Source organism: Vibrio sp. 10N.222.49.A3 (assembly GCF_041475145.1).
Lineage (GTDB): Bacteria > Pseudomonadota > Gammaproteobacteria > Enterobacterales > Vibrionaceae > Vibrio > Vibrio tasmaniensis_A.
Window position 1 is genome coordinate 1 of sequence record NZ_JBFRVM010000015.1, and the last position, 57,671, is coordinate 57,671.

The following is a 57,671-nucleotide window of genomic DNA, read 5'->3' on the forward strand; positions in this document are numbered from 1 at the left end:
TTAATCCTTATTAGTTATAAGGTTTGTTCACTTGAATACATTTCTGCCCACAACGTTTTTACCGTTAACAAAGTTCCAACTGCATTAAATAGTTGTAAAGCTTCAAGCTTATTAGAGCTTATACGCCCACGACCATGCATAACCCAATGTCGGTTTAAGTCATTAGGAACGTCACCCGAAAATGCTGAAGGTTTAAACAGATTTCTGACATATTCTTTGATAGAAAGCATCTTAAGGGTATCTATTCCTGCATAGTGATTACTTTCAATGCCGTTCTTAATTGGATCTTGATAACGGGTTTTATTAACATCGAAATTATATATTTTAATAGACAATAAACCTTCAAATATTACTAAAAGTGCAGGAATACAAATCACATATTTCCCTGCAAGGTAACAGCTGATGCATTCATGCAGTAGGTCTTTCCATTGCTCAGGGCAATCATCAAGTATGTCCTCAAGGAGACTTTCGGCATTTTGGTTATAGCTATTTTCCCAAGACTCTATTAGTAGGTTTTGATCGCTTTTCAATGGTTCATAGCTAGTAATACCCAACCAATTTATAAATGCAGGAATCGTCCAACCTTGTCTTGCCAATTCAGCAACAGGCTCGCTCAACTCTGAGATAAGCCAATCATTGTATTTTTCAGAGAAATCGACAATATCAATATTCTTTAGGAACTCTATGACAGTTTTCGACATAATCTAGAACCTTATAACAGTTCTTAGACAGAAAAATTCTGCATTTAAATATAGAATTATTCTATCTAGTTTCTTATGCCATCAATTGTACTAAATTTAGTTCATCCATAACAGTGACTTATGATGTTCGCATTGAAATTCAACAAGCAAATATAGAAACTTTCTATCTAGTATGATTCACATTAAAATCATCAGGTTATGTACATAGAAACAGTATCTAACACCATGCAAATCTGGCGTTCTTCCAGAGCAAATTAGCCCCTGTAAATCCAATGCTTGACCCTATACGGTAAGGTGTTTATATTGTCGCCCGCCCAACGGGGCACATCCTAAAATGCACACCGGCCATCCTGTCATCATTCGTGTATTTATATTGGTGTTGTGAACTTCCATGCTAACGAAACTTCGTCCTTTTACTCGTGAATCGGGTGCGCTTATGCATCTTTCGGTTCCTATCATTTTGACTCAAATAGCGACCCAAGCGATGGGATTTGTCGATACGACAATGGCTGGCCAAGTAAGCCCTGCCGATCTCGCCGCTATTGCACTCGGTACCAGCCTTTGGATTCCTGTGTTGCTGCTACTTCGTGGCGTGATTATGGCGTTAACGCCTGTTGTCGCTTACCACCGCGGCGCACGTGACTTTCAAAGTATCTCTGTTGAGTTCTTCCAAATGGTTTGGTTGGCATTAATTGCTAGCGTATTACTCATCGCTTACTTAGTGAGTGCGAAACCGATCTTAGAGTGGATTGGGGTTGCCGCTGAGATCATTCCAATTGGTAGCGACTATGCGTTTGCCCTAGCCTTCGGTGTGCCGGGTATTGCCCTGTTTTACACCTTGAATGGCTTTTGTGAGGGTATGAACAACACGAAAGTACCGATGATCATTTCGGTGGTTGGTTTGTTGGTGAATATTCCGGTCAACTACGTGCTTATCTACGGCAAGTTTGGCTTCCCTGAAATGGGGGCTGTGGGCTGTGGGCTGTGGCTGGGCGACTAGCTTAGTGTATTGGCTAATGTCGGGAATGCTGTATTCCTACATTAAAGGTCATCACCACTACAAGACCATCATCAGCTTTACAGACGCTAAGCCAAAAGCAAAAGAGATGCTTCACCTTCTAAGATTAGGTTTACCTATCGGCATGAACATCGCGGTGTGCGGCAGTATCTTTGCGGTTATCGCGTTGATGATTGGGCGTATTGGTGCTGAGAACGTGGCAGCCGCGCAAATTGCACTTAACATCTCGAGCCTAACTTACGTGATTCCGATGAGTATTTCGTTTGGGATTACGATTCGTGTTGGTCACGCTTTGGGTGAGAAAGACGAACTAGGTGCAATTGAACGCAGTAAAGTCGGTATCTTAGTTGCAGCGTTAATTTCATTGCTTTCAGTTGCGATGTTCCTTTTGTTCCCTGAGTGGATCATCAGGCTTTACACTACCGATCCTGCGATAAGCGCAACGGCAGCGGTATTGTTGACCTTTACTGCTATGTATCAATTCAGTGATGCTCTGCAAACCTCTGCTAACGGCGCATTACGTGGCTATAAAGATACTCAGATCCCGATAATGTTAGCCATCGCTTCATACTGGGGCTTAGCATTACCACTGGGCATGGTGCTCGGGCTAACAGACCACATTGTTCCAGCAATGGGTGAAGAAGGCTTTTGTATTGGTATTCTAACGGGCTTGAGCGTTTCAGCGACGCTGATGTTAATTCGCTTACGATACGTGATTAAGAAGCGCGATTTACTGCCTTCAATTAACGCAGTAATTCGATAATACTGCACTTGTAAGCCAATACCACACCGGAAAGTAAATACAAAAAAGCGCGTTACTGCCACTAGGCAATAACGCGCTTTTTCTTTTTAAATTGGACTGTATTTATCTGTTTATCGCCAAATATGAACCAGCCGCAATCATTATTCCACCAGCACTTTGATTTAGTCGTTTATGTGCGCGTGGCGTTTTAAGTAAACTCGCCATTCTGCCAGCCCCCATCGCAATCAGCATTAAACCGGACATCAGAGCAACCGCCGCTAAAACAGAAACCAAGACGATATCTTGTGAACGTAAAACCGTCAGGTCAATGAACGTCGGCAAGAATGAAATATAGAACAGAATCACTTTCGGGTTTGAGGCTGAAATCAAAAAGCCTTGCGCGAAACTAGCGAGTTCTGATTTCTGACTTTGTTTGGCAGCGAGCTCCGCTGAACCTTGCACTTCAGGTAGGCTCTTAAACATCTTGTAGCCCAAGTAAATCAGATAAGCAGCACCAAGGTAACGAATCACCTCAAAAGCAAACGACCAGTTCTCAGCAATCGTCGCTAGGCCAAAACAGGCAAGCGCAAGATAAATAAGGTCACTGCAAATCATACCTAACGATAGCGTGATGCACTTTCGCCAACCATTAACCATGCCTCGAGCTAAAATGGCAAATACGCCAGGCCCCGGAGTAATACCAAATATAAACATGGCAATAAAGAATGTAATCGCACCTTCTAGTGACATTAGACTGTCCTTATCTATAACCGAACATAATTGATCATGAACGTATCATGGAGTTTCGATTCGGGTAAAGAACATTTTTGACTAAGCGCGTTTAACACAACTCATGTTTTGAATAAGTGTGACACGTAATTTCCCCACCAGCCCCACCAGCCCCACCAGCCCCAAACATAAACTTAAACTTGAACTTGAACCAGTCACCAAAGTGTTTTTCGTTAAGACACAAAAAAGGCGAACCTAGAGGCTCGCCTTCGAAAACAATGATAGAAAATCAACGTGACAAGATTAGTTAGCGATTGGAGACAGTAACTCTGGGTTTACGACTATATTTCTTACACCGTGGGCGTGGTCTTCGTTAAAGTCATTACCTTCACACCAGCTACCCACTGTCGCGATATTTACTTTCGCGACTTGTGGTCTAACGCTCCATGTTACTTGGAAAGGTGAACCTTTCTCATTGTAACCAGGACCCGTTGTAGAACCTGCATATTGAATCGCTGAACCCGTATTTTGTGGAATGTTGGTTGCTTGGTGCAAACCATCCACTTTAGAGTGCTTAGCCAATGCTTCGAAATCGAGTGCTTTGTCATCATTTACTAATACATAAACTTGGGTTTCTACACGCAGTTGCGGGTTGGTAATTGCATCGTTAAAACAAGCGCCCAGTGTTTCACCCGGTTCAACTTGCGCCGTTGAATAAACATAGTGAACTTCAATGGTGTCGCCGGAATGCAAAGAGCCATGATCGCTCGGACAAACCTTGCCCTCAAATGGTTTCAGCTCAGCTGAACTCAACTTACCAGTGTACTTAAAGCCACTTTGGAAGCCCTTTCCATCACCATTACCAGCGTATTGGGTAAACTCACCACCTTTGTGCTCAGCGTTTTTATGGAAGTGAATATTACATAAATTCATGGCTGTTGAATCTGGTGCATCCGAAAACAGTCTGGTATTTGTTCCTTTCAATGAACCCAAATCTCGTGGGGCTTGCGGGCCAAAACCTTGCCCTTGGGTATTTTCAGAAAGCTTCGCTCTTTGTTTTGCGATAACACCATCTGAGACAGCTTCATGGATTACGTCAGATGCATTTGCTTGAGCAGATAACATCACCATCGCGACGCTTAAAAACACACTCTTGTTGTTCATATTTCTTCCCTAGAATATTGATAATAAAACCTAAACACCGGATGTAGCGGCAAATATATTACTATGCTCACAAGTGAGTATAAGAGTTGTCTTTGTAAGATTAGATTTCATTGCTTACTTTGGGATGAGTATTAGAACCCTCGATGTATAGAACAAGTCAAACACAGTAAATACGGCTACTCCCTTCCAGAACGAGTAATTTCCTACTTTGTTAACTGTCCCCTGACTCAGCGGCTTGATAAGCGATCAATGCATATAAAATGCAACAACGACAAGGTTTGTAAGATCAAAAAGGCGAACCACTTGGCTCGCCTTCACGTCTCATTCTATCTATTAGATTGGTGTTCTTGGTTAACGGTTTAACCATTACCGGTGGCAAATATCCCAAACGTCATGACGTTTAATGCATCTGTCACGCCCTCTAGTGATTTAATCACGGTCTTAGTCGGTTGGTTATGACGAATAAAATAGCTTCCGATGCCTTTTTCACCGCTACTGTTAGCATCGCTTTCAGTTGTTTCCGTCGCTGCTATTTGAGAGGGTTCCACAGATTCTGGCTCTGCATTGGCGCGAGTTATCGTGTCTTTATTTGAATCAAGGTTTGAGTTTGATTCATGATCAGTTATTGGTTGATGATTAACGAACGATTCATGGGAAGATTCAACGTTGGTCTCAGCACTTGTATCAATTGCGACATCGATATTACTCTCTTCTTCCAAGCTTTTCGACATTGCGTCTTCGTTGCTCAATGTATTGTCGTCTAGCTGATTATTACTCGTTGAAGAGCAAGCGGTTAAAAAAAACAGGCTAACGATGAATGTGAGTAAGTGTCTCACCATAATGATAAATATGACTTCAATAAAACATTGTTCGATTGTAGTTTATTTGAATTCCCATATCCAGTGCCAGAGATTAAGGATTAAGGATTAAGGATTAAGGCGATCGTAAGCGGAAGCAATTTAAGACTCAAATCTAGTAATTTGAAATCTCAATCAAGTTACCGTCAGGGTCTCGAATATAAATAGATTGAATCTTTCCCATCGCACCTGTTCTAGCTATTGGGCCTTCCTCTATTACAACGCCTTGGCTCTCAACGAGCTCAATAACTTCAACGAGAGGCGTGTTAGATATAAAACATAGATCCGCACCGCCGACTTGCACACATCTAGCCTTTGGTTCGAACTCATTACCGAATTGGTGAAGGTTTATCTTTTGATTGCCGAACGACAACGCCAAGCGGCCTTCACCGAATTGGATGGGTTTCATGCCTAACACGCGCTGATAAAAATCCACCGTCACGGTTAAGTCTTTAACGGTTAACACCAAGTGATCTAAATGACTGATTTCCAATTTAATCATCCTTGTTTCGTCGTTACTGAATATTGCATACTAAGTGCTAATTAACGCTAAGCCACATACTCTAATGTTGGACGTGCCAACACAAGATAAGCAAGCAGCCCTACTTCTCACTTTAGTGATTAAAGAGAGCACCGATTGCGCTCCCTTTTTAGATTAATCAGAAGGCTTACAAGATGTTCAGACCAAATAGCTCTTTAACATCAAACAATACGGTCTCTGTTCTTTCTCTCGATACCTGAGTTCCTTTGCGCAAAATATCAATGAGCTGTGCTTTATCATCTAACAATTCAGCTCTGCGCGATCTAATCGGTCGGATCATCTCTTGTAAGCACTCTTCCAACACTTTCTTAGTCTGCCCGTCCCCTAACCCGCCTCTGCGGTAGTGATCTTTTAGTTCATTGACGTAGTGAGCGTCAGTGTGGAATGCATCGAGATAGGTGAAAACGATGTTCCCTTCTACTTTGCCAGGATCTTCAATTCTTAGATGGTTTGGGTCGGTATACATAGATTTGACTGCGGCTCTGATCTCTTTCTCTGTCGCACCTAAATTAATCGCATTTCCCATCGACTTTGACATTTTGTTTTTGCCATCCGTGCTTGGGAGACGAGAGGCATTGCTAAGCAGTGGTTTGCACTCATTCAGAATTGATTTGCCAGCTAGAGAGTTTATTTTTCTCACTATCTCATTGGTTTGTTCTAACATCGGCAGTTGGTCGTCACCGACAGGAATCAACGTTGCGTTGAAAGCGGTGATATCAGCCGCTTGTGAGATTGGATAAGTGAGAAAGCCTGCTGGAATTGAACGGCCAAACTCTTTGTTCTGAATCTCACTTTTAACGGTTGGGTTACGTTCCAAACGAGCGATAGACACAAGGTTGCTATAGAACATGGTGAGCTCAGCCAACACAGGTAACTGTGATTGTAGGCAAATCGTGGTCTTGGTCGGGTCAATACCCACCGCAAGATAATCAGCGACCACATTAAGAATGTTGGAAGAAACCTTCGAAGGATTATGGGCGTTGTCGGTAAGCCCTTGCATGTCAGCGACCAATATCGTTTGGTCGTGAATATGCTGCAAAGAGACTCTTTGTTTAAGTGAACCGACGTAATGACCCAAATGCAAAGGCCCAGTAGCTCTATCGCCAGTCAGAATGATTTCAGGCTTGTTGGTATTGTTCTTACTGCCAATATTATTGTTGTCGGTATGGCTGTTTGAGTTGGTATTCATGGTGTATCTCCAAGTTAAAAAGGCTACTGGAGATAAAAAGAGGCGACATTTTTGATGACATTCTTAGCTACCGTCCAGCAGCTAAAGAATGTAAGTATTCCGTGCTGCTCTATTGAGAGCACCACCAAAAGAAAATTGAAGTTGAAGCAGAATTAAATTTCATGGTTAAAACCTATCAACAATACAGACGAGCGACAACTGTTATTTACGCGCACCAAGAAAATAGGTCTTAAGATTAACAGGTTATAGGCTTAATCTTTACTGGAACACAGTTCAGTGATTCGGTCACACATGGCTTGGTTAACTGTGAAGTGGGTGTTGAGGAACGCTAGTTGGGCAAGTGCCGATTCAGCCGTGCGCTCGTAACCTTGGGTAAAGGTTGGTAGCAATTGAGCAAACTTAGGAAAGCGTGCTTCTAGCCTTCTATCCGACATAAATTCATCAACGAATTCAGGCTCAGAATGCTCAGTTTGATCCACAAGATCGATCAAACGATCAAGTGCGTAAGATTGAACGAACCGACTGCCCGACAGCTTTTCGCCTCGATTATAACGAGACATGCCGACATAAAGATTGGTTAGAGCCTCACCAATGATCCACTCTTCGGAGTTAGTATCTGCCTCCCCTTTTACTGGTGGGATACAGCACTGAGTATCAAATTCAGGTTGCTGCCAAACAATGCGCCCTTCAGCAAATGGAATATGCGCTAACTCGTGGGATTCAAACACCGCAAATTCGCAAAAGATTCCGTCAGCGTACAGGACTTTATAGCCATCGACGGTATTTCTCACCGCGTAGTCGATTGGGTGAATGTCTGAGAGCCAATGCAAGCTGTCTAAGAAATACTGCTTATGCCCCGTTTGTACTATCGCGAAAAAATCGACATCTGAATACTGATCAAGTCGTTCTGTTTCAATACCTACCGAGCCCAATCCCAGTAAAGCATGAGCCTTACCCGATGCTTCCAAAGACTCCCCAATCGCATCTAAACGCTGTAGTAATTTTTCTGGTGTGTTTATATGTCTTGTCTGTATCACTTTGTCCGTCTGCATTGCTCAATCCCTATCAAGTTGAATGCCACTCAACCTAACTGATAGTTAGAACATCTAAGAAGCTTAATTTATAAAATGTGTGTTTTGGATAACGATCTGCGCAAATTATTGTTTGAATTACGGTGGGATTTAGAGGTGAGAAAGAGTGTGTTCAAGCTATAAACAACACTCTTCTATCATGACTTATCTTTTTAGCAGCTTATATTTGCAACAACTGATATTTACAAACAATTAAACGATAAAAGATTCAGGGTTAAGCCGATGACTTCGCTAAGTAGGCTGCCATTTCTTGTGGTGGCACCATGCCTCCGCCTGTCGCCCACACAAGGTGTGTTGCATTCGCTAGCGTCGACTCATCAATTTCTAGACGAGTAAGGTATTCACTATTTTGTTCAACATGAATCGCACCCGGCATACCTGCTAGTGCAGAAGGCTCAAGTTGAATGCTCTCTGCTTGGTTCAGTTCGCCTAACAATTGGTACATGCGTTCATCGGTTAATGTGTAATAACCATCAAGTAAACGCTCCATCGCGCGCCCCACAAAACCTGAAGCCCGACCCACCGCCAAGCCGTCTGCTGCGGTTAGATTATCAATACCGAGATCTTGGACTGCGATTTCGTCATGCAAGCCGGTATGGACACCCAACAACATACAAGGCGAATGGGTCGGCTCAGCAAAAATACAGTGTACATGGTCACCAAAAGCCATCTTCAAGCCAAATGCCACACCACCGGGGCCGCCACCGACTCCACATGGCAAGTAAACGAACAGTGGGTGTTCTTTGTCGACGACAATCTGTTGCTGATCAAATTGCTGTTTGAGCCTTTGTCCTGCCACCGAGTAACCAAGAAATAGAGTTTGAGAGTTTTCATCATCAATGAAAAAGCATCGTGAATCTTGTTCTGCTTCTTTGCGCCCTTGCTCTACCGCAACACCATAATCTTGTTCATACTCAACGACGTTGACACCATGCTCACGCAGTTTGTTTTTCTTCCACGCTCTCGCATCAGCAGACATGTGAACCGACACTGTAAAGCCTAACTTGGCACTCATGATGCCAATCGACATGCCTAAGTTACCCGTAGATCCTACCGCAATGCTGTATTGTTGGAAGAAGTTACGAAATTCAGGTTCGAGCAACTTACTGTAGTCATCGCTCTCACACAGTAACCCAGCTTTAATGGAAAGCTTCTCGGCATGCGTTAGTACTTCATAAATGCCACCACGGGCTTTGATTGAACCTGAAATCGGCAAGTGACTGTCTTTTTTCATCATCAAACGCCCTTTGATAGGCTGCTGATAATGCGCTTGCAATACTGATTTCATAGATGGAATGTCAACAAGCTCAGACTCGATGATGCCATTGGTCGCTTGTGTTTCAGGGAATGCCTTCGCCAGATAAGGGGCAAACCTTTGTAATCGGACGCTTGCATCTTGAATGTCCTCTTCACTTAATCCCACATAGGGCAAACCTTGCTCTAACGTCGTGATGTTTGGGTTAAACCAACTCACTTCTTCTAGCGCTATAAGTTGTCTTAACAACGGGAAATCGTTGGTGATCTTCTCTATATTTAATTCACTTTTTGGGTTCAAATCAGTCATGGGTGACCTTCTCTGGTATAGCGCCATCATCTCTGGTACTCAGCAATCTGCGCTCGTACAAACATTTGGTTTTGAACCTATTAAAACGGTATTTATACCATTATTCAATGACCTGTAATTAACTAGGCTTGCTTTGCTCGATACGCCTTGCGACTTAATTGCTCACCACTGTCTTGATGTATTCACTAGGCGATAAACCAAATTTTCCTTTAAAGCGCTGACTAAAACGTCCTTCCGATTGGTAACCGCAAGACTGAGCCAACATCGCCACATTCTGCTGTCCGTTTTGCATCAGATAAAGTGCGTGACTCAACCGAACTTCAGCCAACACCTCACGATATTGCATACCTTCCAGTTTGAGCTTTCGGATAAGCGTGGCGCGACTCATCGCAAAGCGCTCTGCTACCGACTCTAACGGATGTTTCTCGTCCGGTGAATGCGAAAGGTAGTGGCTAAGTTTCTGGCTAAACGAAACGTTTGAGCTAATAAACAATCGATGCAACACGCCCTTCTCGGCTAATTGCTGATACAAACCCTGCAACCAAAATTGTTGGGTTTGTTCACTCATGCTCTGACGATCAAACGAAAACAACGCATTGAGAGAATCTTGCAAACCTCGCTCTGCTTCCACGGTGGGTAAATCCAGTTCATTTGCTCGATCCTCACTGAGATCGAGCATTGCTTGCGTCGGTTGGAAATGAAAACTGAATACACGCGAAAGGAAACGTCCTTTGTGGGGCATGTTCTCAAAACTCAATGACGCTGATGCCTCACACAACAGCAGCTCAGAATGTGAGAGTTCTGCCGCTGAGTCTTTCCAAAACAGGCGCTTACTGCCTGTAATGATCTGAATAATACTAGGGGATAGTATCCTCACATTACGCAGTTTTTGTAACTGCTCTGCACGAAAGATCGTCACTTGATATTGATGATTCATCTCATCCCCTTATTTGCTTATTTGCTTATTTGCTTATTTGCTTATTATGTAGGTGTATAAGCTTTTAACGTACATAAGCTATTAGCGTGTATAAGTTGCCGTCAGTTTCGCTTTGTCTAAAGCCATGCTGTTCAACGTGAATCCAACCACAGCCGATGGCGTGTTTTCGTCTAGGTTGAGCTTATCCGTTGGCAATGCCCAAACCGTGAATTGATAACGGTGCATACCATCTTTTTCTGGAGGACAAGCGCCACCGAAACCTACCGTTCCATAATCGATGCGGCCTTCTTTGCCACCCACTTTAGAGATATCGACACCGCGAGGTAGCTCGCTCACTGTTGCTGGAATATCAAACGCCACCCAGTGCCAGAAACCACTTTCAGTTGGTGCATCTGGATCATAAGCCGTGATTGCAAAGCTTTTGGTTCCTGCTGGAGCATCTTTCCACATCAACTGCGGTGACAAGTTCTCGCCATCACAGCCCCAACTTGAATATTCAAACGTCTTCGCCATTGGGTGACCTTCTTGAATATCATTACTCGTTAGTTCGAATGCCTGAGCCGAGCCAGCTGTTAAGATACTAAGTGCCAATACTGATTTAATGAGTGTTTTCATGGTGGTTCCTCTGATTAGGTATGAGCCCAGTATAGTCCCCTCCATCCGCCCAAAAATGACAATAAGTACACAATTATCTAGTTTAATCCATTCAAATGATACTTACTGTATTTTTAATTTATTATTTTAAAACATGACCCACTCGACAATTTGTTGTTAAAGGAACACTTGTTGACATTCAGGTTACAAATCACGTCCAAAACTCTTTAGACTCGCCCCACGACTTTTAACGAGAATGATTGGATGCGCAGGTTTACCTTAGCCCTTGGCTTGATCTTTTGGCTCCCAACTCTAGCCAATGCCCAAAGTTTGCAAGATAAGTGGCAAACCCTGTATCAACTGAGCTGGCAATCATCCCCAATCCTAGTATCTCAACAAGAGTTGGCTCAGTATCCGAAAGTTCTGCTTCATGAACGTAGCCGCTATCCTGATTTCAACCAATTCAGTTGGGACGACATCGCAGCGTTAGCGTCAATACAAGATCACTGCCGAGCGATTGAAAGCAATAACCCTTCATTAGATGACGCCATCGAGTTTGAGCTCGCTTTGTGTCAGCAACAAGCATTGGATTCCATTTGGTTTGCAGCACACTCCAAACGACACCCTGCAGGTGGCAGTTTTGCTGATCGTTATTTAGCCGCTTACCCAGATGTGACCGAGCAGATACGCCCATTTTTGAGTCTTACCAACCCTCAGCATCCTTTATATAGCAAGCTAGAAAACCTAAGTGCACAAGGCAGAGAAGCACTGCTCAGTGGATACCGAGCTTGGCAACAGGACGATGTGCTTTGGTTAAGTGGCGAGCAAGGCTGGAAAGCCATTCCCTTAGATGTTTGGCAACCTATTGCAGAGCGGCAAGAGGTATCTTTGACGGGTGAAACCTGTACTTTTCGTTACAGCAACGTGTGCTTAAGCGAGCCTAGCAATGACAATCTGATCATGAAAACCTTGATCTTTACATTGCTGTTAACGTTGCTTTCCGGACTCGGTAGAGTCTTATACCTAAGAACAAAACAACGAAAAGAGAGGCAGTTCGTTTTACAGCTTCTTACTCATGAACTGCGCACGCCCATTACTAGCCTAGGTCTAACCGTCGAAATGTTTAGAAATCGCTACGATGAGTTTTCTGATGAAACTCAAAGTGCGGTTTGGCGTTTAATCTCTGACTATCAAAGGCTCTCTCAACTCACCGAAAACAGCAAAGTGTATCTAAGTTCGGATCAGTCAGAGCCTTTGTTGAAGCAAAATGCATCATTAGAAGAGTGGCTCGATCATGTATGTGAAAAGCACAATATCGAGTATCAATGTGATTCAAGTGATGCTGAACTTAACCTACCGTATTACTGGCTAACCATCTGCTTAGATAACTTGATTAAGAACGCTAAACAGCACGGTATAGGTGAGGTTTTGGTCAAGGTAGAACTCGCTGATAAGCTCAGGATTGAGGTGCAAGACGAAGGTCACTTCCCTTCTTTTCTGCAACGGTTTGTATCTCGAGCAACACCGAATATCAATCACAGACAAGACAACATGGGCATTGGCCTGACTATTGTCGAACACTTGATGAAACAAGCGAATGGCCGTCTCATTATTCTTCGTAACCCAACCCGATGTATTCTGGAAATTGCTTATGAACACCCTACTGCTGATTGAAGACGACCAACTGCTTGGACAAGGCCTCGTCAGCTTCTTTGAATCCAATGGTTACCAATGCCTTTGGGAGAAGGATTCAGAGAGTGCCAGTCAGCAATGGTTCCGCGCCGATCTAGTGATACTGGATCGACAACTCGAAGACGGTGACAGCTTGCGACACCTGCCGAACTGGCTACTCCTCAAAGCGCTTCCTGTGATTGTGTTAACCGCTAAAGTGGAAGTCCAGCAACGCGTAGAAGGCTTAATGGCGGGTGCGAAAGATTACGTGACTAAGCCATTTTCGAACGACGAATTGCTCGCTCGAGTCATTACCCAGCTTCGTCCGCTAGGTGTGAGCCTCTTAAATTACGCAAATATCCAGATCAACTTGTCGGAACGGATCGCTTATCTGGATGAAAGCCCAATCACGTTGAAACCTAAGGAGTTTCAGCTATTGGTACTGTTTGTTCAGAACCAAAGTCGTGTGTTTCACCGAGATGAATTACTCAATAAAATTTGGGGGTATCAGGCCTTTCCTAGTACCCGAACTATTGATAATCACATACTGCGCTTACGCCAGAAGCTGCCAACATTGAATATCGAAACACATCGCGGCGTTGGTTACCGCTTGGCCGGGGAATCATAATGAAAGTTACTTCGTTAGCCGCACTGATCTGCACATTGCCGCTCGCAAGTCATGCGGCTTGGTTTACTGACACGCTATTGCAGCACACCTATCAATCGTTGCTTGATGGTCAACCTCAAGTTGCGTGGCAAGAGCTACAAATCGCACTCGATCAACAAACACTCGATAGTGAGCTTTGGTTGCCAGTTAAACAAGAGATACTGAGCCAAACTCAATGCGGAACTTCACTAAGACAAGACACTGAGACGAAACATCACATTCAAGTTAGCTTCATTCGACGCTACGGCCTTTCATCGCAAGGTTATCAAATCAAAGTCGCTGCAGAACAACTCAGTGAAGACATGAAAACCCAAACACAACCTATCTCTCTGGTCTCCCCTAAAGGTAAAGTCCTTCTCGATGGACAACTCGCTTCTAACAATGAGTATCAAGAGATTGAGACTAGTGAAATGTTTATCAAACCCGAATCTGGTGTTTATCAACTAAAGATAGGTTCAAACCACTATCCTATTGTTGTCGCTTTAGACAACAGCAAGCGATGGTTAACACTCGAAAGTAAACTCAGCGAACCACATATCGTGATCACGCCACCGAAGGTGATCGACAACTGCCCTAACGCCAATGTGAGTTGGCAGTGGTTTGACGAAAACTACGATATGTTAGGCTTCAAGGTGCCAGTCAAAACAACGCAAGCATCTCTTCCTACCGAAAGCCCAATCGGATCTGAAGCTAAACACTTGAGTGCATCGGTTGAAATGTTTGAATACCAAGGTGCGATTGAAATCCAATATGTACAGCGTGTCGCGATGCCTTTCTAAGTTAAGCTCGCATCTCACAGACATTCGTAACAAGCTGCAAAACCTGTAATAAGCTAATGGCGCTTCGAATAGAGACATATAGGTGACAAAACACCAACGCGATTTGGGTGTAATAACCGTACTTACCCTTTACGGAATCTAGATATGGTCAACGTTCGTCATCAACTTAATTTTACGTCTTTTGCTATTGCAGCTCTATTCACGACTTGTGCGCTCTCGGCAAACGCACAAGATAATCAAGTCACCCTTACCAGCAAAAGCCACGTCAGTAACAGTAACGCTAGTCACATAGTGTCGATTTCAACAAAAACATTAGCGATAGATTGGAATGGCTTAAGTGTTAATAGCACTGCTTTGACCGTTGATCGTCAACCTCAAAAAGTTACTCACCTAGTCATAGACTCAAAAACCAAGGCATCTTGGACACTCATGCCGAGTGGAATCAATGTTGAAGCTGAGTTGAAGGAACATAATCTTCTTGTCCAATTCACCTTACCTGAAAACACACAAGTAAAACGAAACCAACCCATTGAACTCGTTTGGTTTGACCTAGCAGAACAACAAACTCAGACTCTATTTCTGCCCTTTAGTGAGGGGATGCGCGTACCGACCAACAACAAGCAATGGGCCGATTACTTAGTCGACAACCATTCCGGAAGTAACACCACTCAAGACTTAAAAATGCCATTTTGGACGGTACAACAGAATGATCAATTCATCAGTTATCAGTTGATTAACCCGACAAACAACCAATTGTTCTTTTCTGATGCATCGTCGGATACGTCCTCTGATGAGAAGACCAAGATTGATATGAGCGCTTCACACCAATTTACAACGCTGAATCAATCACAGCCTTTTACGGTTCGGATAACACTTGGAGACTCTTGGTTAGATGGCGCCAAACACTATCGCGATTGGCGAATTGAAAATGGTCTCTCTGAATCGCTTGTTGAAAAGCAAAAGCGTAACCCAGATGTGAATAAGCTGATTGGCGCAAGCCACGTCTACTTGTTTGGTAAAGACCCTTTAAGTATCCAAGATGTGAGCGACTGGTGGGGATTAAACGCTTGGTATCTAGAGGACTCTCAATTAAACATTTCAAGTGAAGCGAAGCGAGAGTTATCCCCTCTGTCTAAAGGCAAAGATTGGTTTAGCCAGTATCATAAACAACTGTTGTTGGACTCTATTAACCATTCATTACAAAGCTTGTATCCTGTTGCAACGCCAACACTTACTGATAACACCATTAAAGCTCAACACACCGCAGCTCAGCGCAAGAAAAGCTGGTTGATTAAGCATGCGTCCTCTTATCTCAATGATCCGGATACTTGGGGGCAAGCCTTGTCATCAGGCATGGTCAACAATCTGAACAAAGCAGGATTAAACAAGCTTTGGTTAGGCTTCGATAACTGGATGCCAGCATTCTACCAACCGAATGCAGTAGAACTGGCTAAGCAATCTGGTTATCTGGTTGGAACCTATGACTCCTACAACACAGCCATTCCTGCGAAGCTCAATGACAACTGGCTAACCGCCCAATTACCAAAACCGATGCGTGAAAGTTGTGCGATTGAAATGGCGGATGGCAGCCTAAAAAAAGGGTTTCGAGGAAACGGTTTTTACTTGAACCCGAATTGCCATTTGGATTATGTAAAACAGCGCGCCGTAGACATCATGCGTTTTGGTCACTTCAATAGCCTGTTCCTAGATGTTGATGCGACTGCGATGGCGCGTGAGGACTACAGCGATAATAGCAGTGAGACGGATATGCTTTCTGCCTTCAATAACCGAATGCAGTGGTTAAGCGATCAACCCGATTTGGTGCTTGGTTCTGAAGATGGTAATAGCCTGACGACAAAAGGCATCGCTTTTGCACACGGCTTAGAAACAGTCGGCTTTGGTTGGTCAGACAAAGAGATGAAAGAAGACCTACAATCACCTTATTACTTGGGTCGTTGGTATCCAGACCATAAACCTGACTTTTTCTTCAAGTCAGCTAAGGTCAAAGAACCCTACAAGTCATTGCTGTTTTCGCCTCAATACCGAATTCCACTATACCAAACCGTATTTCACGACGAAGTGATTAACACACACCACTGGCATTCAGACAGCTTGAAATTCACCAATGTGAAAGCCCATCGTGATTTGACTGCCATGCTTTACAACACGCCAGCCATGGTTCACTTAACACGAGATGAAGCGTTATCGAGCTCAAGTCCAAGGCTTAAGGCTTTGAAGCACTATCAAGATGGATTTGAGCCAATACATGAGCAGCTATGGGATAAACAATTAGTCGATTTCATATGGTTAGACAAAAGCGGCGAAGTTCAACAAACCGAGTTCAGTGACGGGAGTAAGATCATTGCCAACTTCTCTAACAAGGCATTTCGTTACAACGGTATCGATATTGCTGCCCTATCGGTCAAAGCTATATTGGCGAATGGGCAAGTCGTCGACTGGCAGCCCAATCATAGTTAGCTTCGATACGGTTTAGACAAAAACGAATAATAGGAAGCTTAAGCACTTATTTAACCGCTAATGTTCAGCCCGTTACTTGTGCTTCCTATTTTGAAAAGCAGTCAGTAGATAGTCGATAAAGACCTTCTTACGTTTCGGCATCAACTGTCTGTCTGCATACACTAGGCTTACTGAAACTTCTGGCATCTCATATTCAGGTAACAAGCGAATCAGCTTACCTGTCTTGAAGTGTTCCCGACAAATGAATTCAGGAAGCACCGCCAAGCCGAGCCCATCCACACACGCTGTTAGGCATGCCGTGATGGTATTCACCCGCAACTGACACGGTAGATCGATCAAAATCGACTCACCGCCTTCTAATTGCAAATGCCACTTAGGTAGACGTGCCGCCTTGTTCACGACCTCAATCATCCTAAATGGAGGCTTAAGGTCATCGGGTGAAGAGATTTCACCGAACTGTTCTAAATACTCAGGGCTGGCTACCAATACACGCTTCGATGTTGTGAGGTAACGAGAAACCAAGCTCGAGTCCACTAGCTCACCAATTTGTGCGTAAAGATCGATCCCCTCCGCAATGATGTCGACTTCTCGATTCGATAGTTCTAAGTTCAAAGTCACGTTTGGGTGCTCTTTTAGGAAACTGTGGATGTATGTGGCTAATACTTGATGCCCCAATTCGACAGGCAACACAACATTCAACTGCCCTCGGATCAAATCCTGATTGGCAGAAACCTCTAACTCAGCTTGGTTCATGATCTCTTGCATCTGCATGCTCGACTGATAAAAGCGCTCACCCTCTGGCGTTAAAACTAAACTTCGTGTCGAACGAGTGATCAACCTCACACCTAGGTGCTGTTCCAGCTCGTCTAGCTTTCGGCTGACGGTCGACTTGGTCATGTTCAATGCTTCAGCTGCGTGCGTGAAACTCCCACAATCAACAACTTGTGTAAAAACAGTCACAGCATTTAAGTCCATCGTACTTCTCCCAAAGCCCTATTAGTAAGATTCACGCAACAGTGTTTCCCTTTTTTCCTATCTTATCAATCAATCGAATTCATTTACAATTCGTTACATCTAAATAAAAACAAAATGAGAAATAAAAAATGACAGAGAACAACAACGCTTCGCAATCAGTAAGCACAAAAAAACGTAAAAAAGCCCCGCTTATTGCTACTGCGATCATGCTGTCATTAGGCTTAGCTGGCGCTGGATATTGGTATGGCTATGGCCAGTACTTCGAGTCAACCGACAATGCCTACCTGCAAGGCGACATCACTAATATAAGCCCGAAGGTGTCGGGTTATATTGTTAAGTCTTACGTGAGTGATAACCAATCGGTTAAACAAGGTGACTTGTTGGTTCAAATTGATGATCGTGATTACCAATCTGCACTTGCTCAGGCGAATGCGCATTTAAGCGTCGTTCAATCAAGCGTACACAACCTTATCGCTCAACAAACGTTACAACGTAGCCAAATAAATCAAGCTGAGAGCCGTGTTGATTCCGCACAAGCTGAATACGAGCGTGCAATCCAACAAGTCGTGCGTTCTCGTAGCTTATTAAAGCGTAACTATGCTTCGCAAGATGAAGTCGACAGCATGGTCGCACAACAAAAAGTCACCCAAGCAGAACTTGAAGAAGCAAAAGCAAACCTTGTCGCAAGTAATGATCAACTAATCGTGATTGCGAGTGAAATCGAACAAGCAAACGCATCCGTGACTGAAGCTCAAGCACAAAGAGATCAAGCACAACTTAACCTTGATTACACCAAGGTCTACGCGCCAGCGGATGGCGTGATTGGTAAACGTAGCGTCCGTGAAGGCTTGCTGATTCAAGCAGGCGCGCCATTGATGAGTTTGGTACCAAACAACCAAGTGTGGATTGAAGCTAACTTCAAAGAAACTCAATTAAGCGGTATTCATAAAGGCCAAACCGTAGAAGTCGAACTGGATGCCTTTCCGGGTCAACCACTTGAAGGCGTGGTAGACAGCTTCTCCCCTGCGACTGGCGCTAAGTTTGCGCTCCTACCACCAGAAAACGCGACCGGTAACTTCACTAAAATCGTTCAGCGTGTACCGGTGAAAATTACGATTCCAGATCAGCAAGAGTTGAAAGGTCGACTGCTCCCTGGTTTGTCTGTGGTAGCGACCATCGATAAACGAGGCTAGACCATGAGTAACACTGGTGTTGTCACCCAAACAAATGATGATGACGAGGTTTCGAGACGCCATTGGATCGCCCTTTTTGGCGGCTTAATCGGCGCGTTTATGGCGATATTGGATATTCAGATCACCAACTCGTCTCTCAAAGACATTCAAGGTGCGCTGTCTGCCACCTTGGATGAAAGCTCGTGGATCTCTACGTCTTACCTAGTCGCAGAGATGATCGCTATCCCACTCAGTGGTTGGCTTTCTAAAGCGCTCGGTAAACGCCGTTATATCACGTGGACGACGGCCATCTTCACCATTTCATCTTTGTTGTGTTCGTTTTCTTGGAACATGACCTCGATGATTGTATTCCGCGCGATGCAAGGCTTCAGTGGTGGTGCTTTAATCCCGCTTGCTTTCTCGTTAGTGATTCAGTTATTACCTGTTAACAAACGTGCTGTGGGTATGGCACTGTTTGGCGTAACCGCGACCTTTGCTCCATCGATCGGCCCAACATTTGGTGGTTGGCTGACGGAGAACTTCTCGTGGCACTATATTTTCTATATCAATATTCCGCCGGCTTTGCTTGTGATCACCATGATCCGATATGGCTTGGATGATGAAAAGCTCGACCTTGGCACACTGAAAAAAGCCGACTGGTTTGGTATCGCGACCATGGCGTTAGGGCTAGGTTGTTTAGAAGTGGTGCTAGAAGAAGGTAACCGTGAAGAGTGGTTCAGTTCGAGCTTCATCATAGGCTTGAGTATTGTGTCTGCAGTGACTTTGGTTTACTTCGTGATAAACGAACTCCAACACAAAAAGCCATTGGTGAATTTGCGGCTATTGCGGGATGGGCAGTTTGCTATGTCTTGTATCGCCTATTTGATTCTAGGGATGGCATTGCTCGGCTCTATCTATGTACTGCCAATGTACCTCACTCAAATTCAGCAATACAATGCGATGGAGATTGGTGAAGTCTTGATGTGGATGGGTTTCCCACAGTTGTTGATATTCCCAATCGTTCCTAAGCTGACGCAAATCATTAAGCCTAAGTACTTAGTGACCTTTGGTTTCGCGATGTTTGGCTTCAGTTGTTACGTGAATACACATATGACGATTGATTTTGGTGGCCAACAGTTGATCTTGTCCATGGTTCTGCGCGCTATCGGTAGCCCGTTTATTATGGTTCCGCTGTCTTTGGTTGCGATGAAAAACATCAGCAAAATGGACACGCCTGACGCTTCAACCTTAACCAACGTAATGCGCAACCTAGGGGGCGCATTTAGTATCGCGATTATTGCTACGTTGCTAGATAACAAGACGCGCGAGCATTTGGCTCATATCAAAGAGTCGCTGCCTTCAGTTAGCCAATTGGGTTGGCAAACGCTCAAAGATCAACAAGCGTTCTTTATTCAATCTGGCAGTGATGCCGCAACGGCGATGCAACAAGCGCAAGCTAGCCTACTTGGCACAATGCAACGTGACGCCGCTATCATGGCTTACAACGATGTGTTCTTAATGATGACGGCGTTCTTGGCTTTAGCTGCAGTATTGATTCTAAATATGCGTGATTAGCGCTAGAGTTTTGTTTAATAAAGCTTCAAGAAAAGAACAACATTTCGAATAAAAAATCGAACAATTAAACTGAGAGGTAAGCTTATCGGCTTGCCTCTTTTTTATTTCTAAAACACGTATAGCCCAACGAAAATCAGGTAAAAGTAACCTGCGTTTGAAGTCTTTCATAAATGCTATCGAATACTCCTTAATTACCAATAGTTTATTGAGTGTTTGTCTGTGATATTGGCACCTTGACAATGTGCAACTTGATGCCTAAATTAAAAATAACATTTGGTATTGAGGAAAATGGATTTGACCTTACCACCTGACCTACGAGTTTTAATTGTCGACGACTCCAAGAGTGCAACTATTCTTATAAAGCAGCAACTCTCGAGCTTGGGCATTGCGCATGATTGCATCTTTATTGCGACCGACTATCGACAAGCAATTAAAGCGGTCGAGACTCACTCTTTTCATGTACTCCTCATCGATTACCACTTAGAGCAATTCTTCACGGGCTTTGAACTATTAGGAATTCTGTATCGAAATAGGCTCATCGACCATACGGTTGCGACAATTTTACTCTCCGGAGATATGCGGCAAGAAACGGTATTAACTGCCCTTTCAGGTGAGGCACACCATTTCGTTTCTAAACCGATTCATACTCAGAGGTTAGGTAAAAAGATCCAAAGTGCTGTGTCCATCTCGAAGAAGCTGACACAACTGAACGAGTTATATCCAATCACCAGTCAGGATAAATTGGCTCAAGCATTAGCGCTCTCGCCTAATGGCACTAGCGTTCAATTCGAAGCGACACTGATTGAACATTTAATTTCTGGTAAGAAATGGCAATTACTCTCTAGCGTCATTAGCCACTCGAAAACCAACATGCACCCGACGAAACTGGTTGCTGAAGCTCTGATTCTCGACAGTTTAGGCAAACAGGAGCTAGCCATAGATAAGCTCCACAACTTTCTGATCGCGCAGCCACTCTCATTGAGCGTCATTGATTGCTTAAGCTGTATCTACGAAAAACATAAGATGCTGCTTCCTGCTCTGAAATTAGCGATTCGTGCATTTGAGATGACACCAAGTATCAGCCATCGTGCAATCAGGGCGATTGACTTGGCTGAGAACGCAGACAACACACGTATGATCATAAAGTTAGGTGAGATGTATGCGACCCATATTTCAGCTGCTGACATTGATGTCATTCACTCCATTTGTGCGCACTTTAATTCGTTAAAAGCGACTTATCAGCGCGAGACGCAACTAAAGTACAAACGTATTTTGCTTGAGCACGCCAACCAATTCACCGAGTTAGTAAACCTGAAACTTCCGGTAAAACAACAGCAGCAGGTTTTAGCCAGCCTTGCCCTGTTTCAGAGCAGTATCTTGCTCATCGAAAATAGCCCTCAGGTTGCCCACAAAAAAGTGATTAGAGCTTCAACGCTGTTAGCGAATAATTTCCACAGCCAACCAACTTACTTGCTCGATCAACTATTACCACTGCTCGTCCATTTTGGGGAGTACTCTCTTTATCACTTAGCAGTGGAATGCCTAAAATCTCGTGGAGAAGCAGTAAACCACAAACTTGAGTCCAAAAATGTCGACCCTTCAACTTGTATAAACATTGATAACTTTGGGTCAATACAGGAATTAAAAGACTATATTCACAGTTACCCATATTCAGTTGCCGCCAAACTTGACTATATATATGCCGTTCATAAAGCTCATATAGATGAAAAACTTAGCGACGACTATTTAAGAGAAATTTTACAGTTAGAACTTCCTCCAAAATGGAATCAATGGATTAGTGATTCATTAAGATCTGGTTTTTCGAGTAAGCCGCCTAGCCCATTTTCAACATACAGCCAACAGGAGTCTATATGCTAGATATCGATGCCTTAAATGCCTACTTAGATAATGACAGAGAAATAATCTTCGCTGTATTGTCTGTGTATCAAGAAGACCATGGCAATTCATTAGAAGAGATACAAGAACTGGTACAGCAACAAGATTGGGGCAAGCTTCATTTTATCGTACATACATTAAAAGGCATATTAGCCAGCTTCGGCGAAGAAACAGCTACAGCGGCCTTAGAAAGAGTCGAGCAAAACACATCCAATAAACTAGCACCTCAAACGGATGACCTTTCGGTTATCTACAGCGAAGTAAAAATCATCAATCAACAAATCGATGATGTGCTCAGCACTTATTAGTCGATAGAACTAAGAGTTACGTGGTGAAACTTAGTAGCCAAAGGAGTTGAGGTATTTGGAAACATTGAACCTCGACTCTTGTCATTTTCCTTATCATTTTCTCTCTCAATGATATAGCTAATCCACGCCTATAAATTCATGGTATTTATCTAGATAAGCTCAAACATAGCAACACTTTATAGACCTCCTACATACATGTCTTGAACAAAAAACCGTCACACTCGATGGGATGCAAAATAGTTAAATATTTGTAGATTTTTTTGTGACATAAACATACGAAATTGCATTTTATTTATTGGTAAAGAAGAAACTGTTACCTACACTTCAATGAAACCAAGTGTTATCCATCTGGTGACATAATAATAAAATAAATAAAACGTTCAGTCGGCTAGATAAGGACAAGGAAATGAACAATGACAATTTTGCTGCGTTTCAGGGGCTCACGAATGAAACTCCCATTAAAGAATCATTTTCAACTGCTACAGAACCTTATGCTCACTATCTAAAGGATATCGTGGGCATTGATCTGTTATCGCGTGAAGATGAATTGTATTACGCAAAGTTGAATCGTGCGGGTGACAAACATGCACGTGACATCATGATCGAATCGAATCTACGCCTCGTTGTAAAAATCGCAAAAAGTTATCTAAAACGCAAAGGCAACAACTTCACACTGCTCGACCTTATCGAAGAAGGGAATATTGGCTTAATCAAGGCCATCGATAAGTACGATCCAGAACCCGGCTATCGTTTTTCCACTTATGCTGTGTGGTGGATTCGCGAAAATATTGAAGCGGCCTTAATGAATAAAGGTCGTACCGTTCGCTTACCTGCTCATGTGTGTAAAGAAATTAATAGCCTTGCATCAAAGAAGCTCGATGTAAGCAAAAAAATGCGCAAAGAAATCTCGATCTCAGAATTATCGAATAGCTCAGGCGTAAAAGCTGAACGTGTCGATCAACTGGTTGCGTTAAGCGGGTTTATTGACGTAACAACGACGGTTGGTATCAGCCACGCACCACTTGTACTTGAACAGTGCGAAAGTGAATACATCCCCGATCCTCAACAAGACTGTGAAGACCAATCATTTACACATGCGCTAGAGCAGATCATAAACACACTGCCACCTAAATTGCAGAAGGTTCTTATTCACCGTTTTGGTTTCTTCGACAACAAGGTGAAAACACTGTCTGAGGTTGGACAAATGTTGGATGTGAATGTCTCTAATGAGCGAGTTAGACAGATGCAGAAAGAAGCGGTCGAGAGGATTCAAAAACGACTGAAATTTGATGGTTGGGTCTAAATAGCTAAATAGACATTTAAAGAACAATCACAAGGGTGAGCCTCAAAAGCTTGCCCTTTTTGTTTGCCTGCTTCTTAGCAAACTTGAGTCATCATAGCTCTCAAAACAAGCAATCATGGTCAGCGAATCCAGGCTGCGTTTAATCACCTTAACGAAGTACCTCTTTCGCTGCGTAGAATGAGGTAATTAACATAGGTGGTTTCAAGGCAATCTTGCTCCCACAAAGATAGGATACGCTTAGTGGCAAAGTAATAGTCTTTGTTCCTCAATAACATGCCAACCGTGCGGCTAAGTTTTTCAAATCGCACTTGGTCGCTTGCCGAAATGTAATCGCCATCACTTTGAATAATCGGAGCCAAACCATCGGCAAACCAATTATTTAGAATTTCTCGCATCTCCAATTCAGACTCAGGAACATCCACACTCGACAACTCACGATGTTGAGGTGGTGGCACGATGTATTTCGACGCTTGTGGCGAACTGACATATCGATACATGTCGTCCCTCCTTTTAATTAACTCTTCTAATAATTAAGGACATTTTTATCTGTTCTCAAGTCTATTTAGCGAGACAAAAACAAATAAAAAAGCCACGCAAAGGCGACTCTGCATGGCTTTAACGAGGGCAACATCACGCTGCCCTGCCTACTTGTCGGTTTAGACTAAATGTCGGTTCAGACTAAAACCAAGCCCTCTCGATTAAATCGAGCTTTGGTCGAAGTCGTTGCCTTGATCGGTTCCAGTTTGAGAATCTGAATCGAAGCTTCCAGAGTCGTCCGTGAAGTCAACACCTTGATCTTGACCACCAGAACTTGTCCAATCGCTACCGCCGGATTCCATACCCGCCATGTCTGGTTGCTGCTCTTGAGTAGAACCTTGCATGGTGTATTGATCATCGACTTCAACGTCCACAGAGCCGCTTGCACCGTCTATTGAGCTACCCAATTCGTCATAACCTTGGAATTGGATCTCGCTAGTACCTTCGTAACCCTCAGGAAGTTCAACCGATACAGACTGCTCTAAGTTGCCGCTGATTGTGAAACTACCATCACCGTTATCCAATGCGTTACTCACAGTAGATCCCTCAGGTAAGCCCGACATTTCAGCATAATCAACCGATTCGTTACCACTCACCTCATCTGGAATCGAGATAGAGATAGTATCGCCCGGAGCCGCCGTTACATCAGCCACGCTGTCTTCGGTTTCAGCATCCTGAGCTTGGTCATCAGCTTGTAGTGCGACTTCCACTTGCTGCTCTTCCGTTGCTTGAGCGGCTTGTGCTTGTGGTTCATCACTCTGTGCTGAGTCATCGGCTACTTGGATACTTAAGCTATGGCTCGACACCTCACCACCATCGTTAACGTCGACATTCATCGCTAAGTTGCCGTCAAAGTCTTCGTTTGGCCAGTAAGTCCACTCACCTTCGCCAGATTCAGCAAAGAAGCCTGCATCGTTCGCGTCTGCAACATCAACAACTTGTGCAGAATCACTCACGCCTAACTCATCCACCAGCTGTGACTCGGTGATAGTTAGTGAACCATCATCCGCTAAGACATAACCTTCACTCGCCGCTGCTTCATCGCCACCTTGAATATCCACATTGAAGAAGCTTTCGATGCGACTTTCGCCATCAGTCGCAATAAACCCAACTTGAACATCGCCGGTGTAGTCTTCAGCAGGTGTGAATTGATAGTTACCTTGGTTATCGCTCTCAATTACGCCTTGACCTTCCATCAAGCTCACTGACTCAATGCTCAAGCTATCGCCCTCTGCATCGGTCAGGTTCGCTAACATGTCTTCATCAGTAAACGACAAGGTTGCATCGGCTGCGATTTCCGTCGTTGTGATGCTGTTAACTTCTGGTGCTGCATTCTCTTGTGAATCGCCCTCTTTCACGACCACGCCAGTTTGCTCATCGTGAAGCACGCCATCTTTATCAACCACGTAAGCAATGTCTGCTTCGCCAGTAAAGCCTGGTGCAGGTGTGAACGTCCAAGTGCCATCGCCATTATCGACAATCTCACCTTGGCTGCGGTCTGCTAGATGAACCAGTTTCACTTCATCGTCGCTGTCTGCATCGACATTCTCAGCCAATCCGATTAGATCATCAGCGGTTAGGATGATGGAATCACCCGCCACGGTCTCGAAGTCACCTGAATCGATGCCATCTTCAAACGCTTCTGGCTCATCTCCGTAATCAACCGTTGTTGCACTTACGGTTACGAAGAACTCACCATGGAAGTCTTCAGGCGGCGTCATTTGAATGTTTGAGATATCCCAGTCGAACAGGTCGATGTATTGACCCGGCTCAGTGATCATCACGGTATTCACACCATCGGTTACCTCGAATCCAACAGGGAAACCTGTCATCACTAGGTTACTTAGCGTTTCTGAATCATCGACTAGTCCAACATTCAGTCCTAAGTGACCGGTTTCATCTTCACCGAACACTAATGGACCGTCATGGTCAGTTGAAATAACTGCGCCATCTGCGACAGGACGGACGTACACCGGAACATCGAGAACCGTTTCAAACTCACCGTCACTCACGACCACTTGTAGGTCAGAAACACCCGCAAAGTCGCCCGTTGGTGTGAATGTCCAAGTTCCATCACCGTTGTCCGTTACTTCACCACCATCTTCACCATCTGCGGTAATAATGCGAGAAACAACAAGGTCCGCCGTATCAATGTCACCGAACAAGTTCATCAAGTCGCCAGCATCGAAGGTGAACGCGCCATCTTCGTCTGTGGTCATCATCGCGTTACCGACGTTAAACGGTGCGTCGTTAACAGGAATGATATCCACATTCAACGAGCCATCAACCACTTCTTCCCCGTCAGTTGCTTGATAACCGAGTTCTACTAAGCCATTAAAGTCTTGAGTAGTCACTAAGTGATACATGCCGTCTGGTTGCTGCGTTAAGGTCGCATTCGCTGGAGCTCGAACTGTGATGCTCTCGATGCTGATCTCGTCGCCATCAAGGTCTGTGACTTGATCCGCGATGTAAGCTGGGTCAATCACCATGACCACATCTTCTTCGCCTTGCATCTCAATCATTGGCGCTTCAGGTGCATCGTTCACTGGCGTGACATCGATGTTACCGTCGACTGAGATTGTCTCTTGGCCATCGCTAACGTTAAACGTCATTGGCACATCGCCATTGAAGTTTTCGTTTGGTGTAAATGACCAAGTACCATCTTCGTTGTCTAGCAACTCACCCAAGCTAGGGTCGATTTGTAGACCAGAAGCTGACAGCTCATCTACGGTGTTATCAATATCCGTCGCCTGAGCCAATAACATGTCTTGTGTGATAAGAATGGTGCTGTCTTCGGCTGTCGTAAGTTTCACATCCTCGGATTCAGGCTCATCGTTCACGGCTAGAACTTCGATGCCTGCCGTTGTTGTAGCAGTCGCACCGTCATCGTCGGTTACAACCACATCTAGGCTGATATCACCGTTAAAGTTCTCACTTGGCGTGAAGGTCACAGAACCATTATCGTTTTGAACCAAGGTGCCGTCAGAGCCTGAGTAAGTCACGCTTTCAAGCGACACTTCACCATCAACGTCCGAGCTATTAGCAATTAACTGCTCAGGGCTGATTGTAATGGTGCCATCTTCGTTCATTTGATAAGACGTAGAACCCGCTACTGGTGCATCGTTAACATCCGTTACCGTCACACCAATATTGGCATCGACTGTCTCAGTGCCATCAGTCACTGTGAAGCCTAGGTTGACATCGCCATTGAAGTTCTCGTTCGGAGCAAAACTATAAGTGCCATCACCGTTATCCGTGAACACACCTTCTGCACCCGTGTAAGACACGTCAACGATAGACAAGTCATCGCCGTCAATGTCTGCAGCACCTGCTAATAGGTCTGCATCCGTGAAGATTAGCGTTCCATCTTCCTCAACAGTAAAGTTTTGGTCTTCTGCTGTTGGTAGGTCATTGACTGGGTTAACCGTTAGGTCGACGCCAGCTTGAACAGTTTCAAGGCCATCTGACACATCGAAGCTCAAATCAATGTCACCGTTGAAATCAGCATCCGGAGTGATAGTAAATGAACCATCTTCGTTCGCTGTTACAGTCGCATTGTCACCTGCAGATAGGTTGCTTGCGGTTAGTGCATCACCATCAACATCAGATGCGTTAGCCAGCAGCTGCTCTTGAGATAGCGTAATTGAACCGTCTTCATCAACCGAGTAAGCGACGTTTCCGGCCACTGGTGCGTCGTTAACTGCAATAACTTCAATACCAGCGGTAGTCTGAGCCGTTGCACCGTCGTCATCAATAACCGTCACATCAAGGTTGATGTCGCCGTTAAAGTTTTCGTTTGGTGCGAACGTTACCGAACCATCTTCATTTTGAACCAAGATACCGTCTGCACCTGAGTAGCTCACGCTATCAAGCGACACTTCACCGTCCACATCGGAGCTATTAGCAATCAACTGCTCAGGGCTCAATGTGATGGTGCCATCTTCGTTCATTTGGTAAGACGTTGCGCCTGCCACTGGTGCATCGTTAACGTCTGTTACAGTTACGTCGATATTTGCATCAACCGTCTCTGTACCGTCAGATACTGAGAAGTCCAGACTTACGTCACCATTGAAGTTCTCGTTCGGTGCAAAGGTGTAAGTGCCATCGCCATTGTCGGTGAACACACCCTCTGCGCCAGTGTAAGACACATCGGCAACTGAAAGCTCATCACCATCAATATCAGAAGCACCCGCTAGCAGTTGCTCATCAGTAAAGGTAAGCGAACCGTCTTCTTCAATGGTGTAAGCGACATTTTCTACAACTGCGATGTCATTCACTGGATTCACAGTAAGGTCGGCCGTTGCAACAACCGTTTCAGTACCATCAGAAAGGTCGAAGCTTAGGTCAATATCGCCATTGAAGTCAGCATCTGGGGTAATGGTAAATGAACCATCATCGTTTGCCGTAACTGTAGCGTTATCACCCGCGGTTAGGTTGGCAGCGGTAAGATCATCACCGTCCACATCCGATGCTTGAGCAAGCAGTTGCTCTTGGCTTAGCGTGATTGAACCATCTTCATCCACTGAGTAAGCCAAGTCACCCGATACTGGTGCATCGTTGACCGCGATAACATCAATACCCGCAGTCGTTTGAGCGGTTGCACCGTCTTCATCTGCAACGGTGACATCTAGGCTGACATTGCCGTTGAAGTTTTCATTTGGTGCGAAGCTGTAAGTACCATCGCCATTGTCAGTGAAGATACCGTCTGCGCCTGAGTAGGAAACGTCGCTAACGGATACGTCACCTTCAATATCTGAGCTGTTCGCAAGAAGCTGCGCTTCAGAGATGGTAATCACGTTATCTTCGTCAACGCCGTAGGTCGTTGAACCTGCAACTGGCAAGTCATTAACAGCAATGACGTCGATACCAGCGGTTGTTTCAGCGGTTGCGCCATCTTCATCCATAACAGAGACATCAAGACTGATGTCACCGTTAAAGTTTTCGTTTGGAGCAAAGGTGTAAGTACCATCACCATTATCAGTGAATACACCATCAGTGCCGCTGTAGCTTACATCGCTGACAAACACTTCCCCTTCAACATCCGAGCTATTCGCTAGAAGCTGTGCATCGCTTAGGGTGATACTGCCGTCTTCTTCAACGCTGTAAGTTGTAGAACCCGCTACCGGCAAGTCATTGATTGGCACAACTTGAACATCAATATTCGCCGATACAACATCAGTACCATCACTCACATCGTAAGTTAGGTCGACATTGCCATTGAAGTTCTCGTTTGGCGCAAAGGTGTATGTACCGTCGCCATTATCCGTGAACACACCGTCTGTGCCTTCGTAGCTAACCGACTCGACAGAAAGGTCATCGCCGTCAATATCCGTTGCACCAGCCAATAGCTGTTCATCGGTAAAGGTTAGCGAGCCATCTTCATTAATGGTGTAGTCGTGGTCGTAGATTACAGACAGGTCGTTCACTGCTGTTACTGTCACGTCTAGTTCCGCTGGAGTAACCCCACCGTTACCATCGTCTACGTTGTAGCTAATCGAGAATTCACCGTTGAAGTTCTCTTCCGGTGTAATGGTGTAAGTACCGTCACCATTGTCAGTGATAAGAGCGTTCTCAATGGAAACATCTCCAACACTTGGTTCGTTTCCACCCGTATCACCAGAGTCATCACCTTCATCGCCGGTTAGCAATTCAGAGATATCAATGGCGTTTTCATTCGCGAGCGCTTCTTCTGCCGTTGGCAAGTCGAATGCATTTTGAGTGCCTACATCTTGGCTTGGAACAATAACGCCGTTCACGATATCGAATACATGCCAGTGGTCACCCGATGGGCTTTCAGATAAATCAGGGCTAAAGGTTTCAACCAATGTATCGCCAACAAATACCTGAACTTGTACATCTTCAACACCATCTACATCCCAACTTCTGTTGGTGTAGTTGTGTACTGAATAGTGCATGTCAGCATCTTGGTAGTTTGGAATGGTGATGGTTTCAGGGCCGCCACCATTTGTGTCATCTGCATCTTGTTGAACAACGTTACCTTCACCCAAATCATGGCTCATGTCGCGATAGTAAATATGGTCTAGCTCACTGCCATTCTCTGTATCGTAGAGCCATAGGTGGTTGTCCATATCACGTGGACTGTCGCCCCATGTGACCACGATACGCATATCTGTTTCTTCAAGTACTTCCGATATTGCGGTTACGCCACCATTGGTATCTTCGCCTGCTGGAACTAGGAAGCTGCTAGTAATAGAGCCTTCTTGTTCAATAGTGACGGTACCTTGGTCAACAACAGGACCGCTCACAGAGTAGTTACCGGATTGATCCGTCTCCGCCGTGTAAGAATGACCTGCGTTGTCGGTTAGCGTAACATCCGCACCTGCGATTGGATTACCAGTTTCAGCATCCAACACAGTACCGGTAACGGTCGTTTCATCGCCCTGCTCTCCGATAATTGCGGTCATGTCATCGTCTTCGATGTCAGTCGCGAATTGTAGGAGCTCTTCTTGAGTAATGGTGTACGAACCATCTTCTTCAATGGTTATCGCCACATCGGCAGAAACAATTGGCGCGTCGTTAACTGGGTCAACGGTTAAGCCTAAGTTAGCGGCAATTGGTGTGTCGCCATCGTTGATGCTGTAGGCAACATCGATGTAGCCATTGAAGTTCTCGCTTGGAGTGATTGAGAACGTGCCATCGCCGTTATCGACAATCGTTGCATCGTCACCGACCAAGGTTAAGTCGGAAGCGACAAGGTCATCACCCTCAATATCAGCGGCATTCGCAAGTAACTGCTCCTGCGTGATAGTGATGACATTATCTTCATCAACGTTCGCATAAACATCAGATGTCGTTGGCAAGTCGTTGACTGGGTTTACCGTCAGATCGGCGTTCGCCACAATCGACTCGGTACCGTCCGAAATATCAAAGCTTAGGTCGATATCGCCATTGAAGTTCGCATCTGGCGTTACTGTAAAGGTGCCATCGCCATTATCAACAACGGTTGCATTATCACCTGCGCTTAAGTTGCTTGCGGTCAGATCATCACCATCCACATCCGAGGCTTGAGATAGCAATTGCTCTTGAGTCAGAGTAATCGAACCATCTTCATCAATGCTGTATGCCAAGTCACCCGATACTGGTGGATCGTTAATTGGAAGAACATCAATACTTGCGCTGGTGGCTACTGTCGCACCGTCTTCATCAGTCACCACGACATCGAGGCTAACATCGCCGTCGAAGTTTGCGTTCGGTGCAAAGCTGAATGTTCCATCGCCATTATCAGTAAAGATACCGTCAGCGCCTGTGTAGTTCACGCTATCAATCGCCACTTCACCTTCAATATCAGAAGAGTTCGCCAACAGTTGCTCTGCACTGATGGTGATAACTTCATCTTCGTTCACTGAGTAGCTGGTAGACCCTGCGATTGGCGGATCGTTCACCTCAAGCACGGTGATTCCTGCTGTGGTCGCTTCTGTTGTTCCTTCTTCATCGGTAACAACAACCGCTAAGCTCACATCACCATTGAAGTTCTCGTTTGGTGAGAAGGTGTAGGTGCCGTCACCGTTGTCTTCGAACACACCGTCACTGCCAGTGTAAGTCACGCTATCAATCGCAACCTCACCTTCAATGTCTGAAGAGTTGGCTAATAGCTGTTCGTTACTGATCGTGATTGAGTTGTCTTCATGCACAGTGTAAGACGTACTGCCCGCCACTGGTGGATCGTTCTCTGGTGTCACACTCACATCAATGTTGGCTTGAACCGTATTTGTGCCATCTGACACATCAAAGCTGAAGTTCACATCACCATTGAAGTTCTCGTTTGGCGCAAAACTGTAGCTTCCATCGCCATTGTCAGTAAGAACACCGTCGGCACCCGTGTATGTCACACCTTCTACCGTCAGGTCATCACCTTCAACATCCGTTGCACCTGTTAACAGGTCAGCATCAGTGAAGTTAAGAACCCCATCTTCACCAATAGCGAATGCTTGGTCTTGTGGCTCTGGCGAGTCATTGACTGGTGTTACCGTCAAGTCTAGGCCAGCAGCGACCATCTCTTCCCCATCGGTGACATCGTAACTAAATTCGATATTACCGTTGAAGTTTTCACTCGGAGTAATGGTGAAGCTGCCATCGTCGTTCATTTCAACGGTCGCATTTTCGTCATTAGTGGTTAGGTTGATTGCTGATAGGTCATCACCATCAATATCGACAGCGTGCTCTAGCAACTGCTCTTGAGTTAGCGTGATGCTGTTATCTTCGGCCGTAACGGCACTGATGTCACCATCAACTTCTGGAGCATCATTCGCTGGCGAGATATGAATCGTCACATCTTGCGTTGCCGTTGCGGTGGTGCCTGTATCAACATCCGTTGATGTCGCATTAACGGTTAGAACCACATCGCCATTGAAATCGCCTGAAGGGATAAACTCTAGCCCTGCAAGCTCGCTTGGTTGCAATGACCATGTACCATCACCGTTATCGGTACCTGCAGAAAGCGAGCTGCCTTCTGGCACGTCTTCAATCAAGATAGCAAGATTTTCTGAGCCATCGGTATCGGTTAGAGCGGCATCAATATCGAGTGGTACAGGTGTATCTTCGGTACCAATGATTTGGTATTCCGCGTCAGACACTGTGATTTCGATGTTGTCGATACCAAACGACTCGTCATTGACGCTTTGATTCAGGGTTGAACCGAAGCCTAACTCAAGTTGGCCGTCTTCAACGGGTACCGTTAGGTTGATTTGGTGTGCTTGGTCGTTCCAACCACTGAAGCCTTCACCTTGTGATACGCCATGAACGACTTCACCCACTTCATTGCCAGCTGAATCGTACAACGTTGTCGTGCCATCTTGAGTTTGGAACGCCGAGTTGTCTAACGAAGTAAGCTCTTCGCCGCCGACAAAGATTTGGAATGACTCACCATCCCAAGAATCAATTTCATAGAAGCTAAACGAAATATTAACTTCGCTCACATCACTTGGAATGTCGTAAGTTTTGCTGACTGCTTCATCGCCACCAGTGCCACCAATACGACCTAGCATGTCTCCTGATTCGAAGCCTTGTGAGCTTTCAGTGCCTGTATTCCAGCCGTTCGAGCCAGACTCGAAGTTGTCTGAAGCAATCACCAAGTCAGACGCAATCGACAGCTCTGGCATATCAACCACAGATTGAACATCAATCATCGCTTCTGCTGGTACTATCGCTGTGCCGTCATTCACATCGAAGGTCACATTCACATTACCATCGAAGTTTTCATTCGGAGCAAATGTGTAAGTACCGTCGCCGTTATCAACCAGTGAACCACTGTCAGAAGCGACATTTTCAACCGATAAGTTGTCGCCATCGATATCACCTGCATTTTGCAGCAGTTGCTCTTCTGTGAAGGTAAAGCTCGTGTCTTCTTGAGTCACAAACTGTGGCTCCCCGACAGTTGGCAAGTCATTGACAGGGTTAACGGTAAGATCAGCCGTTGCTTGAAGCGTCGCATCACCATCGGTAATGTCGAAGTTCAAATCAATGTCGCCATTGAAGTTCGCATCTGGTGTGATAGTAAAGCTACCGTCATCGTTTGCAGTGACGGTCGCATCGCCACCAACGGTTAGGTTAGCCGCTGTTAAGTCATCGCCGTCAACATCGCTCGCTTGAGCAAGTAATTGCTCTTGGCTCAACGTAATTGAACCATCTTCGTCCACGCTGTACGCCAAGTCGCCCGATACCGGAGCATCGTTCACAGGCAGAACATCAATGCTTGCGTTGGTCGCTACAGTTGCACCATCTTCATCGGTCACTACTACGTCTAGACTTACGTCACCGTCGAAGTTTGCGTTTGGTGCGAAGGTGAATGTTCCATCGCCATTGTCAGTAAATATGCCGTCAGCGCCTGTGTAGTTAACGCTATCAATCGCCACTTCACCTTCGATATCAGAAGAGTTCGCCAACAGTTGCTCTGAACTGATGGTGATAACTTCGTCTTCGTTCACTGAGTAGCTGGTTGAACCTGCGATTGGCGGATCGTTCACCTCAAGTACGGTGATTCCTGCTGTGGTCGCTTCTGTTGCTCCTTCTTCATCGGTAACAACAACATCTAGGCTAACTTCACCATTGAAGTTCTCGTTTGGAGAGAAGGTATATGTGCCGTCACCGTTGATTTCTAGAACACCGTCACTGCCACTATAGGTAACACTATCAATCGCCACTTCCCCTTCAATATCTGAAGAGTTCGCTAGCAATTGTTCGTTACTGATGGTAATGGAGTTGTCTTCATGAACGGTGTAAGACGTGCTGCCCGCCACTGGAGGATCATTCTCTGGCGTCACGCTGACATCAATGTTGGCCTGAACGGTATCCGTGCCATCTGACACATCAAAACTGAAGTTCACATCACCATTGAAGTTCTCGTTTGGCGCAAAGCTGTAGCTTCCGTCGCCATTGTCAGTAAGAACACCGTCGGCACCTGTGTAAGTCACGCCTTCAACCGATAGGTCATCCCCATCGATATCGGTAGCACCTGTTAGCAAGTCTTCATCTGTGAAGCTCAAGATGCCGTCTTCGCCAATGCTGAACGTTTGATCTTGTGGTTGTGGAAGGTCATTAACTGGATTAACGGTGAGGTCAGCCGTCGCAACCAGCGTATCGGTACCGTCGCTAATGTCGAACGTTAGGTCAATGTCGCCATTGAAGTTCGCATCTGGCGTAATGGTAAAGCTACCATCATCGTTAGCAACAACTGTCGCGTCTCCATCAACCACTAAGTTAGAAGCAGTAAGGTCGTCTCCGTCTACATCGCTAGCTTGAGAAAGAAGTTGCTCTTGGCTCAAGGTAATCGAACCGTCTTCCTCTACGCTGTATGCCAAGTCTCCTGATACTGGTACGTCGTTGATTGGTAGGACATCAACCGTAATATGAGTATCAACTTGAGCGCCGTCTTCATCTTGAATGGTCACATCCAACTGCACTTGGCCGTTGAAATTTTCATTCGGTGCAAAGCTACATGTGCCGTCACCATTGATTGAGAAGATACCGTCTGGGCCATCGTAGTTGATCTCAACAAGCTCAACATCACCTTCAATATCAGAGGCGTTCAGCAGAACTTGAGACTCATTGAAAGTCAGTACTGAATCTTCATCGATGGTGTATGACGTTGGGCCAGCAACTGGCGGATCGTTCACCTCAAGGACAGTAATACCCGCCGTTGTTGCTTCAGTCGCGCCATCTTCATCCGTAACGACAACATCTAGGCTAACTTCGCCATTAAAGTTCTCGTTTGGAGAGAAGGTATATGTACCGTCACCGTTGATTTCCAGAACACCGTCGCTACCACTGTAAGTCACGTTATCAATTGCGACTTCGCCTTCGATATCCGAAGAGTTCGCTAGCAATTGTTCGTTACTGATTGTAATAGAGTTGTCTTCATGAACCGTGTAAGACGTACTACCCGCAACCGGAGGGTCATTCTCTGGCGTCACGCTCACATCAATGTTAGCGGTTACCGTATCGGTACCATCTGATACATTGAACGAGAAGTTCACATCGCCATTGAAGTTTTCATTTGGTGCGAAGCTGTATGTACCATCACCATTATCAGTTAGGACACCGTCTGTTCCAGTGTACGTTACACCTTCAACACTTAGGTCGTCTCCCTCAATGTCCGTAGCACCTGTTAATAGGTCTTGGTCATTGAAAGTTAACACGCCATCTTCGCCGACTGTGAATGTCTGGTCTTGTGCTTCTGGACCATCGTTCACAGGTGAAACCGTTAGCTCTAGGTTGGTAGAGACAACATCATCACCATCAGACACATCAAACGTAAAGTTAACATCGCCATTGAAGTCAGCATCTGGCGTTAATGTGTACGTACCATCACCGTTATCGGTGATAGTTACGCTCTCATCATCGGTTGCTAAATTCAGAGCCGTCAGCTGGTCGCCATCGAGATCACGAGCATTAGCTAACAAGTCTTCTTGCGTAATGGTGATAGAACCATCTTCTTCTACTGTTGCTGCAACAGGCAGCGCTTCAGGTGCGTGCTCAATGTGCGCGCCTGTCGCGTTAATGTAGATGGTTTGAGAGACCGTTTCAGAATCATCATTCGATAACTCTGTTGCGGTTGCAGTTACATGAACTTCAAGCTGCTCATTGAAGTCTTCTGGTAACTGGATCTGTAGCGCATTTTCGATAGCCGTTGTCGGTAAGTTCACCGTACCATCAGGGCCAACGGTCACTTCACCGCTGTAGATTTGGCTGTTCACTTCACCCACATCGATTGTGAAGTTGAAATCTGTGTAGTCAGCATCACCGCCGCCATACAAATCTTCAAAGCCGTAAACCAGCTCGCCGTCTTCATTAACCGTCGTGCGAGTATGTTCGATACCATCTTGGTTTAGCTGAGAGCTTGAACCACCATGGAAGATCGCATCACCATTCTGCCCTTGAACTACAGTTTCAGTGCCATCGGCAGCAACAAATACAAGTTGAGGATCAACCGTATCCATTTTCGCAGGTGAACCATCCTCAGCACGGAACTCGTACTGACCGTCTTGCATCGCGTCAAAGTCATTGTGCTGATGTCCGTTTGGAATCAAGAACAGATTGAAACTTTCACCTTCTTCAACTTGGAAGCTGAACTGGTCTTGTCCTGGAACAAGGTCACCGCCGCCGCCAAATTGTGACGCGTTTTCGTAAACAACTTCAACACCCGTGATATTACCGTCTTCATCGACTTTGTAGTAACCCGCTGCGTTTTGGTAACCTGCCGTTTCACCTTCAAACGTTACTGTAATTTCAGTGTCGTTGTAACTGGTGATGCCGTTCTCTTGGTCATTCAGAACGCCTTCGTTATCATATTGAATAACCGAACCTTCTGGCACACCATCAACCGTTACGGTAAGTGTTTCAGACAAGTCTTGATCGACAAGCGCCGCTGCAATGTTCAGTTCAACAATGCCGCCTGGCTCAACCAGAATTGCTTCATCATCAACGTTAACGCCGTCGCCATCGGTTATCACAAGATCCGGTGCATCCGCGACCGCTTCAATATGAACGCTAAGGTCTTGTTCTACCTCCTCAGTGCCGTCGGTAACCGTAAAGCTGAACTGCAGGTCACTACTAAAGTGTTCTTCAGGAACGAAGCTAAACGTGCCATCACCGTTATCGGTTACCGTGCCTTCATCACCAGAGTAATTGATGCTGGTAACGCTAAGGTCATCGCCATCAATATCAATCGCACCGCTCAATAGATCTTCTTGAGTGAACAGGATGCTGCCATCCTCTTCGATGTGGTACATGCCTGGGGCAACAATTGGAATGTCATTCACCGGATTCACGGTCAATGTCATGTCATTGGCGGTACTTAGCTCACCATCACTCACTTCATAGGTGAATGCGATATCACCATTGAAATTTTCCGAAGGTGTTACTGTGTAAGTACCATCGCCATTGTCTACGATACTTGCATTCGGATCGTTGGTTTCTAGCGCGCTAGCAAACAGTTCATCACCATCTTGGTCACTCGCGTTCTCCAGCAACATCGCTTGTGTTACGAGAATTGAACCGTCTTCGTCGACATCCGCAACCATCGGCGTTGCTTCTGGCGCATCATTAACGAACTCAACTTTTAGGTCGATGTTTGCAGCCACCACGTCGGTGCCGTCACTCACATCAAACGTTAAGTCAACATTGCCGAAGAAGCCCTGCTCTGGCGTTAATGTGTATGTGCCATCACCATTGTCTGTCACGTCTACCGTATCATTCGCACTTGTCACGTTCAGTACAGAAAGCTCATCACCTTCAACATCGGTCGCTTGTGCTAATAGTTCAGCTTCTGTAATGGTGATCGCTTGACCGTCTTCCGTAGTGAAAGACATGTCTGGAACGTCTGGTGCATCATTGATTGGGTTTACGGTTAGATTGAGGTCAGCAGCGACTGTCTCAATCGCATCTGTTACATCGTAAGTAAATTCAATTTCACCAAAGAAATCAGCACTTGGTGTAATCGTGAAGCTACCGTCTGGGTTTTCTACAACAACCGCATTTGGATCGTTGGTCGCAAAGTTAACCGCTTCAAGGTTATCGCCATCGACATCCGTTGCATTCGCTAACAGATCCTCTTGAGTGATAGTGATTGAACCATCTTCATCAACAGCGGCTTCAATTGGGCCGCTAACTTCAGGGCCTTCGTTGACAATTTCAACGTCGACTCTAGCGGTACTTGGTGCACTGGCTTGACCGTCACTGATATCGAAGGTCAGATTCACTTCACCGTAGAAGTCCTCTGCAGGTTCGAATGTGAAAGTATTGTCTCCATTGTCTGTTAATGTACCTTGTGATTGGTCAACAAGCAGTAGATTCTCAACATGCAGGATATCGCCATCAACATCGGTCGCGCCAGACAATAGGTCTTTCGCTTCGATGATCATAGAGCCGTTCTCAAGCATTTGGGTGTGCAATGGCTCGCCCGGAACCGGCACATCATTAACAGGTACAACGGTCAGATCTAGATGGGTTGCAACTTCATCGGTACCATCGAATACCTTGTAATCAATGTCGATTTCACCATTGAAGTTTTCATTCGGCATGAAGGTAAATGTACCATCACCATTGTCGACTAAATCACCGTCATCACCACCGTAAGTGATGTCAGAAATAGACAGCGCATCACCCTCTACATCTGTGGTGTTCGCCAGTAAATCATCAGCACTGAACGTAATACCTTGGTCTTCGTCTGTCGATAAAACCATTGGACCAGAAACGATTGGCGCATCATTTACTGATTCGAAGTTGATGTTGATGATATTGCTGTCTGTCAACTCACCATCGGTAACTTGGTAACCAAGTTCGATTTCACCATGGAAGTTTTCATCCGGTGTTACCGTCCAAGTGCCATCACCATTATCGGTGAGTGTTGCATGCTCTGAGTTTTCACCCACCAGCTCTAGGTTTTCAATATCAAGGTCGTCGCCATCAATATCAGATGCTTGCGCCAGTAGTTGCTCTTCGGTAATCACAACCGAAGCAAACTGGGCAGAACCATCGGTATCGACAGTAATATTCGGAAGATCAGCCGTTAGTTCGATTTCGTTGTCACCCGCATGGATATTCAACTCAACCGTTTCAGTAATCTCTGAGCCATCCACACCAATCGATGTAAACACCGCTTCATCATGACAAGTTTGTGACACGGTCATATTTTGAACAACATAAGTACCATTCCCTTGAACTGTACCGAGTTCAAAGTAAGACACTGGTTGGTCAACCGTTAACGTGTAGTCTGTCTCGAAAGTACCACGGTCTTCTTTGTGGTAAGTCATCGAGTCAATTAGGTCACCGTCCTCATTGAACGCTTTGATTTCTACTTCCGTAAAGTGACGCGATTCTTCCATGAACCAACCACCTAAACCATCTAGGTGGAAACTGATTTCATTGATGTCTTGACCTTCAACTGAAATAGTCAGTTTTTCATCACCACTCAACCCTTGGCGATCGGTATCACCAAGGCCGTGACCTATGTGGGTGTTACCATTCCAAGCACCAAGCGGATCATCGTTACTTTGAACCGTAACCGTTAAATCACCATCCGAGAACTCACGAGTGTAAGGGTCAACTTCTGTACCCCAATCGTCTACGCTAGCGTTATCGTCGAAGGTACCAATTTGCGTAGTATGTGTGCCTTCAGCAAGAGCCCCCTCACTTGGAACAAAGCGTACTTCTGTATCAGCCGGTACTTCTTGCCCTACTTCCAGCACCACCCACTCATCATTAACATTCGCTTCAATGATGCCGTTTTCTGGCGCTTGGTCTAAACGTAGTGCAGGTTCTTCACGAAGCGTCACACCAACCGTTTGATCTTCTTGCGCTTGGATGAAGATCTCTTCGCCCGCTTCTGGCGCATCATTAACTGGATTAACCGTTAGATCGAGAGTGGTCAGAACTTCATTGTCACCATCATTGATGCTGTATGTGAAGTCCAACTCGCCATTGAAGTTTTCTGTGTGCGTGATGGTGAATGAACCATCGTCATTAGCAACAATTGTCGCGTCAGGGTCGTTGGTTTGCAGGTTAGACGCCGTTAACTCATCACCCTCAACGTCAGTAGCATTTGCAAGCAGCTGCTCTTGAGTAATAGTGATTGAATTATCTTCGTCGACTTCTGCTTCAATACCGGACGTTTCAGGGCCGTCATTGACAGCAATGACATCAATGCCCGCTGTCGTTGTCGCCGTTGCACCGTCTTCGTCAACGACGACAACATCTAGTGAGATGTCTCCGTCGAAGTTTTCATTTGGTGTGAAGGTGTATGTGCCATTACCGTTATCAACGAACGAGCCGTCGTCACCAGCGTAAGTAACGCTCGATAGAGCAACATCACCCTCTACATCTGAAGAGTTCGCTAATAATTGCTCATCACTGATCGTGATTTGGCCATCTTCCTGAACTGTATAAGCTGTCGAGCCCGCTACAGGAGGATCGTTCTCCGGCGTTACACTTACATCAATATGGGCGGCTGTTGAACCCGTGCCATCAGAAACATCAAATGAGAATTGAACATCACCATTGAAGTTCTCGTTTGGTGCAAAGCTGTAAGTGCCGTCACCATTATCACTAAGAACACCATCAGCGCCCGTGTAGAGCACGTTTTCAATCGATAGCTCATCACCATCAATATCTGACGCACCTGCAAGTAGGTCAGCATCGGTAAATAGTAACGTACCGTCTTCTTCAATCGTGAACTGTTGATCTTGCGCTTGTGGCAAGTCATTCAACGGGTTCACTGTGATATCAAGACCAACTTGAACCTCACCACCATCGTTATCGATGATATCGAAGCTCAAGTCTAGGTCGCCGTTGTAATCAGCGTCTGGTGTAATGGTGTAGCTACCATCCTCGTTTTGTTGGATGGTCGCGTTTTCATCGGTCGAAAGGTTAATAGCTTCTAGGTTTTCGCTATCAATATCACCAGCTCGCGCCAGTAACTGCTCTTGGCTTAGTGTGATGGAGCTATCTTCATTGATGGTGTAAGCCAAATCACCCGATACTGGCGCATCATTGATTGGCAATACATCAACGTTAATGTGTGTTTCAACCGTTGCGCCATCTTCATCTTTAATGGTCACACCCAGTTGAACCTGACCATTAAAGTTTTCATTGGGTGCAAAGCTGCATGTACCATCACCATTTACAGTGAAGATACCGTCTTCCCCATCGTAATTGATACCGACTAGTTCTACATCACCTTCAACATCAGAGGCATTCACTAGAATCTGAGATTCGCTGAATGTAAGAACGGAATCTTCATCAATGGTGTATGACGTTGGACCTGCGATCGGTGGATCATTCACTTCTAGAACGGCAATGCCCGCGGTGGTTTCATCAATCGAACCGTCTTCATCTGCAATAATAACGTCAAGGCTGATATCGCCACTGAAGTTTTCATTAGGAAGGAAGGTATAACTGCCGTCACCATTATCTTGGAACACACCATCCGTACCACTGTAGGTCACGCTATCAACCGATACCGCACCTTCAACGTCAGAAGAGTTTGCTAACAATTGCTCATCAGAAATTGTGATAGCGTTGTCTTCATTGACCATGTACGAGGTAGAGCCAGCAACTGGCGGATCGTTCTCAGGTGTCACGCTCACATCAATATTTGCACTAACCGTTTCTGTGCCATCAGACACATCGAAACTGAAGTTGACATCACCATTGAAGTTTTCGTTTGGTGCAAAGGTATAAGTACCATCACCATGGTCTGTTAATACACCGTCACCGCCTGTGTAGCTGATGCCTTCTACGGTGAGGTCATCGCCATCGATATCGGTGGCACCAGTAAGCAGGTCAGCGTCAGTGAATTGGAGCGTACCGTCTTCTTCTACACTGAACTGTTGATCTTGAGGAACTGGCAGATCATTGATTGGATTAACAGTAAGATCGGCGGTTGCTTGAACCGTGTCAGTACCATCCGTGATGTTGAATTGGATATCAACGTCACCATTGAAGTTCGCATCAGGAACAATGGTGAAGCTACCATCATCATTAGCGGTTACCGTTGCGTTTCCATCAACCGTTAGGTCGCTCGCGGTTAGGTCTTCACCTTCAACATCGGACGCTTGAGACAACAACTGATCTTGGCTCAATGTGATTGAACCGTCTTCGTTAACGTTGTAAGCCAAATCACCCGAGACTGGTGCATCATTAATTGGCAGAACATCCACGTTGATGACCGTATCAACTTCTGCGCCGTCTTCATCACGAATAGTCACGTCAAGTTGAACTTGGCCATTAAAGTTCTCATTCGGTGCAAAGCTACAAGTCCCATCTCCATTGACTGAGAAGATGCCATCAGGGCCGTCGTAGCTAATGCCGACAAGCTCAACATCCCCTTCTAAATCAGAAGCATTCAGTAGCATTTGTGACTCACTGAAGGTCAGTACTGAGTCTTCATCAATGGTGTAAGACGTTGGGCCTGCGACTGGCGGATCATTCACTTCAAGTACGGTGATACCCGCAGTTGTCGCATCGGTTGCACCTTCTTCATCGGCAACCACTACATCTAGGGCAATTTCACCATTGAAGTTCTCGTTTGGCGAGAAGGTGTAATTACCGTTACCGTTGATTTCAAGGACACCATCACTACCCGAGTAAGTCACGCTGTCTATCGATACATCACCTTCGATGTCTGAAGATGTTGCCAATAGTTGTGCATCAGAAATGGTAATCGAATTGTCTTCATTAACTGTGTAAGACGTAGAGCCAGCAACTGGCGGATCGTTCTCTGGAGTCACGCTAATATCAATGTTTGCAGACACCGTATCGGTGCCGTCTGAAACATCGAAACTAAAGTTTACGTCGCCATTGAAGTTTTCATTTGGCGCAAAGCTGTATGAGCCCCCACCCAGGTCAGTCAGTACGCCATCAGTACCTTCATAACTGATACCTTCAACCGTCAGGTTATCACCTTCAACGTCTGTCGCACCTGTAAGCAGATCCGCGTCTGTGAACAGTAAAGTACCGTCTTCTGCAATACTGAACTGTTGATCTTGAGGCACTGGCAGATCATTAACTGGGTTAACAGTTAGGTCTGCGGAAGCTTGAACGGTATTGGTGCCATCAGAGATATCAAAACTGATATCAATGTCGCCATTGAAGTTCTCATCTGGCGTAATCGTGAAGCTGCCGTCATCGTTAGCTACAACTGTTGCATCACCACCAACCGTTAGGCCGCTAGCCGTAAGGTCATCGCCCTCTACGTCAGAAGCTTGTGATAGCAATTGCTCTTGGCTTAAACGGATAGAACCGTCTTCATCGATTGAGTACGCTAGGTCACCAGACACAGGTGCATCATCAACGGCAGTTATGCTCACATCGATGTTTGCAGAGACCGTATCGGTGCCATCTGACACATCAAAACCGAAGTTTACGTCACCATTGAAGTTTTCGTTTGGAGCGAATGTGTAAGTACCATTACCGTTGTCGGTCAGGATACCGTCGCCACCGTCGTAGGTCACACCTTCAACAGTCAGGTTATCGCCTTCAATGTCTGTCGCGCCTGTTAATAGGTCAGCGTCAGTGAAGATAAGTGTGCCGTCCTCTTCTATTTCAAACGTTTTATCTTCTGGTACAGGTGCGTCATTAATAGGACGAACCGTTAAATCAATTGCACTACTTATGGTTTCTTGGCCGTCACTGATATCAAAAGTAAGGTCTAGCTCGCCATTAAAGTCAGCGGAAGGTACAACTGTGAATGTACCGTCACCATTATCTTGAACCGTTGCATCTGCGCCGACTTGAACATTTGAAGCAACAAGCTCATCACCATCAACATCACTTGCGTATTCGAGTAATTGTTCTTGAGTAAATGTTATGGAGCCATCTTCATCCATGATGTAAGCCAGATCTTGTTCAGCCTCTGGAGCATCATTTTCACTTTCCACTTTGATTTTGAACGTTTCACTTGTTGTCTCAGAATCAAAGTCATCTTCTACTTCACTGATGGTCTCTTCATCTGAAGCTTGAACATCAACGGCAAATGTCTCTTCGACTGTCTGTGAATCGAGGTCATCATCGACTTGTTGGCCATCAGATTCAGAAGATGTAGCACTCGGCGCTGCAGATGTACGTGCTGCTTGGCCTTGTTCTTCATTACCCTCAGCGTCGGCTCCACCTGTCGCAGCCTCTGCGTTATCGCCACCTACGGCTTGAGCGCCAGCACCTGCTCCGCCACCACTGCCAGCAGCATTATCCGAGCCAGCTTCCGAAGCCGCACCACCGACTACATTAGATTGAGCTGCATCTGAATCTCCATCGCTTTCTGGCGTCTCTTCTTGAACAGCCGCACCAGAAGCTGCTGCTTCTTCTGAATTACCAGCACCACTTGGATTGTCTTCCAACGCTTGGTTCACTTCGTCTGCCGCGTCGGTATTTTCAGCACCCGTCGCTACCGTCGACGCAATCGTGTTCTGTTGATTTTGTTGATTCTGCTGTTGGGAGGGCGTACCCGCGTCGTTCGTGTCCGTCTGTTCTACCGCGTCATTGAGATCTTCATTTTGGTTGTTTTGGTTATTTTCGCCTGCCATTACAGCCTCCGTTGCTACTAGCTAACTGATCGTATTTAGAGGCATTAAAGGACACCATTTTGAAAAACCAAGTTTTTATACAACTTTTTTCATATTTTTCTTTTTATGCATAAAGAAGTAAAAAAAAATTTGAAAACTGCCTTTAAAGATCCTTAGTTATTGTGATTAAAGCAATTAAGGCAGTGGAATGATGATAGACATGACGAATTTATTGCGTTCAATCGACAACAACCACAAAGGGCTGCAATTGCTGCTAGGCGACTTTTATAAGGACTTTTCGGACGCACCGATGAACATAGAGATGCTTCATAAAGGTAATCGTTTTGATGAACTCAACAACTACTCTAAAAAATTGAAAACCATCTTAACTTTGTTATGCGACCAAGACCTGCCGCCCAAAATGGCCAAGTTGGAACATTTGAGTAAACACGAATTCCCTGCGCCGGAAGCGCTTTTAGAGGATGTAAAAACTGAACTACAAAACGTCAATAGACAAATCCATCACTTGTTGGATATTAAGGAAGTTGTAGATGACGAGTCATCGAGGTAGGTCATGAGCAATAACCAAATAGAGCATCACCTAAGAAAAGCGCTTGTTTCTAACAACGAGGCTTCCAAGGTCACAGCAGATGACACCATCGTGCTTGCAAGTGCGATGACTAGCGTTCACAAGACGTTACTCATCATTTTTCTACTTGCTTTGGTGGCTATCGCCGTAGCGTCACAAGCACGCATCGACATTGTCGTTTCTGTGCGTGGCGAGCTGTTACTAGAGTCTGATGTTGAGAAAGTTCAACATCTAGAAGGCGGTATTTTAGAAGAGCTGTTAGTGAGAAAAGGGGAAGTTGTGTATGAAGGCCAACCTATTGCTCGAATCCGCTCACTCGACCGTAACACCCAACTCGATACAGTGAACACCGAAATCATTCAGCTGGAACTCGATAAAATCCGTTATGAAAGCTTGCGTGACATGGTCGAACCAAACTTTGCTTCTTACATCGAAAAGTACCCAGAACAAGTTCAAGTCAACATGAATACGTGGCAGCAAGAGTTCTCGAAGAACCGCTCTAACGAAGAGCTGATCACTCACGATATTAAACACAAAAACTCTCTAATTGGATCAATGCTAAAGCGTCGCAAAAGCTCAGAGAACCAACTCTCACTCATTCGCAAACAACTCAACATCAAAAACACGCTTTATAAAGAAGAGATGGCGTCATATGTCGACGTTCTAAATATGAAAGTACAAGAATCCAATATGGTTCGTGAGATTGAAAACCTTGATGAGTCCGTCATGAATGAACGTTTCCAGCTCGACAAACTCGAGAAACAACATCGAGACTTGGTTGAGAACCGAAACTCTGAGTACCAAGCACAAATCATCCAGGCCAATAAAGACCTCAAACTAAAACGGATCTTACAACCACAGCACTCCGATAAGGTAGACCGACTCATAGTCTACTCACCAGTGGATGGTGTGGTCGACAAATTACACTTCAACTTCCGTTCTGCGGTAATACCACCCGGCGAGAGTATCGCTGATATTGCTCCAATCAATAACTCCCTACACGGTGAAGCGAAAATTCCGCGTAAAGACATGGGGTTTGTTGAAATTGGCCAGGCGGTAAAAGTAAAAATGGATACTTATAACTTCGCAAAATATGGATTTGTTGAGGGAACCATCGCCTCAATTAGCCGTTCATCATACGAAGAAGAAGATGCCGAATTCTATTTGGCAGAGATTGAGATTGATCGAAACTTTCTTGAACGAGGAGGCACTCAATACAAATTATCACCTTATATGGAATTTACCGCCGACGTAAAAACAGGCTCGCGTCGCGTGATCGAATACGCTGCAAAACCTGTGATGTCAGCCATCGAAGATGCATTCGATGAGAGGTAATCAATGAGCGGAAAACCTTCTTATAACATTTCCGTACCAGCTCTACGTCTGAGCATATTGTTCAGCGTAGTACTAGCGGCGCTCGCTTTCTATTTATACTTTTCTTGGTCAAAAGTAGATTCGGTTGCTCAAGTGCAAAGTGCCCCACTGCTCATACAAGCTCAGAAGCTTAATCAGACCATCGAACAAGATATTCAAACTCTACAGCAGTGCTTAAGTACCGACACTTGTGGTACTAACGAATTCAATCTAGTTAACTTGAAGCGTGAAATAGATGAATTTAGATCGCTAGCCTCTTTGAACAAAACTGAGTTCAGCTTGGTTGGCGCGACTGAATACACCCAACTTGAATTAGCTATCAATCGCTTTTCCGACAGCACTAAAACACGCAACGACGTACTCGACTTATACCTGTCACTGACCAACAACTACCTACAGATGGACGACAACTACCGCACCATGTTCAACAACCATGCGAGCGACTTGATGTCAGAGAAAAATGAGTTCTTTATCTGGTTGTTTATGGTGGTCGTGATACTGGCAGTAATCACGGTCCTATCGAACTCAGTTGCTATGTTGAAGCTGAAGAAATCCAGCTCTAATGAACGAGAAATCGACTATGAGTTCGATGCTCTCTATCAAGAGCTGAAACAACTCGACTTACAAAGACTCGAAGAGCTTCTGAATGAAGTGAGCATCAATCCGAAACAACGCCAGATCTACTCTCACCTCAAACTGATTTTCAGTAAATTGGAAGACCAAAAGCGCAATAACGATCTCTACAAACAGCTGTATGCGCTAATCGGCTATGAGATTCGCGGAATCACCAACACCATCAACGGTGGTGTCCAATATCTGGTTCAAGAAACCGATGAAAACGGCGTATTGATGGCGAAGGATATTACCTCAGCATGTAGTACGTTATCTGAGTTAGCAGAAAACTATAACCGTTTGATTTCACAGGGTACGGAAAGTAAGTCGAAGGAATTCTCTTTACTGAGCGTGTTGTCTGAATTGATGATTCATATCAGCGCCAAAGTTCAGAGGAACGAAGGTCAACTCGACTGCTTTATCTCTGATAATTTGCCGAACCGTGTGGAAGGCCAATCCACCAGCTTGTTCTGGATCTTGTTCCTGCAGCTTTCTAACGCCATCCAACTTAAATCAAACAAGAAGTTGTTCGTGACAATAGAGTCTGGCGCAGCTTCGGATATGGAAAATACACGTGTCACCATCAATCTGAATTTCCTTTCAACACTGGATGTCTCTGTCGCCAAGCTCAATAAGCTCCATTGGAGCGATCATAAACACCATACTGCTAACACAGACGACTTAGCGAAAAGCGTATTAAAAGATTACGGGTATTACGAAAGTCACTGGTTCCAATCGGGTACACAGGAACGTTTTCAGATCGAGCTTGATCTCAAGGCGAAGAATTTCCATACAGAGAAAACTCGCTTCGACGGCAAGCGTTTACTGCTTTGCGCCAATACACAAGTTCGTATAGATGTAATGAAGAAAATGCTCAGTAACTTGGGGCTTGATATCACTGAAATCCGCACTGCAAATGAGTTGTTTTCAGCGGCGAAGACCTTTGGTGAGTACGATGCCATCATGCTGACCGATACCTTTGAACCTAACAAGCTGCCATCACTGAGCAAAACGGTGAAATCTCAACTTAAGAATCATCCAAATACCAAGCTGTTGCTGTCAGTAACCAATACTCAGCATGCACAAGAGTGTCACAGCTTCGTCGATAAGATCATCAACTCCCCTGCGATTCCTTATGAGTTTATTCCGAACTTACTCACCATTATGGAAGCAGAAGCATCAGAAGAGCAGATGGAAAACAGTTCATTCCTTATCGTAGAGGATGACCGAGTTCAACAGATCTTACTTAAACGAATTTTAACCAAACAAGAGTATGAACCAGACACGGTTGGCGATGGTGCCGACGCAGTAGAGCACTTCATGAATAAACGTTCTGACATCATTTTCATGGACTGCATCATGCCAGGTATGGGCGGCATTGAAGCGACCAAACGCATTCGCCAGTTTGAACAAGAGAACGAGAAAAACCCTTGTACCATCATAGGGGCAACCGCATTGACCAGCAGTAACGAACACCAGGCTTGTATTGAAGCCGGAATGGATTACGTGATCAGCAAACCTTACAAAAGCGACCAAATCATCAAGGTGATCAACAAGTATGTGGCGGTACAGAAACTTAACTAGCAGCATTATGGCTGCGCTTGCATTCAGCACAACACCTTCAGTATCGGCGACGACCCTGCTTGAGGCGGTAGAACTCGGCCTGCAAAACAGCCTATCCCTTCGCGCCAGTGATAAAGGTGTGGAAGAGAACGAATACAACATTGGGATCAGCCGCTCTAAGTTTCTTCCTTCACTCAATGGTGCAGCTGATACTACATGGAATGAGAATGAAACCTTGTTATCGAGCGTGCCCGATGAAACCTCCAGCTATAACTCAAACAGCTACAGCCTTTCCCTTACCCAATCGATATTCAATCTTGGTGATATTTTTAAATATGGAACGGCAAAACTCGACTTCAATATTGAAGAAATTAAACACGAGAACAAAATCCAGAGCACTATCTCTGAAATCGGCTCTCAATACTTCGAGTATTTGAAAAACAATGCGCAAATAAAAGCGACCAAGGTAGAGCTTAAGTCGTCTGAGACTCGTGAACATCAGATGCGACGCAACGTAGAGTTGGGGAACACAGCCGCCAGCGAGCTGTACGAAGTTATCGCTCAGAAAGAAGGTGTGTCGAATCGATTAAGAACCTTGCAGAAAGATCGCCGTGTCATTCTCAACGGGCTATCCATTCAGATTCAGTACCCTATCACTCCATCACAGGATATATACGAAAGTGTGCCATTAAAAGAGATAAACGAAAGCGAACAACACTCAATCATGGATCAAGCGTTAAAGCTCAACAACGACTTACTAGTAGCCAAGAAAAACGTCGAGAGAAGCCGTAGAAGCTTAAAAGAGAGCGGTACAAACTTCTTACCTACCGTGTCACTCTCAGCCAGCTATCGTCACGATGACGCCAATAACTACGATAAAACCGACATCACAGCGACAGGCGAAAGCAACTCAACTAGCGTTGGCTTGAACCTAGCCTTGCCTATTTTGTCTGGTGGTTCTGATTACTATGGATATCAAAAATCATCGACGGCAATTGAACGTACTGAACTGCTTTATCAAGACTCGCTTTACACCACGCGCAACAGCGTGAACACCTCTGTACTCAACATCAACGATTTTTCGCAATCTATAAGCAGTTACGAGAACATCATTCGCGCCAACTATGCCTCTTATAAAGGGATCCAAAGAGCCTACCAATTAGGCACGCGTACCATCACCGACTTGCTGGCGGCGGAAAGTAAACTGTTCAGCGCTTTGAGAGACTATGAAAGCGCACGATACGACTACATCATCGAGACCATCAAGCTTGAGCAAATTAAAGGCATACTCTCAATTCAATCGATAGAGAGCATCATGCAATTGATGAGCGATATTGAGGGACGAGACAATCAAGATTTGGTGCCGAAACACCTTCTCTCAACGGAGTCATTGAGAAAAGGAGGTCGTAATGCAAACTGAGCAATTTTCGCAAAAGATCAATATGGCAGATAAGTGTTATCTGACTTTCTCAACGATAATATCGACCCTGTTTGGCTTGGTACTGCCCTTCTCTATTCTGATCATTTTTGACCGAGTGTTACCCAACCAAGCACAAGATACTCTGTTCTTACTGTTTACGATTATCTTGATTTCCATCTTCCTTGACTACCACCTGAAAAATCAGGAAGAGAAGATTTCCTCTGTCATCATGAGGCAGTTTGAGACCAACTTAACCAATAAGGTGTTTCAATCCATCTGTTTGGCTGAGATCTCTAAATTCCGCCGTTTAGAGCCCGGTGAATATTTGGAGCGTATTTCGACCATTCCAGAACTGAAAACCTTTTTTGGTGGAGAATCGGTTCGAGCACTGATCAACCTTGCTGTCAGTTTGATTACCATCCTTATCATAGGACTCATCAACATATGGGCTGGTATTACACTTCTGATTGCCTCTGTCATCTTGGCTATTTTCGCGTGGAGCCTTTCCAAACAAAAGATTGGTAGTTTGCAGAATAAGTCAGACATCGAAGGGTTAACCACCTCCAAAATCATCGAGATCATCTCTAGCCCGCTTGATATCAAAGCTCGAAATATGGAATACCGCGTTGAAAGCCTGATGACACAAATGGTCGAGGAACGTGAAGTTGAAAACATCAAATACGAACAGATTGAATCGAATTTTGGCTTAATCTTAGCGCTCATCCAACAACTCTCGATTGCTTGTGTTGTTGTGGTATTGGCAACAGCCGTGATCAATATGGAGTCAAGCCAAGGCATTATGGCCGCGATAATCATGCTTACCAATCGTTACTTCGCGCCCTACCAACAAGTGATGCGTACCGCGAGCCGCTGGGAACTAAACAAGCTCCATATACAACGTATCGCCGAACTTCTTGAACTGGCCGCGTCGGTTGAACATCAACATGAGACGACCGAAGTAGAACGTATTTCTGTTAAATATTCTGAAAAGCAGCGTATCGAATTCGAACTCGGACAAACTTATTTGCTTACCGGGAAAAGTGGCTCCGGCAAGACCCACCTTGCTAACTGTATTACACGTCAGAACAATGATAACAAACTGGACATCATGATTAATGACACGCCTCTGAGTGACGTAAACTACAACGTTTGGCGTAACAGCGTGCTGATGGTCGATAAAACAAGTTCATTCGTGGAAGGGACCATTATTGATAACCTAACCTGTTTCCGTCCAAGCCTGAACAATACGGCTTTCGCCTTATGTGAAACCATGAACATCAAGGCTCAAATTGATGGGCTGCCTGCAGGTTTCTATACCGAGCTCAAAGGTCACATGCGTAACCCATTCTCACGCCAAGTTGGCTATGCTCTGTTATTAGTCCGTGCCCTGCTCGCCAGTAAGCGTGTGTTGATATTCGACGATATAGACTGCGTCTTTGATGAAGAATTTGCGCGCGTCGTGCTGACCAGTACCGCCTATCGTGCCAATGACAAAATCTTAATCATCGCCAGCAATAAGATGGATAAACTTAACCACCGCCTCAAACGCGTAAAACTTATCGGAGGTGACCAATGAGTATCCTAGTAGACTTCAATAATGTGCCGCAACGTGTTTTGGATTTTGAATCTAGTGGATACGACGAACGTTACAGTCAATCGCCACTTATTCGTGGTTTGGCCTACACCTTGATAGCGCTCGAATGGGAAGGCACGCCCGCTATACTCAGCGATGCTTTTATTCCAAAACCCAAAGACGGCGATAGCTTTACAGCAACCATAGAGCGCCTTGGATACCGCTGTGATGTGACCAAACTAAAGACACTCGAGAATATCGATAAATATCCTCACCCGTGCTTTATTGAGATAGAAAACCTCAGTGCCATCTTCTTAGGGACAAAAGATGGGAAGTTGCTGCTGTTTGATTACACGAACAACAACACCATTGAATACCCAATGTGTAAAAAGCCCTGCTTGCTGATTTCTATTAGCGAGTACTCTCGTCTGTTCCGCGAACCACCTCCGGAATCGCAAGACAGAAGCAATTGGATAAAATACGCTTTCTATCGTTACAACAATGAACTTAAAAGCCTGATCATTCTGAGCTTCGTCATCAGTATTCTCGGTGCGTTACAGCCATTCTTCATCATGAGTGTCTATAACTTCGCACTGACTTCGAGTTCTCAAGCCACGCTCTATTGGTTGACCCTATTTGCCGTGATCGTCGGCTTCTCGGAATACTTCTTCAAAAAGATGCGAGTCAACATCATTGCGACCTCCGGTAAAGATCTCGCGGTTCACATATCCCAAGCCGTAATATCGAAACTGCTTTGGCTGCCCTACGCAATGACTTCAACCGCAGGGGTTTCGTCTCAGTTGGCTCGTTTGAAAGATATCGATACCTTCCGCCGCTTAGTGACCGCAGAATCGACCCTTAGTTACTTTGATATGCCGTTTGTGATTGTATTCATCATTGCGATTGCTCTGATGTCTGGCACCGCTGCACTTGTGGTGATGGGCGGCTTAATATTGATGTTGGTGTTCTGTGTTTACTCTCGTTACATCTACTCACAAGCCACATCTAAAAGCTCTCGCGCCAATGCGATGGTCTCTTATCAATGGAATGAAATCCTTCGTGGTATCAAGACCATTCAGGGTTTGCCTTTGTTGCGCGTGGTTCAATCTCGTTTTAGTGCCTCCCATATGCAAAGCACCAATGATGCGGAGAATGTCGCTGTAACCAACAGTAAAATTCAGGCTGCAGGTGGTAGTTTGATTCAGGTGATTGGTACTGCAAGTATCGTGACCGCAGTAATCGGAGTCATGGAAGGCACTTCTGATGCGGGCGCGATGCTCGCAACCGTTATTCTCGTTTGGAAAGCACTAGGCCCGATAATGGGCATCTATAACTCAATTTCTAAGTTTCAATCCATCAAGGCTTCGTCGGCACAGATCAACAACTTGATGTCGATGAATGACGACAAGTTAACGCTAGAAAAAAGCCCGCCTATTCGGCTGTTCCAAGGAAATATTGTGGGCAGTGGTGTCAGCCACCGTTACACAGGGGCAGCAACAGGGTTAACCAACTTGGGGTTCAAAATACCACCCAGTGCAAAAGTGGTCATTTGTGGCCCTACGGGCTGCGGAAAAACCACCTTAATTTCAATCATTGCTGGGCTAGAAGACCGCTATCAAGGCGCAGTTTCTGTCGATGGTTACAACATTAAACAGTTCAATAGCTACCGTTATCGCACCTCAATTAACTACATCCCTTTTAACCTGCATATTTTTGAAGGCTCACTAGAAACCAACTTCATTCTGCATAACGGACTCATTCCGACAGAGAAAATGCAGGAGATGGTGAGCTTCTTCGAGCTAGACGAATGGCTGCCAGAAGGCTTAGCGACTCAATTGAGTGTCGATAAGTGCAAAGGTCTTCCCAATGGCATTCAACAAAAGCTGCGTTTGGCACTTGGTTTAGGTAACTGTGAGCAATCTCTGATAATCATTGATGAACCGTTCAACGGGGCTGAAAATGAAAACGCCCAGTATTTTAACCGCCTGTTCAGCGATAAGTTGCTGAATAAAACCGTCATTTTTTCGACCAATGATCCCGGTTTGATCGCTACTTCCAATATGAGTTTGGTTCTAGAACCTGATGGCAACTTGAAATATTTTGGCTTAACAGACAAATACTTAAACAGCTTGAGTTAAACACGACGATGCTTATTCACAAATTACTCGTTAGATAAATAGATGTAATTGACAAAAACATAAGTGAGAGAGATGATTCGCTCTAAAATCACCGATAAAAAGGAAGCAAATGTACACATTCGTTGCAGACAAGCTTGATGTAGCTTACTTATCCGCAATTCCTGAAAACCATCAACTTCAGGGCTGCGATGTGCCTGAAGAGGAAATCGAACTTCGAGAGATCATAGAAGTTTGGTATGAGTGTGCCTTTCTACCCGCTTTCAATCTTCAGAAAATCGATATCGAGAACAAAGCTGAGTTAACCGTCGTACAATCAAATGTTCTGAGCAACGATACGCGTACGCTCGCTTTCCTACTCAAAAACAGAGTGTACCGCGCTGCACTGAACAGAGTGCTCGGTGTTTGGGCACTAGAACCTTCTGCAAAAACGGTGTTAGAGCAACTTCTATTTGAACTAAGTCTCGATAAAAATCACCCTAATTAACTCGCTTTTTAAGATACTCATCAATAAGCATCAAAATCAAACCGACCGCCAAACGCTATAAATTGCTAGCAAGAGAAGCTATTTCAAAATAAGCTTAGGAATCACAAGAACTTATACCCCTCCCACACTTCCATTAAATTTACAGTTTCAAAGTTTCCATATCGGCATTTTTATTCTACTGTTTTTATATAAAACCAGTTGGATGGATCCTTAATATGTCGACACTTACGGTCTGGAATAACCTTTCAGTTAAACATAAACTCTTTGGCTTAGTTCTACTACCAATCTCATTGCTCCTTTTCTTAGCCGGTAGACAAGCTTACTTTCTGACGACGCAGTTAAACGATTTTGAGCGAACCAATCAGCTAGCAATTTACCTTGAAGATATCTCTGTCTTGTATCGAAGTACTTTGGCACCAAACACTGAAGAGTTCGTTAATCGAAGTGCTAAGGTAAATGCCGAGCTCAAAGCACTTTCACCTAGCATATTTCTAAACAGTTCCGAAGAAGTGAACCAACTGCTGGCCGACTTCAGTGAGGCAACCTTGTCGACTATGAAAACGACCGACAGTTTCGATAAGCTGGATGCGATTGAATGGCAAAGTGACTTGTACCAACAATTGTTGCTAGCCATTGAGAAAGTCCCTTTTGATATCACCAAGCGTGAGATTCAACAGCACCTCACCGCCTTGCATCAACTAGAGTGGTTGATGTTTTGGTCAAATGAAGAATTTAAGCTCAGCGCTTCACTCTTCGATATTTACCAAAATCATCAAGAGTATGATTCTGAACTAGCCGAGTTGGTTGAAAGCCTCAATGCTAGGCAAGTTTTGTTCTTAGAAAGATTTGTGTCCTTGAATGCCAATACACATCAAGTTTCACTCATGATTGAAGTGTTTAAAGATGAGGCTTTTATGAAAAGCCAAGAGATACGTCACGCACTTCATAGTTCATCCACAATAAGCGCATTGACTCCACAAGAGATCACTACCGGACTCAATGCGATGAGTGCTCGCCTAAGCCTGTTGCAGAATTTAGGTGACGTGATCAAACAAGAGTTCCAAGCCGAAGTAGCTCAAGCGATCTCAGATGCTCAAACAGAAAGAACGCTATTTATTTCCATCGTCACGTTGCTTGCAGCAACTGTTATGGGCTTAACCCTAAGCTTAGCGAGACAAGTCACTAACAACCTGAATTTAGTGTTAGCTTTCTTAAAAAGCGAAAATGACGAAACTCGCCCTTCTTTGGATAAGTTAATCCAAGGCAAAGATGAACTCAGTCTATTTGCGCAGCAAGTTGAACGATTGACCATCGAGCGAGAACTTGCAAAAGAGAGGCTTACGATAGCGAAAGAAGACGCAGAGCGAGCCAAAGAAGACGCTGAAGAAGCGAAAGATCATGCAATACAAGCTAGCAAAGCGAAAAGCAGCTTCTTGGCCAATATGTCTCATGAAATTCGTACCCCACTCAATGGCGTTATTGGTATTTCCGAGATTCTTGCAGATACCCCACTCACACCCACACAGCGTGATTATGTGGATACGATTGAAACTTCATCCCAACTGCTACTGAGCTTGATCAATGATATCTTAGACTTCTCGAAGATTGAATCTGGCATGCTGTTAATCAGCCCGCACTCGGCGTCGATTAGAGAATCGATATACGACATAGCCTCTATTGTTGCGCCAAAAGCGAAAGAGCAAAAAATATCGGTTAACGTTGATATCAGCCCAGACACACCAGCTCGCGTGATGATCGACGATCACCGCTTAAGACAAATCCTAATGAACTTTATGTCGAATGCAGTGAAGTTCACGGCAGAAGGTGGCGTCACATTATCAATCCAAACGCTCGAACAATCTGACGATAATGTCACCATTCGATTTGCCGTTCGCGACACAGGTATTGGTATCGGCAAGCAACAACAGAAACAAATATTCGAGCCCTTTGCTCAAGAAGATGACTCAACTACACGTCAGTTTGGCGGTACCGGTCTTGGCCTCGCCATCAGTACACAGTTGGTCGAACTGATGGGTGGCCAGATTCAGCTCGATTCAGTCAAGGGTGAAGGCAGCTGTTTCTACTTCGACTTAGAATTACCCGTTGACATGATGCTACCTAAACCAAGCACTGCAACCGCTGACATTTATGTTCTGGGTAACGAGAACATGCTTTCTACACGAATAGAATGCGACCTTAACCTTTATGGCTTAAAGGTAACTCAGCGAACGAATAACACTTCCGCGATGACCGAACAACTCGCGACTCAGAAACACAATAAACCGATTACTGTCGTTTTCGCTGAAGATGATGCATTCCTAGCTAATACCCACGCAGATAACTTAGCTAAGCTGCACCAAAATGGCATCACTATCTGTTTGATACGTTCTTTCTTAAGTGAGCCTGCGGATCTTGGCGACAGCGTTACTGCACAAGTCGCACAGCCCCTACTCGGCTTACGTTTAATTAAAGCTATTGAGCTCTGTGATACGCAGGGTTTAGCTGAGCTTTCAGAGGCAAGCCAGCAACCTCTAGAGATCCAACACAAAATCCTCATCGTCGAAGACAACAAGATCAACCAAAAAATTGCTGGGCTTCATGTCGGTAAAAGTGGTTTTGAATTCGAGTTCGCTAATAATGGTCAAGAAGCTGTGGACATGTTCACCGCAAACCCTCATTACGCAGTGATACTGATGGACTGTATGATGCCCGTCATGGATGGCTTTGAAGCGACAAGCAACATTCGACGCGTTGAAAAAGAGACCAACGCCACGCGCCGTATCCCTATCATCGCCTTAACCGCCAGTGTGATTGATGATGATATTCAAAAGTGTTTCGACGTAGGTATGGATGACTATGTACCAAAGCCATTCAAATTTGAAATGCTAAAAGAAAAAGTACTTGCCGCCGTTGAAGC

The 57,671-nt window shown here is 45.0% G+C and carries 30 protein-coding genes and 1 pseudogene (1 of these 31 running past the window's edge); 18 read left to right on the plus strand and 13 right to left on the minus strand.

Annotated elements, in window-relative coordinates; all coding sequences use genetic code 11:
- Window positions 1-14: 14 nt before the first annotated feature.
- Window positions 15-701, minus strand: coding sequence for a hypothetical protein (locus tag AB4589_RS01525; RefSeq protein ID WP_372099135.1), 687 nt, complete (start codon window positions 699-701; stop codon window positions 15-17).
- Window positions 702-1,092: 391 nt separating this feature from the next.
- Between AB4589_RS01525 and AB4589_RS01530 the strand changes: the two are divergent.
- Window positions 1,093-2,482 (plus strand): annotated as a pseudogene (locus AB4589_RS01530) (MATE family efflux transporter).
- A 102-nt stretch (window positions 2,483-2,584) separates the two neighbouring features.
- On the opposite strand, the gene AB4589_RS01535 reads toward AB4589_RS01530, so the two are convergent.
- From AB4589_RS01535 to AB4589_RS01575, 9 genes are all read right to left on the minus strand, one after another.
- Complete coding sequence (locus AB4589_RS01535) at window positions 2,585-3,211, minus strand: LysE family translocator (RefSeq protein ID WP_017099433.1); 627 nt, start codon at window positions 3,209-3,211, stop codon at window positions 2,585-2,587.
- A gap of 282 nt (window positions 3,212-3,493) precedes the next feature.
- Window positions 3,494-4,354 carry a delta-class carbonic anhydrase gene (locus AB4589_RS01540; protein ID WP_372099136.1) on the minus strand — a complete coding sequence of 287 codons (861 nt, stop codon included), beginning with the start codon at window positions 4,352-4,354 and terminating at the stop codon, window positions 3,494-3,496.
- A gap of 359 nt (window positions 4,355-4,713) precedes the next feature.
- A complete protein-coding gene (locus AB4589_RS01545) occupies window positions 4,714-5,193 on the minus strand; it encodes a hypothetical protein (RefSeq protein WP_017099435.1) in 480 nt (159 codons plus the stop codon).
- 133 nt (window positions 5,194-5,326) lie between these two features.
- Window positions 5,327-5,704, minus strand: a complete 378-nt coding sequence (locus AB4589_RS01550) for a VOC family protein (protein ID WP_029223941.1) — start codon at window positions 5,702-5,704, stop codon at window positions 5,327-5,329.
- 175 nt (window positions 5,705-5,879) lie between these two features.
- A complete protein-coding gene (gene trpS, locus AB4589_RS01555; RefSeq protein ID WP_372099137.1) occupies window positions 5,880-6,941 on the minus strand; it encodes a tryptophan--tRNA ligase in 1,062 nt (353 codons plus the stop codon).
- A gap of 251 nt (window positions 6,942-7,192) precedes the next feature.
- Window positions 7,193-7,993 carry a hypothetical protein gene (locus AB4589_RS01560; RefSeq protein WP_017097904.1) on the minus strand — a complete coding sequence of 267 codons (801 nt, stop codon included), beginning with the start codon at window positions 7,991-7,993 and terminating at the stop codon, window positions 7,193-7,195.
- A gap of 253 nt (window positions 7,994-8,246) precedes the next feature.
- On the minus strand, window positions 8,247-9,596 hold the full coding sequence (locus AB4589_RS01565; RefSeq protein WP_372099138.1) for a D-serine ammonia-lyase: 1,350 nt from the start codon (window positions 9,594-9,596) through the stop codon (window positions 8,247-8,249).
- A gap of 154 nt (window positions 9,597-9,750) precedes the next feature.
- A complete protein-coding gene (locus AB4589_RS01570; protein ID WP_017097902.1) occupies window positions 9,751-10,533 on the minus strand; it encodes a helix-turn-helix transcriptional regulator in 783 nt (260 codons plus the stop codon).
- 81 nt (window positions 10,534-10,614) lie between these two features.
- A complete protein-coding gene (locus AB4589_RS01575; RefSeq protein WP_029223939.1) occupies window positions 10,615-11,148 on the minus strand; it encodes a YbhB/YbcL family Raf kinase inhibitor-like protein in 534 nt (177 codons plus the stop codon).
- 243 nt (window positions 11,149-11,391) lie between these two features.
- On the opposite strand from AB4589_RS01575, the gene AB4589_RS01580 reads away from it, so the two are divergent.
- From AB4589_RS01580 to AB4589_RS01595, 4 genes are all read left to right on the plus strand, one after another.
- Complete coding sequence (locus AB4589_RS01580) at window positions 11,392-12,801, plus strand: DUF3404 domain-containing protein (protein ID WP_017097901.1); 1,410 nt, start codon at window positions 11,392-11,394, stop codon at window positions 12,799-12,801.
- Window positions 12,779-13,426 (plus strand): response regulator transcription factor, encoded by a 648-nt coding sequence (locus AB4589_RS01585; RefSeq protein WP_017097900.1) that lies wholly within the window; start codon window positions 12,779-12,781, stop codon window positions 13,424-13,426. Before AB4589_RS01580 ends, AB4589_RS01585 begins: the two co-directional genes overlap by 23 nt.
- Complete coding sequence (locus AB4589_RS01590) at window positions 13,426-14,244, plus strand: DUF2861 family protein (RefSeq protein WP_372099139.1); 819 nt, start codon at window positions 13,426-13,428, stop codon at window positions 14,242-14,244. The genes AB4589_RS01585 and AB4589_RS01590 overlap by 1 nt, the downstream gene beginning before the upstream one ends.
- 144 nt (window positions 14,245-14,388) lie before the next feature.
- Window positions 14,389-16,722, plus strand: a complete 2,334-nt coding sequence (locus AB4589_RS01595) for a glycoside hydrolase (RefSeq protein WP_372099140.1) — start codon at window positions 14,389-14,391, stop codon at window positions 16,720-16,722.
- A gap of 72 nt (window positions 16,723-16,794) precedes the next feature.
- On the opposite strand, the gene AB4589_RS01600 is transcribed toward AB4589_RS01595, so the two are convergent.
- A complete protein-coding gene (locus AB4589_RS01600; protein WP_017097897.1) occupies window positions 16,795-17,697 on the minus strand; it encodes a LysR family transcriptional regulator in 903 nt (300 codons plus the stop codon).
- A 128-nt stretch (window positions 17,698-17,825) separates the two neighbouring features.
- Here AB4589_RS01600 and AB4589_RS01605 point away from each other — a divergent pair, with 128 nt between their 5' ends.
- The 5 genes from AB4589_RS01605 (at window position 17,826) to AB4589_RS01625 (ending at window position 23,951) form a co-directional block, all read left to right on the plus strand.
- Window positions 17,826-18,890 (plus strand): HlyD family secretion protein, encoded by a 1,065-nt coding sequence (locus AB4589_RS01605; protein WP_009844998.1) that lies wholly within the window; start codon window positions 17,826-17,828, stop codon window positions 18,888-18,890.
- 3 nt (window positions 18,891-18,893) lie between these two features.
- Entirely contained in the window at window positions 18,894-20,444 is a 1,551-nt protein-coding gene (locus AB4589_RS01610) for a DHA2 family efflux MFS transporter permease subunit (protein ID WP_017099447.1), read from the plus strand.
- A gap of 288 nt (window positions 20,445-20,732) precedes the next feature.
- Window positions 20,733-22,322 (plus strand): response regulator, encoded by a 1,590-nt coding sequence (locus AB4589_RS01615; RefSeq protein WP_017099448.1) that lies wholly within the window; start codon window positions 20,733-20,735, stop codon window positions 22,320-22,322.
- Complete coding sequence (locus AB4589_RS01620; RefSeq protein WP_009844988.1) at window positions 22,316-22,648, plus strand: Hpt domain-containing protein; 333 nt, start codon at window positions 22,316-22,318, stop codon at window positions 22,646-22,648. The genes AB4589_RS01615 and AB4589_RS01620 overlap by 7 nt, the downstream gene beginning before the upstream one ends.
- Before the next feature lie 406 nt (window positions 22,649-23,054).
- Window positions 23,055-23,951, plus strand: coding sequence for an RNA polymerase sigma factor RpoD/SigA (locus AB4589_RS01625; protein ID WP_017099449.1), 897 nt, complete (start codon window positions 23,055-23,057; stop codon window positions 23,949-23,951).
- Window positions 23,952-24,094: 143 nt separating this feature from the next.
- On the opposite strand, the gene AB4589_RS01630 is transcribed toward AB4589_RS01625, so the two are convergent.
- Window positions 24,095-24,448: a hypothetical protein gene (locus AB4589_RS01630; RefSeq protein ID WP_017099450.1), complete on the minus strand. Its 354-nt coding sequence runs from the start codon at window positions 24,446-24,448 to the stop codon at window positions 24,095-24,097.
- Between the two features lie 201 nt (window positions 24,449-24,649).
- On the minus strand, window positions 24,650-45,022 hold the full coding sequence (locus tag AB4589_RS01635) for a tandem-95 repeat protein (RefSeq protein WP_372099141.1): 20,373 nt from the start codon (window positions 45,020-45,022) through the stop codon (window positions 24,650-24,652).
- A gap of 187 nt (window positions 45,023-45,209) precedes the next feature.
- Here AB4589_RS01635 and AB4589_RS01640 point away from each other — a divergent pair, with 187 nt between their 5' ends.
- The 8 genes from AB4589_RS01640 to AB4589_RS01675 all read left to right on the plus strand — a co-directional run.
- Window positions 45,210-45,572, plus strand: coding sequence for a hypothetical protein (locus AB4589_RS01640; RefSeq protein WP_017102613.1), 363 nt, complete (start codon window positions 45,210-45,212; stop codon window positions 45,570-45,572).
- Window positions 45,573-45,575: 3 nt separating this feature from the next.
- Window positions 45,576-46,925, plus strand: coding sequence for an HlyD family type I secretion periplasmic adaptor subunit (locus AB4589_RS01645; RefSeq protein WP_009844977.1), 1,350 nt, complete (start codon window positions 45,576-45,578; stop codon window positions 46,923-46,925).
- A 3-nt stretch (window positions 46,926-46,928) separates the two neighbouring features.
- Complete coding sequence (locus AB4589_RS01650; RefSeq protein WP_017102612.1) at window positions 46,929-49,160, plus strand: response regulator; 2,232 nt, start codon at window positions 46,929-46,931, stop codon at window positions 49,158-49,160.
- The gene (locus AB4589_RS01655; protein WP_017102611.1) at window positions 49,135-50,559 is read left to right on the plus strand and encodes a TolC family protein; all 1,425 of its coding nucleotides are present in this window, start codon (window positions 49,135-49,137) and stop codon (window positions 50,557-50,559) included. The genes AB4589_RS01650 and AB4589_RS01655 overlap by 26 nt, the downstream gene beginning before the upstream one ends.
- Entirely contained in the window at window positions 50,549-52,135 is a 1,587-nt protein-coding gene (locus AB4589_RS01660; protein WP_017102610.1) for an ABC transporter transmembrane domain-containing protein, read from the plus strand. The genes AB4589_RS01655 and AB4589_RS01660 overlap by 11 nt, the downstream gene beginning before the upstream one ends.
- Window positions 52,132-54,270 carry an ATP-binding cassette domain-containing protein gene (locus AB4589_RS01665; protein ID WP_102249233.1) on the plus strand — a complete coding sequence of 713 codons (2,139 nt, stop codon included), beginning with the start codon at window positions 52,132-52,134 and terminating at the stop codon, window positions 54,268-54,270. Before AB4589_RS01660 ends, AB4589_RS01665 begins: the two co-directional genes overlap by 4 nt.
- Window positions 54,271-54,379: 109 nt before the next feature.
- The gene (locus AB4589_RS01670) at window positions 54,380-54,754 is read left to right on the plus strand and encodes a hypothetical protein (RefSeq protein WP_372099142.1); all 375 of its coding nucleotides are present in this window, start codon (window positions 54,380-54,382) and stop codon (window positions 54,752-54,754) included.
- Between the two features lie 215 nt (window positions 54,755-54,969).
- Window positions 54,970-57,671 carry the 5' portion of a response regulator gene (locus AB4589_RS01675; protein WP_372099143.1) on the plus strand. It continues 502 nt past the right edge of the window, so 2,702 of the gene's 3,204 nt are visible here — the first part of the coding sequence; it begins with the start codon at window positions 54,970-54,972; its stop codon lies off the right edge, out of view.

What these genes read in the sequence shown, in the direction of transcription:
- AB4589_RS01600 (WP_017097897.1), bottom strand. Translation starts at nt 17,697, where the DNA reads ATGGACTTAAATGCTGTGACTGTTTTTACACAAGTTGTTGATTGTGGG.
- AB4589_RS01595 (WP_372099140.1), top strand. Translation starts at nt 14,389, where the DNA reads ATGGTCAACGTTCGTCATCAACTTAATTTTACGTCTTTTGCTATTGCA.
- AB4589_RS01590 (WP_372099139.1), top strand. Translation starts at nt 13,426, where the DNA reads ATGAAAGTTACTTCGTTAGCCGCACTGATCTGCACATTGCCGCTCGCA.
- AB4589_RS01560 (WP_017097904.1), bottom strand. Translation starts at nt 7,993, where the DNA reads ATGCAGACGGACAAAGTGATACAGACAAGACATATAAACACACCAGAA.
- AB4589_RS01545 (WP_017099435.1), bottom strand. Translation starts at nt 5,193, where the DNA reads ATGGTGAGACACTTACTCACATTCATCGTTAGCCTGTTTTTTTTAACC.
- AB4589_RS01645 (WP_009844977.1), top strand. Translation starts at nt 45,576, where the DNA reads ATGAGCAATAACCAAATAGAGCATCACCTAAGAAAAGCGCTTGTTTCT.
- AB4589_RS01655 (WP_017102611.1), top strand. Translation starts at nt 49,135, where the DNA reads ATGTGGCGGTACAGAAACTTAACTAGCAGCATTATGGCTGCGCTTGCA.
- AB4589_RS01585 (WP_017097900.1), top strand. Translation starts at nt 12,779, where the DNA reads ATGAACACCCTACTGCTGATTGAAGACGACCAACTGCTTGGACAAGGC.
- AB4589_RS01625 (WP_017099449.1), top strand. Translation starts at nt 23,055, where the DNA reads ATGAACAATGACAATTTTGCTGCGTTTCAGGGGCTCACGAATGAAACT.
- AB4589_RS01665 (WP_102249233.1), top strand. Translation starts at nt 52,132, where the DNA reads ATGAGTATCCTAGTAGACTTCAATAATGTGCCGCAACGTGTTTTGGAT.
- AB4589_RS01605 (WP_009844998.1), top strand. Translation starts at nt 17,826, where the DNA reads ATGACAGAGAACAACAACGCTTCGCAATCAGTAAGCACAAAAAAACGT.
- AB4589_RS01610 (WP_017099447.1), top strand. Translation starts at nt 18,894, where the DNA reads ATGAGTAACACTGGTGTTGTCACCCAAACAAATGATGATGACGAGGTT.
- AB4589_RS01580 (WP_017097901.1), top strand. Translation starts at nt 11,392, where the DNA reads ATGCGCAGGTTTACCTTAGCCCTTGGCTTGATCTTTTGGCTCCCAACT.
- AB4589_RS01650 (WP_017102612.1), top strand. Translation starts at nt 46,929, where the DNA reads ATGAGCGGAAAACCTTCTTATAACATTTCCGTACCAGCTCTACGTCTG.
- AB4589_RS01615 (WP_017099448.1), top strand. Translation starts at nt 20,733, where the DNA reads ATGGATTTGACCTTACCACCTGACCTACGAGTTTTAATTGTCGACGAC.
- AB4589_RS01635 (WP_372099141.1), bottom strand. Translation starts at nt 45,022, where the DNA reads ATGGCAGGCGAAAATAACCAAAACAACCAAAATGAAGATCTCAATGAC.
- trpS (WP_372099137.1), bottom strand. Translation starts at nt 6,941, where the DNA reads ATGAATACCAACTCAAACAGCCATACCGACAACAATAATATTGGCAGT.
- AB4589_RS01660 (WP_017102610.1), top strand. Translation starts at nt 50,549, where the DNA reads ATGCAAACTGAGCAATTTTCGCAAAAGATCAATATGGCAGATAAGTGT.
- AB4589_RS01535 (WP_017099433.1), bottom strand. Translation starts at nt 3,211, where the DNA reads ATGTCACTAGAAGGTGCGATTACATTCTTTATTGCCATGTTTATATTT.
- AB4589_RS01630 (WP_017099450.1), bottom strand. Translation starts at nt 24,448, where the DNA reads ATGTATCGATATGTCAGTTCGCCACAAGCGTCGAAATACATCGTGCCA.
- AB4589_RS01570 (WP_017097902.1), bottom strand. Translation starts at nt 10,533, where the DNA reads ATGAATCATCAATATCAAGTGACGATCTTTCGTGCAGAGCAGTTACAA.
- AB4589_RS01540 (WP_372099136.1), bottom strand. Translation starts at nt 4,354, where the DNA reads ATGAACAACAAGAGTGTGTTTTTAAGCGTCGCGATGGTGATGTTATCT.
- AB4589_RS01670 (WP_372099142.1), top strand. Translation starts at nt 54,380, where the DNA reads ATGTACACATTCGTTGCAGACAAGCTTGATGTAGCTTACTTATCCGCA.
- AB4589_RS01565 (WP_372099138.1), bottom strand. Translation starts at nt 9,596, where the DNA reads ATGACTGATTTGAACCCAAAAAGTGAATTAAATATAGAGAAGATCACC.
- AB4589_RS01640 (WP_017102613.1), top strand. Translation starts at nt 45,210, where the DNA reads ATGATGATAGACATGACGAATTTATTGCGTTCAATCGACAACAACCAC.
- AB4589_RS01525 (WP_372099135.1), bottom strand. Translation starts at nt 701, where the DNA reads ATGTCGAAAACTGTCATAGAGTTCCTAAAGAATATTGATATTGTCGAT.
- AB4589_RS01620 (WP_009844988.1), top strand. Translation starts at nt 22,316, where the DNA reads ATGCTAGATATCGATGCCTTAAATGCCTACTTAGATAATGACAGAGAA.
- AB4589_RS01575 (WP_029223939.1), bottom strand. Translation starts at nt 11,148, where the DNA reads ATGAAAACACTCATTAAATCAGTATTGGCACTTAGTATCTTAACAGCT.